Source organism: Streptomyces sp. NPDC050147, assembly GCF_040660195.1.
In the GTDB taxonomy this organism is placed as follows: Bacteria; Actinomycetota; Actinomycetes; order Streptomycetales; family Streptomycetaceae; genus Streptomyces.
This window is the reverse complement of the sequence record NZ_JBFALJ010000026.1, coordinates 1-57030: the sequence shown is the minus strand read 5'-3', so window position 1 is coordinate 57030 and position 57030 is coordinate 1. Positions and strand designations below refer to the sequence as shown.

51 protein-coding genes and 8 pseudogenes (1 of these 59 only partly in view) are annotated in these 57030 nt (G+C 68.6%); 30 read left to right on the top strand and 29 right to left on the bottom strand.

The genetic code is table 11. The annotated features are described in order from the left end of the window. The 5 genes from AB0I94_RS32400 to AB0I94_RS32380 all read right to left on the bottom strand — a co-directional run. A protein-coding gene (locus tag AB0I94_RS32400; RefSeq protein WP_363313281.1) for a trehalase family glycosidase crosses the window boundary here: on the bottom strand, positions 1-814 show its 5' end (the start). It extends 941 nt beyond the left edge of the window; the window shows 814 of its 1755 coding nt (coding positions 1-814); the start codon lies at positions 812-814; the stop codon falls past the left edge of the window. Between the two features lie 95 nt (positions 815-909). Continuing rightward, positions 910-1755, bottom strand: a complete 846-nt coding sequence (locus AB0I94_RS32395; RefSeq protein ID WP_363313280.1) for a carbohydrate ABC transporter permease — start codon at positions 1753-1755, stop codon at positions 910-912. Continuing rightward, positions 1752-2729, bottom strand: coding sequence for a sugar ABC transporter permease (locus AB0I94_RS32390; RefSeq protein ID WP_363313279.1), 978 nt, complete (start codon positions 2727-2729; stop codon positions 1752-1754). The genes AB0I94_RS32395 and AB0I94_RS32390 overlap by 4 nt, the downstream gene beginning before the upstream one ends. 45 nt (positions 2730-2774) lie before the next feature. After that, entirely contained in the window at positions 2775-4010 is a 1236-nt protein-coding gene (locus tag AB0I94_RS32385; RefSeq protein ID WP_363313278.1) for a sugar ABC transporter substrate-binding protein, read from the bottom strand. Between the two features lie 159 nt (positions 4011-4169). Further along, positions 4170-5234 (bottom strand): LacI family DNA-binding transcriptional regulator, encoded by a 1065-nt coding sequence (locus AB0I94_RS32380; RefSeq protein WP_363313277.1) that lies wholly within the window; start codon positions 5232-5234, stop codon positions 4170-4172. A 446-nt stretch (positions 5235-5680) separates the two neighbouring features. Between AB0I94_RS32380 and AB0I94_RS32375 the strand changes: the two genes are divergently transcribed. Then, positions 5681-8341, top strand: a complete 2661-nt coding sequence (locus tag AB0I94_RS32375) for a cellulosome protein (RefSeq protein ID WP_363313276.1) — start codon at positions 5681-5683, stop codon at positions 8339-8341. Positions 8342-8855: 514 nt separating this feature from the next. Here the strand turns inward: AB0I94_RS32375 and AB0I94_RS32370 are convergent. Next, positions 8856-9221, bottom strand: a complete 366-nt coding sequence (locus AB0I94_RS32370) for an LUD domain-containing protein (RefSeq protein WP_363313275.1) — start codon at positions 9219-9221, stop codon at positions 8856-8858. After that, complete coding sequence (locus tag AB0I94_RS32365) at positions 9182-9397, bottom strand: hypothetical protein (RefSeq protein ID WP_363313374.1); 216 nt, start codon at positions 9395-9397, stop codon at positions 9182-9184. Before AB0I94_RS32365 ends, AB0I94_RS32370 begins: the two co-directional genes overlap by 40 nt. On the opposite strand from AB0I94_RS32365, the pseudogene AB0I94_RS32360 reads away from it, so the two are divergent. From AB0I94_RS32360 to AB0I94_RS32335, 6 genes and pseudogenes are all read left to right on the top strand, one after another. Further along, positions 9373-10215: pseudogene (locus AB0I94_RS32360) on the top strand (sigma-70 family RNA polymerase sigma factor); the annotation flags it as partial. The gene AB0I94_RS32365 and the pseudogene AB0I94_RS32360 sit on opposite strands and share 25 nt — an antisense overlap. Next, positions 10204-10350 (top strand): annotated as a pseudogene (locus AB0I94_RS32355) (transposase); the annotation flags it as partial. The pseudogenes AB0I94_RS32360 and AB0I94_RS32355, both read left to right, overlap by 12 nt. A gap of 667 nt (positions 10351-11017) precedes the next feature. Continuing rightward, a complete protein-coding gene (locus AB0I94_RS32350) occupies positions 11018-11533 on the top strand; it encodes a hypothetical protein (protein WP_363313274.1) in 516 nt (171 codons plus the stop codon). A gap of 13 nt (positions 11534-11546) precedes the next feature. After that, positions 11547-14882, top strand: coding sequence for a tetratricopeptide repeat protein (locus AB0I94_RS32345; protein WP_363313273.1), 3336 nt, complete (start codon positions 11547-11549; stop codon positions 14880-14882). 280 nt (positions 14883-15162) lie between these two features. Beyond that, a complete protein-coding gene (locus AB0I94_RS32340; RefSeq protein WP_363313272.1) occupies positions 15163-15423 on the top strand; it encodes a DUF5958 family protein in 261 nt (86 codons plus the stop codon). A 187-nt stretch (positions 15424-15610) separates the two neighbouring features. Further along, positions 15611-16672, top strand: coding sequence for a DUF6461 domain-containing protein (locus AB0I94_RS32335; RefSeq protein WP_363313271.1), 1062 nt, complete (start codon positions 15611-15613; stop codon positions 16670-16672). Positions 16673-16863: 191 nt separating this feature from the next. Here the strand turns inward: AB0I94_RS32335 and AB0I94_RS32330 are convergent. The 3 genes and pseudogenes from AB0I94_RS32330 to AB0I94_RS32320 form a co-directional block, all read right to left on the bottom strand. Beyond that, a pseudogene (locus tag AB0I94_RS32330) lies at positions 16864-17127 on the bottom strand (site-specific integrase); the annotation flags it as partial. 13 nt (positions 17128-17140) lie between these two features. After that, positions 17141-17611 (bottom strand): DUF3995 domain-containing protein, encoded by a 471-nt coding sequence (locus AB0I94_RS32325; RefSeq protein WP_363313270.1) that lies wholly within the window; start codon positions 17609-17611, stop codon positions 17141-17143. A gap of 443 nt (positions 17612-18054) precedes the next feature. Next, positions 18055-18258, bottom strand: a complete 204-nt coding sequence (locus tag AB0I94_RS32320; RefSeq protein WP_363313269.1) for a hypothetical protein — start codon at positions 18256-18258, stop codon at positions 18055-18057. Positions 18259-18649: 391 nt separating this feature from the next. Between AB0I94_RS32320 and AB0I94_RS32315 the strand changes: the two genes are divergently transcribed. Beyond that, positions 18650-18832: a hypothetical protein gene (locus AB0I94_RS32315; RefSeq protein WP_363313268.1), complete on the top strand. Its 183-nt coding sequence runs from the start codon at positions 18650-18652 to the stop codon at positions 18830-18832. Between the two features lie 116 nt (positions 18833-18948). Here AB0I94_RS32315 and AB0I94_RS32310 read toward each other — a convergent pair whose 3' ends face one another. Beyond that, on the bottom strand, positions 18949-19434 hold the full coding sequence (locus tag AB0I94_RS32310) for an Asp23/Gls24 family envelope stress response protein (protein ID WP_363313267.1): 486 nt from the start codon (positions 19432-19434) through the stop codon (positions 18949-18951). Positions 19435-19791: 357 nt separating this feature from the next. On the opposite strand from AB0I94_RS32310, the gene AB0I94_RS32305 reads away from it, so the two are divergent. From AB0I94_RS32305 to AB0I94_RS32285, 5 genes are all read left to right on the top strand, one after another. Then, on the top strand, positions 19792-20229 hold the full coding sequence (locus AB0I94_RS32305; RefSeq protein ID WP_363313266.1) for an STAS domain-containing protein: 438 nt from the start codon (positions 19792-19794) through the stop codon (positions 20227-20229). After that, positions 20226-20717, top strand: a complete 492-nt coding sequence (locus AB0I94_RS32300; RefSeq protein ID WP_363313265.1) for a hypothetical protein — start codon at positions 20226-20228, stop codon at positions 20715-20717. Before AB0I94_RS32305 ends, AB0I94_RS32300 begins: the two co-directional genes overlap by 4 nt. Next, positions 20717-21460 (top strand): GAF and ANTAR domain-containing protein, encoded by a 744-nt coding sequence (locus AB0I94_RS32295; RefSeq protein WP_363313366.1) that lies wholly within the window; start codon positions 20717-20719, stop codon positions 21458-21460. The genes AB0I94_RS32300 and AB0I94_RS32295 overlap by 1 nt, the downstream gene beginning before the upstream one ends. An 89-nt stretch (positions 21461-21549) precedes the next feature. Further along, positions 21550-22266 (top strand): GAF and ANTAR domain-containing protein, encoded by a 717-nt coding sequence (locus AB0I94_RS32290; RefSeq protein ID WP_363313264.1) that lies wholly within the window; start codon positions 21550-21552, stop codon positions 22264-22266. A 637-nt stretch (positions 22267-22903) separates the two neighbouring features. Continuing rightward, positions 22904-23824, top strand: a complete 921-nt coding sequence (locus AB0I94_RS32285; protein WP_363313263.1) for a diacylglycerol kinase family protein — start codon at positions 22904-22906, stop codon at positions 23822-23824. 250 nt (positions 23825-24074) lie between these two features. On the opposite strand, the gene AB0I94_RS32280 is transcribed toward AB0I94_RS32285, so the two are convergent. Then, positions 24075-24707: a hypothetical protein gene (locus AB0I94_RS32280; RefSeq protein WP_363313262.1), complete on the bottom strand. Its 633-nt coding sequence runs from the start codon at positions 24705-24707 to the stop codon at positions 24075-24077. A 345-nt stretch (positions 24708-25052) separates the two neighbouring features. Here AB0I94_RS32280 and AB0I94_RS32275 point away from each other — a divergent pair, with 345 nt between their 5' ends. After that, positions 25053-25487, top strand: a complete 435-nt coding sequence (locus AB0I94_RS32275; protein ID WP_363313261.1) for a hypothetical protein — start codon at positions 25053-25055, stop codon at positions 25485-25487. A 67-nt stretch (positions 25488-25554) separates the two neighbouring features. Here the strand turns inward: AB0I94_RS32275 and AB0I94_RS32270 are convergent. Next, positions 25555-25716 (bottom strand): annotated as a pseudogene (locus AB0I94_RS32270) (IS5/IS1182 family transposase); the annotation flags it as partial. A 72-nt stretch (positions 25717-25788) separates the two neighbouring features. Here AB0I94_RS32270 and AB0I94_RS32265 point away from each other — a divergent pair. The 3 genes from AB0I94_RS32265 to AB0I94_RS32255 all read left to right on the top strand — a co-directional run bounded on the left by AB0I94_RS32265 (position 25789) and on the right by AB0I94_RS32255 (position 28677). Then, a complete protein-coding gene (locus tag AB0I94_RS32265) occupies positions 25789-27534 on the top strand; it encodes an ankyrin repeat domain-containing protein (protein ID WP_363313260.1) in 1746 nt (581 codons plus the stop codon). Positions 27535-27553: 19 nt separating this feature from the next. Continuing rightward, entirely contained in the window at positions 27554-28198 is a 645-nt protein-coding gene (locus tag AB0I94_RS32260) for a response regulator transcription factor (RefSeq protein ID WP_363313259.1), read from the top strand. A gap of 110 nt (positions 28199-28308) precedes the next feature. Then, positions 28309-28677 carry a hypothetical protein gene (locus AB0I94_RS32255; RefSeq protein WP_363313258.1) on the top strand — a complete coding sequence of 123 codons (369 nt, stop codon included), beginning with the start codon at positions 28309-28311 and terminating at the stop codon, positions 28675-28677. A gap of 459 nt (positions 28678-29136) precedes the next feature. Here the strand turns inward: AB0I94_RS32255 and AB0I94_RS32250 are convergent. Both AB0I94_RS32250 and AB0I94_RS32245 read right to left on the bottom strand, forming a co-directional pair. After that, positions 29137-29902: pseudogene (locus tag AB0I94_RS32250) on the bottom strand (hypothetical protein). Between the two features lie 420 nt (positions 29903-30322). Continuing rightward, positions 30323-31261: a DUF1963 domain-containing protein gene (locus tag AB0I94_RS32245; protein ID WP_363313257.1), complete on the bottom strand. Its 939-nt coding sequence runs from the start codon at positions 31259-31261 to the stop codon at positions 30323-30325. Positions 31262-31499: 238 nt separating this feature from the next. Between AB0I94_RS32245 and AB0I94_RS32240 the strand changes: the two genes are divergently transcribed. The 3 genes from AB0I94_RS32240 (at position 31500) to AB0I94_RS32230 (ending at position 33979) form a co-directional block, all read left to right on the top strand. Then, positions 31500-32321 (top strand): DUF1963 domain-containing protein, encoded by an 822-nt coding sequence (locus AB0I94_RS32240; protein WP_363313256.1) that lies wholly within the window; start codon positions 31500-31502, stop codon positions 32319-32321. 521 nt (positions 32322-32842) lie between these two features. After that, complete coding sequence (locus AB0I94_RS32235; protein ID WP_363313254.1) at positions 32843-33064, top strand: hypothetical protein; 222 nt, start codon at positions 32843-32845, stop codon at positions 33062-33064. Between the two features lie 312 nt (positions 33065-33376). Then, entirely contained in the window at positions 33377-33979 is a 603-nt protein-coding gene (locus AB0I94_RS32230; protein WP_363313252.1) for a hypothetical protein, read from the top strand. A gap of 117 nt (positions 33980-34096) precedes the next feature. Here AB0I94_RS32230 and AB0I94_RS32225 read toward each other — a convergent pair whose 3' ends face one another. From AB0I94_RS32225 to AB0I94_RS32200, 6 genes and pseudogenes are all read right to left on the bottom strand, one after another. Further along, a complete protein-coding gene (locus AB0I94_RS32225) occupies positions 34097-35152 on the bottom strand; it encodes a type II toxin-antitoxin system Phd/YefM family antitoxin (RefSeq protein ID WP_363313251.1) in 1056 nt (351 codons plus the stop codon). Positions 35153-35857: 705 nt separating this feature from the next. Then, positions 35858-36037: a hypothetical protein gene (locus AB0I94_RS32220; RefSeq protein ID WP_363313250.1), complete on the bottom strand. Its 180-nt coding sequence runs from the start codon at positions 36035-36037 to the stop codon at positions 35858-35860. Next, entirely contained in the window at positions 35956-36357 is a 402-nt protein-coding gene (locus AB0I94_RS32215; RefSeq protein WP_363313365.1) for a hypothetical protein, read from the bottom strand. The genes AB0I94_RS32220 and AB0I94_RS32215 overlap by 82 nt, the downstream gene beginning before the upstream one ends. 134 nt (positions 36358-36491) lie before the next feature. After that, positions 36492-36764 carry a hypothetical protein gene (locus AB0I94_RS32210; protein ID WP_363313249.1) on the bottom strand — a complete coding sequence of 91 codons (273 nt, stop codon included), beginning with the start codon at positions 36762-36764 and terminating at the stop codon, positions 36492-36494. Positions 36765-36805: 41 nt separating this feature from the next. Then, positions 36806-37039 carry a hypothetical protein gene (locus tag AB0I94_RS32205; RefSeq protein ID WP_363313373.1) on the bottom strand — a complete coding sequence of 78 codons (234 nt, stop codon included), beginning with the start codon at positions 37037-37039 and terminating at the stop codon, positions 36806-36808. Between the two features lie 40 nt (positions 37040-37079). After that, positions 37080-37181: pseudogene (locus tag AB0I94_RS32200) on the bottom strand (IS5/IS1182 family transposase); the annotation flags it as partial. A 315-nt stretch (positions 37182-37496) separates the two neighbouring features. Between AB0I94_RS32200 and AB0I94_RS32195 the strand changes: the two are divergent. The 5 genes and pseudogenes from AB0I94_RS32195 to AB0I94_RS32175 form a co-directional block, all read left to right on the top strand. Continuing rightward, positions 37497-37748, top strand: a pseudogene (locus AB0I94_RS32195) (transposase); the annotation flags it as partial. Between the two features lie 712 nt (positions 37749-38460). Next, a complete protein-coding gene (locus tag AB0I94_RS32190) occupies positions 38461-39183 on the top strand; it encodes an SDR family oxidoreductase (RefSeq protein WP_363313248.1) in 723 nt (240 codons plus the stop codon). Next, positions 39180-40286 (top strand): mannose-6-phosphate isomerase, encoded by a 1107-nt coding sequence (locus AB0I94_RS32185; protein ID WP_363313247.1) that lies wholly within the window; start codon positions 39180-39182, stop codon positions 40284-40286. Before AB0I94_RS32190 ends, AB0I94_RS32185 begins: the two co-directional genes overlap by 4 nt. A gap of 16 nt (positions 40287-40302) precedes the next feature. Next, positions 40303-41151 carry an alpha/beta hydrolase gene (locus AB0I94_RS32180; RefSeq protein ID WP_363313246.1) on the top strand — a complete coding sequence of 283 codons (849 nt, stop codon included), beginning with the start codon at positions 40303-40305 and terminating at the stop codon, positions 41149-41151. 434 nt (positions 41152-41585) lie between these two features. Beyond that, complete coding sequence (locus AB0I94_RS32175; RefSeq protein WP_363313245.1) at positions 41586-44099, top strand: Helicase associated domain protein; 2514 nt, start codon at positions 41586-41588, stop codon at positions 44097-44099. A 426-nt stretch (positions 44100-44525) separates the two neighbouring features. Here the strand turns inward: AB0I94_RS32175 and AB0I94_RS32170 are convergent, their stop codons facing one another. The 3 genes from AB0I94_RS32170 to AB0I94_RS32160 all read right to left on the bottom strand — a co-directional run bounded on the left by AB0I94_RS32170 (position 44526) and on the right by AB0I94_RS32160 (position 46296). Continuing rightward, on the bottom strand, positions 44526-44747 hold the full coding sequence (locus AB0I94_RS32170) for a nuclear transport factor 2 family protein (RefSeq protein WP_363313364.1): 222 nt from the start codon (positions 44745-44747) through the stop codon (positions 44526-44528). After that, positions 44687-44941 carry a nuclear transport factor 2 family protein gene (locus tag AB0I94_RS32165; protein ID WP_363313372.1) on the bottom strand — a complete coding sequence of 85 codons (255 nt, stop codon included), beginning with the start codon at positions 44939-44941 and terminating at the stop codon, positions 44687-44689. The genes AB0I94_RS32170 and AB0I94_RS32165 overlap by 61 nt, the downstream gene beginning before the upstream one ends. A gap of 944 nt (positions 44942-45885) precedes the next feature. Beyond that, on the bottom strand, positions 45886-46296 hold the full coding sequence (locus tag AB0I94_RS32160) for a DUF6463 family protein (RefSeq protein WP_363313244.1): 411 nt from the start codon (positions 46294-46296) through the stop codon (positions 45886-45888). A 180-nt stretch (positions 46297-46476) separates the two neighbouring features. Between AB0I94_RS32160 and AB0I94_RS32155 the strand changes: the two genes are divergently transcribed. Both AB0I94_RS32155 and AB0I94_RS32150 read left to right on the top strand, forming a co-directional pair. Continuing rightward, positions 46477-47064, top strand: a complete 588-nt coding sequence (locus AB0I94_RS32155; protein ID WP_363313243.1) for a TetR/AcrR family transcriptional regulator — start codon at positions 46477-46479, stop codon at positions 47062-47064. A 447-nt stretch (positions 47065-47511) separates the two neighbouring features. Then, a complete protein-coding gene (locus AB0I94_RS32150; protein ID WP_363313242.1) occupies positions 47512-48105 on the top strand; it encodes an SMI1/KNR4 family protein in 594 nt (197 codons plus the stop codon). Positions 48106-48276: 171 nt separating this feature from the next. On the opposite strand, the gene AB0I94_RS32145 is transcribed toward AB0I94_RS32150, so the two are convergent. Both AB0I94_RS32145 and AB0I94_RS32140 read right to left on the bottom strand, forming a co-directional pair. Further along, on the bottom strand, positions 48277-48561 hold the full coding sequence (locus tag AB0I94_RS32145) for a leucine zipper domain-containing protein (protein ID WP_363313241.1): 285 nt from the start codon (positions 48559-48561) through the stop codon (positions 48277-48279). A 60-nt stretch (positions 48562-48621) separates the two neighbouring features. Then, positions 48622-49520 (bottom strand): annotated as a pseudogene (locus AB0I94_RS32140) (methyltransferase domain-containing protein). A 138-nt stretch (positions 49521-49658) separates the two neighbouring features. On the opposite strand from AB0I94_RS32140, the gene AB0I94_RS32135 reads away from it, so the two are divergent. Continuing rightward, positions 49659-50243 (top strand): TetR/AcrR family transcriptional regulator, encoded by a 585-nt coding sequence (locus AB0I94_RS32135; RefSeq protein WP_363313240.1) that lies wholly within the window; start codon positions 49659-49661, stop codon positions 50241-50243. 786 nt (positions 50244-51029) lie between these two features. Here AB0I94_RS32135 and AB0I94_RS32130 read toward each other — a convergent pair. Continuing rightward, complete coding sequence (locus AB0I94_RS32130; RefSeq protein WP_363313239.1) at positions 51030-52454, bottom strand: FAD/NAD(P)-binding protein; 1425 nt, start codon at positions 52452-52454, stop codon at positions 51030-51032. Between the two features lie 191 nt (positions 52455-52645). Here AB0I94_RS32130 and AB0I94_RS32125 point away from each other — a divergent pair, with 191 nt between their 5' ends. Continuing rightward, entirely contained in the window at positions 52646-53752 is a 1107-nt protein-coding gene (locus tag AB0I94_RS32125) for a helix-turn-helix transcriptional regulator (RefSeq protein WP_363313237.1), read from the top strand. A gap of 777 nt (positions 53753-54529) precedes the next feature. Continuing rightward, positions 54530-54721 (top strand): DUF4236 domain-containing protein, encoded by a 192-nt coding sequence (locus tag AB0I94_RS32120; RefSeq protein ID WP_160502320.1) that lies wholly within the window; start codon positions 54530-54532, stop codon positions 54719-54721. A 799-nt stretch (positions 54722-55520) separates the two neighbouring features. On the opposite strand, the gene AB0I94_RS32115 is transcribed toward AB0I94_RS32120, so the two are convergent. Both AB0I94_RS32115 and AB0I94_RS32110 read right to left on the bottom strand, forming a co-directional pair. Then, positions 55521-55748, bottom strand: a complete 228-nt coding sequence (locus AB0I94_RS32115; RefSeq protein ID WP_363313236.1) for a helix-turn-helix transcriptional regulator — start codon at positions 55746-55748, stop codon at positions 55521-55523. Further along, a complete protein-coding gene (locus tag AB0I94_RS32110; protein WP_363313235.1) occupies positions 55748-56371 on the bottom strand; it encodes a DUF2975 domain-containing protein in 624 nt (207 codons plus the stop codon). The genes AB0I94_RS32115 and AB0I94_RS32110 overlap by 1 nt, the downstream gene beginning before the upstream one ends. Positions 56372-57030 lie beyond the last annotated feature (659 nt).

The following is a 57030-nucleotide window of genomic DNA, read 5'->3' as shown; positions in this document are numbered from 1 at the left end:
CCGCGGCGAGCGCGAGGGCGTTGAAGCAGTGGTCCCAGCTCCAGACCTTGTCCATCCAGTGCTTGGACATGAGGACCGCGGTCCTGGTCACGAAGCCCTGCGGTCGGACGGCCGCGGACCACAGCACGTAGGCGGCGAGTTCCGCGGCCGGGGTGTCGGGCGAGCGCCATGACGCGACGGCGTCGCAGAAGGCCGTGAAGGCGGCGCGGACAGCGTCCACGACCTGGTCGAAGGTCGCCGAAGCGACGTAGGGGCGGCGTGCGGTTTCGTACTCCTCGACCGCGATCTCCCAGCTTTCGCCGTCGGCGGCGCCGATCGTCACACCCCGGTCGGCACTGCCCAGGGTCTGGTGCCCTGCCGTCTCGGCCACGGTCCCCGCCAGGAGGGTGATCCGGTAGCGTCGGCCGGTCTCGTAGGAGGTGAAGACGTACGTGTCGGCATGCGGCTCCCGGTAGAAGTAGGTGCCGCTGAACGGAGTCAGGTCCCGGGCCGCCGCAAGGAGGCGTAGGTTCAGGCCACTGCCCCGCAGCCGTACGGTGTCGGGCGTCTCGTAGGCGAGGTCGATGCGCCCTTCGTGACCGACCCAGCTGAGTCGGTCGGGGACCGCCTCGACCCGGGTCGGGGCGCGCCCGCCCGTGCCGTCCAGGGGCGTCAGGCGCAGGACGGCGTGCATACCGGTCTGGTGGGAGACGAGGTGGAGGTCTTCGGCGTGGGTGTTCTCCGCCACCACGGGCGAGATGCCGAACCAGGAGCCGTAGGTACTGAACGGGATGTCGTGGACGGAGAAGGCCGGGCCGGGTCGGGCGGCGGTCATGGAGGGGGACTCGTTTCTCGAACAGGAGGCGTCGGCCGTCCGGCACTGGGACGGCGGTGCCCTCGCGAAGCGGATGAGGGATGTGCCCGCGGAGGTCAGTCCTTGACCGCGCCCGCGGTGACACCGGCGGCGACGTAGCGCTGGGCCAGGACGAGGATGACGGCGGCCGGTACCGACGCGACGACGGCGGTGGCCATGATGGCGTTCCACTCCTGGTTGTTGTTGCCGATGTAGTGGTAGATGCCGAGAGTGATGGGCTCGTGGGCGCCGCCGCTGACCAGGGTGCTGGCGAAGATGAAGTCCGACCAGGACCACAGGAATGTGAACAGGGACACCGTGACCACGGCGTTGCGGCTCATCGGCAGGACGATGGACCAGAACGTGCGCAGGGCGCCGGCTCCGTCCATGGTGGCGGCCTGGATCAGTTCGCGGGGAATACCAGTCATGAAGGCGGTGAAGATGAGTACGGCGAACGGCACCGCCAGGGTGGAGTCCGCGATGACCAGGCCGGGGAGGGACTGGAGCATGCCGAGGTTGAGGTAGATGGCGTAGAAGCCCATCGCCATGATGATGCCGGGGATCATCTGGGCGGCCAGCAGCACGAAGGACAGGATGCCGCCGCCGCGGGGGCGCAGCTTGGCCAGGGCGTAGCCGGCGGGCGCGGCGAGGGCGACGGTGAGCACCACGGTCGCGAGGCCTATGACGAGGCTGGTGGCGAGGTAGGGCAGTTGCTCTTCGAGGACCCTGCGGTAGCCGTCCAGCGTGCCCCGCACGGGGAACAGGTCCGGCGGGCTCTTGCGCATGTCCTGGTCGCGGGTGAAGGAGACGTTGAGCATCCAGTAGACGGGGAAGAGCATGACCCCGGTGAGTGCGGTGCCCAGGGCCGTCTTCCACCAGTGGCTTGGGCTGCGACGCGGTCGGGAGGTGAGCGTGGCGGTCATGGGGCGTGCTGCTTTCGCTGGACCTTCAGGTAGACCAGGCCGAACACCAGGGCGGTGACGACGAGGAGGTTGCCGACGGCCGCACCGGGTCCGAACGCGGGCAGGGCGTTGCCGAAGCCGAGCTGGTAGGACCAGGTGGCCAGGGTGGTGGACGAGTCGGCCGGGCCGCCCCTGGTCATGATCCAGATGATGTCGAAGACCTTGAGCGTGTAGACGAGACCGAGGAGCAGAGTGATCGCGGACACCGGGCGCAGCAGGGGGAAGGTGATGCGCCAGAAGCGCTGCCAGGCGTTCGCACCGTCGAGGGCGGCCGCCTCGTACAGCGAGTTCGGGATCGACTGCAGGCCGCTGTGGAGGACGACCAGGTTGAACGGGACGCCGATCCAGATGTTGGCGATGATCACCGAGACCAGTGACCACGACGGTGAGGTCAGCCAGCTCACCGGATCGATGCCGACGGCGTGCAGGGCCGCGTTCACGATGCCGGAGTCGCTGTTGAGCATCCACGACCAGGTCGAGGCCGACACGATGAGCGGCAGCAGCCACGGCACCAGGAACAGGGCACGCAGGGTCGCCGACAACCGGAAGTGCTGGTTGAAGAAGACCGCGAGGGCCAGTCCGATGGCGTACTGGAAAACAAGACACACGGCGGTGAACAGCGCGGTGTGCAGGAGGGCCGGCGCGAAGGTCGGGTCCTTGAAGACGGTCAGGTGGTTCGCCAGGCCCGTGAACGGCGCGTCTCCCTGGACGAAGGAGCGGACCGTGTAGTGGCGCAGGCTCAGGTCGATGTTGCGGTAGAGGGGATAGGCGTAGAACAGGACGAGGTAGAGCGTCACCGGGGCGAGGAAGCCCCAGGCCGCCCACTGTGGGGCGGACGGACGGCGTCGTGCCCGCGGGCGGAGTGGGGCGGCACCGGCCGCCCCGTTCCGGACACGCGCGGGCCGGCGATCCGGCAGCTGTGTCGTGTGAGTCATCTGCGCACCGGGTTTCTGGACTGCTTGTCGCACCGGGATTCCGGATTACTTGACGGCGGACTGGGCCTTGGCCAGCGCGTCTTTCGGCGACTGCGCCCCGCTGAGAGCGGACTGGATCGCCTTCCACAACTGCTCGGAGATCTTTGGGTACTTGGTGCCCAGGTCGTCGCTGGTGCGCCCCTTGGCGGCCTTGACGGATTCGATCCAGGGCTTCAGGGCGGGTTTCGCTGCCGCCTGCTTGGCCTGCACCTCGTCGGTCGGCGCCACGTACGACAGGGTGGTGTCGGTGGTGTTGAGGTTCTCGGTGCTGGTCAGGCAGGACACCAGCTTCTTGGAGACGGCGTAGCGAGCTGTGTCGCCCTGGACGGGCACGGTGACGAACTCCCCGCCGGTCGGTGCGGCCGCATTGCCTCCCCGGGCGGCGGGAAGGGGGAGGACGCCGTAGTCGAAGCCGGCCTTCTCAGCGTTGGCGAGCTGCCAGGTGCCGTTCTCGGCGAAGGCGTAGTCTCCGCTCGCGAACTCCTGCCAGCTGGTGGTCTGGGTGTTGTTGATGACGGAGTTGGGCGCGTACTCCTTCTTCAGCCAGCCCTGCCACAGGGACAGCGCGGCGGTCGCCTCGGCGGAGTCGAGGGCGGTCAGCTTCGCGCCCGAGCCCCAGAACCACGGCAGGAACTGGAAGCTGCCCTCCTCCGTGCCGATGGCGGAGAAGGTGATGCCCTTCTTTCCGGCCTTCTTGACCTTCTCCAGGGCTGACGTCAGCGACTCCCAGTCCTTGACGGAGGAGATGTCCACGCCGGCTTTCTTCAGTACGTCCTTGTTGTAGTACAGCGCCAGGGTGTTGGCGCCGATCGGTGTGCCATACGTCTTGCCGCCCGACTGGCCGGCCGCCAGCAGGTTGCGGTCCACCGCGGAGGTGTCGAGTTCGTTCTCTTCGGTCGTGGTGAGCACGCCTGCCTCGGCGAGGGTCGACACCACGGGGTTGTCGACGATGAGGACGTCCGCGGAGTTGTCCTGTTGCGCCGCCAGCAGTGCCTTGTTGGAGAGGTCGCTCGTGTCGAAGGCCGTCCGCTTGACCTTCACACCGGCCTTGGTGCCGCATTCGTCCAGCAGCTTCGCCCAGACGGACTTCTTGTCGAACTGCGGGTAGGGGTCCCAGACGGTGTACGTGCCCTCGTCGGCGGCCGCATCCCCCGAACCGGCGGAGCAGGCGGTGCCGGTCACGGTGACCAGGGTCGACAGAGCCACCGCCGCGGTGAGGCGGCGGCCGGAGAATCTGCGCATGACGGTTCCTCAGTTCTTGGCACGGGTGAGTTCTTGGCACGGGTGTGGCTCAGGGACGACTTGGGAGGTGCGAGGGCATGCGGGCATGCGGAGCAGCCACGGGGCGGCGGGGCGAAGCGCCGGGGGCGGGTGGTGTGGAGCGAGCGGGGCGGGGCGGTGTCAGGGCCGGGGAGCGGGGGCTGGGGCGGGGGCCTGATCCTCGGCGGCCCCGGGAGGCACGCCCGCGGGCCCGGTGCTGGCCCGCAGGGAGATCGGCGGCACGAGGAGGTGGTGGCGGGGCGTCGTGCCCGGCCGGTCGAGGCGTTCCATCAGGAGCTCGACGGCACGTCGGCCCATCTCCTCCGCCGGCACGTCCGCGGCGGTGAGCTGGGGGGTCACCGTCTCGGCCCACCGGCCGGCCACCACTCCGGTGACCGAGAAGTCGCGCGGCACGTGACGGTCCGCTTGAGCGAGTCCCCGGTAGATACCGCCGAGAGCCGCCTCGTTCAACGTGACCAGCGCGGTGGTCGCCGGCTCGTCGTGCAGGATCTGCTCCAGGCACGCCTGGCCCGACGCGGCGTCGTCGCCGCAGCAGTACGTCCGTACCGTCAGCCCGCGTTCGGCGGCGGCCTTGGTGAACCCTTCCAGCCCGCGGTGGGCGGACTCGTACCCGGCCCGCAGCAGGTTCTCGGGCCGGTTGACGAGGGCGATCCTGCGGTGCCCGAGGTCCGCGAGATGGCGCACGCACGCCGCTGCCAGGGCGGTGTGGTCCAGTCCGACCCACCAGCCGTCCTCCGTGTGGGCGGTGCGGCCGATGGCGACACAGGGGAAGTCCAGGGCGGTCAAGTGATCGACCCGGTCGTCCTCAAGCCTGATCTCCATCAGGATGGCGCCGTCCACCCGCCGCTCCCCCAGCAGCCGTTGGAACGAGCGGTCGCTGTCCACACCGCTCGGTGACAGCAGGACGTCGTAGTCGTGCGTCGCGGCGGCCTCCACCACGCTGCCGATGAAGTCCAGTTGCATGCCGGTGTAGTGGTTTCCCGCCGGTGGAAAGACGAGACCGATCGTGCTGGTCCGCCCGTTGGCGAGAGCCCGGGCGCTGGCGTTGGGCCGGTACCCCAGCTCGTCGATGACCCGCTGGATCTTCTGGCGCGTCTCGTCGGACACGGAGCGCTTGCCGCTGAGCGCGTAGGACACGGTGCTACGTGAGACACCGGCCCGCTTGGCGATTTCACCGATGTTCACGGCGACTCCTTCGGTGAACCGGTTCGCTGCACGCGGTGCGGCAGCGTCACCCGTCCGTGAGAGCTGGAGAGGGGAAGCGAGGGCGAGGGCGCCCGGATCAATCGTCGAACCGGTTCGCTTGGAAGGAAGGTAGGGAGCGCTCTACCGACTGTCAACACTTCGCGCAGGATGCCCTCAACGAGTCCGGGCATCGCCTTCGAACGACGGCCAACTAGCCGCCGCACACGTATTGCCCGGTCACTTTCGCCGCTGCTAGCTTCTTTCGAACCGGTTCGCTCAGGGCCCCGCATCTAGGCTGTTGACCACGGCGGCGGGCACCCCGAGCACTCCTGACTCACCCCCAGTTACGTGCCGTCCTCGCGGCACACGAGAGTCGAACCGGTTCGCTTCTCTCTCCCCCTTCACGCACGGACCCTTGGAGGCCCTCAGTGCGAAGAACGAAAGCGATGACAGCGGGTGCCGCGGCGACGGTGGTCCTGACCGCCCTGCTGATCGGCCCCACATCCGGAACCGCACGGGCGGCGCAGCCGGAACGGCTCGACATCGACCTCGCCGCCGACACGGGCGCTTTCCACGGCGGCGCCGCCGGTTCCCTGTACGGGATTTACGGCGACGGCGTGCCGAGCCGCAACCTCATCGAGGGCATGCACCTGCGGACGGTGTCCACGAAGGCGCAGGACGGTCCGCAGCACCCCGGAGCGGACGCGCTGGAGATACTGCCGCCGTTCGTGGACTCGCGCGGCAAGGACGTCTACATCTACATGACCGACATCTACCGCGGCTTCCCCTACCAGTGGCCGGGCGCCGACGGCCCCGCCCGCCTCGCGGACTTCAAGGAGAAGATCACCAAACAGGTCCGCCAGGTCAAATCCATGGGCGACTACCGCAAAAACGTCGTGTACGTGCCGTTCAACGAGCCCGAGGGGAACATGTTCGGCTCGGGGCGCTGGAGCTACGGCAACGTCTCCTGGCTGGACCGTCCGGAGCAGTTCTTCGCGGCGTGGAAGGAGGTCTATCAGCTCATCAAGAGCCTCGACCCCGACGCGCGCATCGCGGGCCCCAACACCTCGCAGCTCTTCGACCAGGTCAAGGGATTCCTCGCCTACGCCAAGACCCACGACGTGGTGCCGGACGTGATGACCTGGCACGAGCTGTCCTCACCCGCCGCCGTCCGCACGAGTGTGGCCAAGTACCGCAGCTGGGAGAAGGAGACGGGGGTCGGCCCGCTGCCGATCAACGTCAACGAGTACGGCCACAACTACCACCTCTCGGTGCCCGGCCAGGTCGTCCAGTGGGTCTCCGCCATCGAGGAGTCGAAGATCGACGCCGACCTGGCGTACTGGAACATCGACGGCAACCTCAACGACTCCGCCGTCGAGGCCAACAAGGGCAACGGCCAGTGGTGGCTGTTCAACGCCTACGGCCAGATGTCCGGCCGTACGGTGAAAGTGACCGCCCCGCATCCGAACGCGCAGTACACGCTCCAGGGCGTAGCCACCCTCGACAAGGACAAACGACAGTCACGGGCGATCTTCGGCGGCAAGAGCGGGGACGCGGACGTCGTCTTCCGCAACGTCGACCCCAAGCTGTTCGGCACAACCGTGCACGCCACCGTGCAGGAGATCCCCTGGACCGGGCAGGTCGGCGACTCGGCACAGCCCCTGCGGCTGGCGGACCGGAAGGCCCAGGTCGGCGCGGACGGCTCGGTGACCCTGCCGATGCGAGACATGAACGAGATGTCGGCGTACCAGGTCATCCTCTCCCCCGGCGCCGCCGCCGGCGCACCGGCCGCGCCCTCGGTGAACTGGCGCAAGACGTACGAGGCGGAGAACGCCACGTACACCGGCACCGGTTACTCCAAGAACGGTCCCGAAGGAACGCCCTCGGACGTCGGCAAGTTCGCCACCTCCGGGGCGTACAACGTGGGCGGTCTGCGCAGCGGCTCCGACGGAGTCCTCGCCTTCGACGTCGACGTCCCGCAGGACGGCACGTACGACTTGAACGTCTTCGCCAACTCCTACAACCAGTACGGCCTGGTGAAGGAGCAGGGCCCGACCAACGTCTTCCTGCGTGTCGACGGCAAGGACCCGCAGGAGCTGCGGCTGCCACTGGGTTACAAGTGGGTGGTGTGGGGCCACACCGACACCACGGTGCGGCTGACCGCCGGCCGGCACCGGATCACGCTCGCCGCCCAGGACCCCGAGCTCGGCACCACCAAGGGCGACGCGATCATCGACAAGGTGGACCTCAGCCTGCGCGACGCGGTCGTACGGCCTGCCGTCTACGAGGCGGAGTACGCCACGGTCCACGGAACCCGGCCCGTCTACACCCACGCGGGCGCCTCCGGACCGGGCACGGTGCCGCTGGGCAACGGCGCCTCCACGACATTCTGGGTCCACTCCCCCGCCGACGGCGAGGCCACTGTCTCGGTCGACCACCTGGGCGGTGGGTCGGCGAGTCTGTCCGTCAACGGCGAGAAGGCGGACATGCCCGCCGTGGGAGGCGCGCGGAAGGGCACGAACACGGTCAAGCTGTTCTTGTCCGGCGGCATCAACAAGATCACCCTGACCGGTACGTCGGGTACGCCGGTCCTCGACCGTCTGCGGGTCGCGAAGTCGCAGGGCACGCTGAAGCCCAGCGTCCACCAGGCCGAGAACGGTTCCGTGACCGGGGCGGCCAAGGTGACCGGTACGCACACCTTCGCCGCCGGCGGCAAGGCCGTCACCGACATCGGCAACGGGAAGGCCAACGCCCTCACCCTCGACGTGACGGCCGCCAGGGCCGGCCGCCACGCGTTGACCATCCGCTACTCCAACGCCGAGCAGGCACCCGCCACTCACTACAACCCCGACCCGGTCGCCCGGCACGCGGATCTGTCCGTCAACGGTGGGGCGAGCCGCCGCGTGCTGTTCCCGACCACCTTCCACTTCAACAACTTCTGGGAACTGTCCCTCCCGGTCACGCTCAGGCAGGGTACGAACCGGCTGTCGTTCACCGCCGACGAACTGCCCGACTTCGACGGGGACACCTACAACCAGTACGACCAGCGGTCCCCGTACGCACCGGTGATCGACCAGGTCGCCGTCACACCACTGTCCGCCCCGTAGTTCATCCGAGAGCCATCGAGGCGGGGCTGCCGACTCCAAGGCGCCTCGCCTCGACGACGGCCGTGTCGACACGCCGCAGGGCTGGGGACGAGGAGGCTACGGGCCCATTCGCGCCTACTTCCAGCCCTTGCGCAAGGCCCCCGGACCCATCGGCCCCAAGCCTCCGTCCCCACGCGCGGTCACCAGCTGGATCCTCCGGCATCCCGACAGTCCGGACGTGGTGGTCAACGTTGTCGCAGCAAGCCTCGACGTCGCCCTCGATGACCCAGTCGCAGGTCGACGGCTTGCGGATGGCACAACCCGCCCCCACGGCCGACACTGCGGCCGTCCCTCATCGCGGTGTCGGAGTAGACGTACATATCACCCAGGCTCGTCCTCCTCCCGAGTCGAGAGCGACATCCGCACACTGATCGTTCCGAACCTCGAGTCCGAGGACCTCGACCCCGGCCCCTTGCGAGGGTATCGGCGTCTGCGCTGCTTACAGCAAAGACACCGACCAACCCGACGGCCGGTTCTAGAATCCGATGGCCTCGCGGAGCAGCAGGACGGTGCCGCGCCCGGGCTGGTGTTCCGCGTTGAGGATGAGAAGCCGGTTGACGGCGCTGGGCCACCCGTAGGCCTCCATGGCGCGGGCGTTCTCCAGCGGGAGGCAGTGGTCCTCGATGCGCCGCAGCGCCGTGCCGAGGTCGGGTACCACCTTCTGCGCCCCGACGATCCAGATGGCGCGGGCGGCACCGCCCGCATTGCCGGGCAACTGGCTCCCGCTGCCCGAGGCGATCACAAGGGAGCCGGTTTCGGTGACCGCGTTGACGCTGTTCACGATGACGTCGGGGCTGGCGGTCAGCCGCCGGATCTCGTCCATCTGCGTTGCGCGGTCCATACGCTGGCGCCCTCGGGGATCAGATCCTTGATGCGGGTACGCGCGGCGGCGACCTCATCGAGGATCTCCACGGAGAAGCCGTTCGCGGTCAGCGCGGTGGCCGCCCGCTCCAGGCGCTGCGCGGGCGCCGGGCAAGGGAGCCGCCGGCACCATGAACACCAGATCCGAGCCAGCACACGGCCGGCACGATCCGGGCCTGGACGCGATCATGCGCGAGCGACGCCGGTTGCTCAATCTCGCGTACCGGTTACTGGTCCTCTGTGGCCGAGGCCGAGGATGCCGTCCAGGAGACGTACACCCGCTGGTACGCGATGTCCCGTCAGCAGCAGGACGCCATCGAGTCCCCGGGCGCCTGGCTGACGACGGTCGCCAGCCGTGTCTGCCTCAACCTGCTCGGCTCGGCACGGGCCAGGCGAGAGACCTACTTGGGCGAATGGATCCCCGAGCCGCTGCCCGAGCACACGGAGTGGGTCAGCGGGCCGGGCAGCGCGAGCGTCGACCCGGCCGACCGGGTCACCCTGGGCGAGTCGGTGAACCTGGCCTTCCTGGTCGTGCTCGAAGCGATGACCCCGGCCGAACGCGTCGCGTTCATCCTGCACGACGTCTTCTGCCACTCCTTCGCCGAAGTGGCCGAGATCGTCGGCCAGACCCCGGCGGCGTGCCGCCAGTTGACCTCCTCGGCCCGCCGCCGCGTCCGGGCCGCGCAGCCTTCCGCGACTTCGGCAGTCCAGCGCACCAGCGTCGTCAGGGACTTCAAGCAGGCATGGGAGGCCAAGGACATCGACGCCCTGATCGGCCTGCTCGACCCCGACGCCACGGCGATCGCCGACGGCGGCGGCCTGGCCACCACCTTTTCGCGCCCCATCGAAGGCGGTGAGCAGATCGCGCGCGCCTGGGTGGAGATCGCCGCCGCAGGCCGGACACCGTGACGTTCCTGGAACGTACAGTCAACGGCCAGCCAGGTCTGGTGGCTCAGCAGGACGGCGTTATCGTGCTGCATACCGGTATCCAGTGAGAGTACCTGCCCCAGGAGCTGGGCTTCGGCTCGGGAATGACCTGCTGGCGGCGCCTGGCCGCCTGGAACGAGGCCGGCGTCTGGGACCAACTCCACGTCGTCCTGCTTCAGCGGGCCGGGTCGGCAGGGATCGCCGGCGCCCTGACGTGCTGCTGGCCGACCGCGGCTACGAACACGACATGTACCGCCGTCTGCTCTGGCAGTGCGGGATCCGCCCCGTGATCGCGAAGCGAGGCGAGCCCGCGGCACCGGCCTGGTCACTGGAGCCGTCCTCTGGGAGATCGGCTCCTGACGCGAATAATCATTTCGTTACGAATGGCAAGACCACCAGACGCCCCGAAAGCATCACCGGACGCGACCAGCTCGGCCGCTGAACACGGCTTCAGAAGGGAACGACCAGACCGGCTTCTCGCAACCCAAGCAATGCCCTGCCCATGCACTCGGCGGCCGAGGCCCCATCGGCCCTCACCCCCGCATCCAGAGGCCCACCAGAGGCTGCGAATGTCCACGCCGGCTGACCGTCACGCATCCGCTCCGCGTCGACCCGGATCATGGCACCTGCACCCTGCTCACCGAGCCATTCCAGAATGAGCAGCTCTGCACGCTTTCAGGCAGCTCAGACCGTAGAGGACAAGCCGGTGCTGGGGTGTTGGTCCACCCTTGGCTCGCCCCGCGCCCGACGAGAAATGCCCCGCGCCGACTTGATTGGACGCCCGACGTGCGCTGGAGTGGTACGTCGCGATGATTCGGGTCCAAGTGGCGTGAGGAACAAGCCTTGTTGGTGGAGACGTTGACCGCGCTGGCCGCGGCGAGCGGCGGTGCGGTGGTGCAGGCTGCGGGAACCGATGCGTGGCAGGCGGTGCGGGACCGGGTCGCCGAACTCTTCGGGCGGGACGACGCCGAGCGGGCCCGGGCCGAACTGGAGCGTCTGGATCGCACCGCCCAGGCGCTGGAACCGGGTGCCGCCGCCGACCCCGAGCGGGAGGCGCTGCGGCAGGAAGGGGCGTGGCAGGGGCGGTTCGAGTCCCTGCTGGAGTCCTTGGACGCCGCTGCTCAGGAGCGTGCCGTGCGGGACCTGCGTACGCTGCTGGCCTTCGTCGACGGCCCGGGGGAGGATGTGGCCCTGGCGACGGGCAGGGCGACGGCGCGGGACGGGGGCAGTGCGGTGACGGGGATCAGAAGGTCGGCCGGTGGGGAACCCGGTGCCGGGCAGCCGACCGCGCGGGCGTTGAACACCGGCGACGCGGAAGCGTCTGGCGCCGGGTCCAGTGCCGTCAGCGGCATCGTGACGGATTAGGGCCGGGGCGCGGATGGTCAAGTGGCGGTGGGGCAGAAGGTACGACCTGGGCAAGCGGACCCTGGCCGGGGGCACGATCCCGGAGGATCCCGGGGCGCAGCACGTCTCGGGCAGCGGCAACGCGACCGCGTCGAACGGCGGCATCGCCGTGTCGGGCATCTACAACGACCACTCCAGCGTGGTGCTCCCTCCGGAGGCGGTGCGCCCCGTCGCGGATGTGCGGGCTCGGCGCGGGCTCGACAACTTGCCTTACAGGACGGCCCAGTTCGTGGGTCGTGCGGAGGCACTCGACGTGCTCGACGCTTCGATGAAGAAGCGCCGCGGCGGGTGTGTCCAAGTCGTGCACGGGCTCGGGGGAATCGGGAAGAGCACACTGGCCGTGCACTGGGCTGCTACCCGGGCCCGCAAGCATGGCCTCACGCCCGTCCGCTGGATCGCCGCGGACAGCGCCTCGGTCGTGGAGCAGGGCCTCGCCGCCCTGGCCGCGTCGCTGCAGCCCGCCGCGTCGAAGGCGATGACGGTGGAGGCCCTCGCCGAGAACGGCATGCAGTGGCTCGCCGCGCACAGCGGCTGGCTACTCATCCTCGACAACGTCAACCACGTCGCGGACATAGCCCCGCTCCTGGCCCGCGCTCCCCAGGGCCACTTCCTCATCACCAGCAGGCTGGCCACCGTGTGGCACGACGCCACCGCCGTCATCCGGCTCGACGCGCTGCAGCCAGCCGAGTCGCTGGCCCTGCTCACCCGTATCGCCGGATCCGGTGGCTCCCGGGACCTGGTCGGGGCGGACGAGTTGTGCACGGAGCTGGGTCACTTACCGCTGGCGGTCGAGCAGGCCGCCGCCTTCCTCGCCCAGAACCCCTTGCTGACGCCCCGCGCGTACCTGGAGCTCCTCCGGCAGGACCCGACGCCGCTTTACGAACGCGGCGGTGACGGATACACGATCGCCGAGCGCACCATCGCCCGCATCTGGCGGGTGACCCTGGACCGGGTCGGCGAACTGCAGCCGCTGGCCCCGGCCGTCCTGCGCACCCTCGCCTGGTACGCCCCGGACGAGATCCCGGTCGACCTCGTGGACGGCGAGGGCGGTCCCGCCCCGGTGGCGAGCGCCATCGGCATCCTCAACGCATACAGCATGATCACCGTGGATCCGGCGGCCCGGACCTTCTGCGTGCACCGGCTGCTCCAATCCGTGGCGCGCACCGCCGACGCGGCGGACCCGCACCGCACCGCAGCTCTCGTCGACGAGGCCCGGGCCCGTGCGACGGCCGCCCTCGAGACGGCGGTGCGGTCGACCGACTGGCAGGATCCCGCCACGTGGCCCTTCGGACGGTCCGTGCTGCCGCACATGGACTCGCTGGCCGAACACTCGCCGCCGTCCGCCGACACGACGACGACGGCCCGGCTCCTGCATCACGCGGGAGTGTTCTGTCTCAGCCAGGGGCTGGCCGCCCGAAGCACCGCGCACCTCCAGCGCGCACTGGACCACCACGAGCGGGAGCTCGGCCCCTACGACGTCCACACACTCGCCTGTCGGCACGGCCTCGCGGGCGCCCAGGAAGCCGCGGGCCAGGTGCGGCGGGCCGTCTCCCTGTACGAAAGCGTCCTGCGCGACGCGGAGGACGTCCTCGGGGCGAGGCACCCGCTCACGCTGGCCAGCCGCAACAATCTGGCCGACGCCTATCGGGCTGCGGGGCACCCGGACAAGGCCCTTGCCCTGCTCGCCGACCAGCACGACGACACGTACGTCGCCCGCGCGGCGACGCGTCTGGGCCTACCGCTGGACCTGATCATGTCGCTGCCTCCGGGCCCGCCGACGGAGGACGAGGACCTCGTCACCCTGTCGGCGCGCAACACCCTCGCCCGCACCCGGCAGGAGGCGGGCGACCACGCCGAAGCCATGCGCCTGTACGAGGAGAACCTCGCCGCGTGCGTCCGTACGCTCGGCGCGGAGCACCACCTCACCCTCACGACGCGCAACAACCTGGTCGCCGCCCGGCGCGAGGAGAGAGGGACCTCGGACTGCCCGCGGGGGCCAGAACAGACCGTCACCCAGTTCGAGGCGATCCTCGAAGTGATGGAGCGGGTCCTCGGCGACGAGCACCCCGACACGCTTCTGGTGCGGGGCAACCTCGCGGGCGCCGTGCGGGACACGGGTGACCTGCGGCGGGCCATCTCCCTGTTCGAGGAGGTGCTGCCCGCCATGGAACGGGTACTCGGCGAGTTCCACGGCCTCACACGCACCGCGCGCATCTCGCTCGCGCTCGTGTACCGCTCGGCCGGTGACTTCGAGCGGATGGCCGAGCTCGGCTCGGCACCCCAGGAGTCCTCGAGCGGGCCGCGACCTTCCGCCCCCGGCCCCGGGGGCGGCGGAACCACCGACAGAACGAGGACGTCCGCCGAGGCCGACGTCCTCGACACCCGGAACGCCGACCTCGGCTACGGGCTTTTGGCGGCCGGGGACGCCGTACGGGCCGTCCCCCTGTTCGAAGAGGCAGTACGCGAGGGTGTGGGCGCTCGGCAGGCCGCCGACGACCGCAACGCGCTCACCGCCCGCCACAATCTGGCGGTGGCCCACCTCATGGCGGATGCTCCCGAGCGCGCGCTCCCCCTCTTCCAGGAGGTCCTGCGCATCCGGGAGGAGTCGCTTGGCCCCGATCACCCCGACACCCTCAACAGCCGTCGGCACTTGGCCGATGCCTACCGTGAGACGGGGGAGTTCGGCGAGGCCGCCTCGCTCTACGAGCAGACGTTCATCGCACGGGAGCGGGACCTCGGCCCCCAGGATCCGGACACCCTCGCCGCCCTCGGCCTCCTCGCGTACGCCCGGCAGCGCGCGGGAGGACCTGCCCTCGCCCTGCCCCTGTACGAGCGTGCGGTCACGGGCATGGAGAGGGCGCTGGGCCCCTTGGACATCGGCACACTCACCGCGCGCAACGGCCTGGCCGGCGCCTACCAGGAAGCGGGGGACCTGACGCGCGCCGTAGAGCTCTACGAGGACAACCTCGCCGCCTGCACCGTGGCGCTGGGGCACGACCACGCGTACTCCCTCACCACGTCCCACAACCTGGCGGTCGCCCTCGCCACGGCAGGCGACTTCCGCCAGGCCCTCCCTCTGTTCTGGGACACTCTTCGCCGTCAGAAGAAGGAACTGGGCACGGATCATCTCGACACCCTCACCACACAGATGAACCTGGCGGGCGTCTATCGGGCGGCGGGCGCGCCGCGCAAGGCGCGACGCCTGTACACGCGGACTCTCGCGACCTGCGTACGCACGATCGGGGAAGCCCACCCCCTGACCCGCGGTGTGCGCCGGCTGATGGCGGCCGCCGGGATGGCCGGATCCTGAGCGAGCGTCGAAGCGGTCGCCCAAATACTGCAAGACATTTACACCGGGCCCCGGTCCCGAGTCCTGCTGTGCGGCACACACCAAGTCGCAGGCTGAACTCGCCGCAGTGAGGACCGGCGGGAGCGGGTGGTGACGAGCGAGATGTCTGACGACTCGGCAGCAGGTGATGCAGGTGGGTCGTTGCCGGATCTGTCCTCGGGAAGTTCCAGTGGCCCGTAGGTGCGTTGGCTGCTCATGATCCCGTCCTCACCCGGAACCGGCAGCATGGAATGATCCGGAGATGACCGAAGGCAGCAGTGCGGACGGTCGCTCGGGAGTGACCCGGTCCGGGGTGAAGCCCACGGCCAACCCCTCAGTGATGATCTGCATGGACCCGCCCCGCTACAGTTTCGCCGGCCTGCCCTCCGACGAGCACGTGAAGGCGTTTCGTGTACTCGTCTCCGTGTTCACCATTGCCGACACCCGCCGCAGGCAGACGCACTGCAAGGACACCTGCGGACACACGTGGCATCACCCGCCCACACTCGCCGTGGAGCTGTAGCCGCGGCTACTTTCCAACTTGAGCCGATACAGCCACCAAGGGCCATCAGACACCGTCTCGGAACCTCCGGATCAAAGGTTGGAGACGGCGTCTGAGGAGTGTCCCCGCTACTTTCCTGTCGAGGTCGCGACCGCGCGCTCGATGGGAGCGGGCCCCGACTGTCAGTGGCGCGGACGACAATTGCGGCATGACCTCACCTCAGCACCTTCAGGGCCTCCTCGCCGATGCAGGACTTGAGCAGGCGGCCACGTTCACGGCTGTGCACGGCGGTGACGAGGACGCTGTCATCCGGCTCTTCGGCGGCAACCCCGAGCAGTGCCGCCCTCTGCGACTGGAGGAACTGCGCGAACACTACGAGAGGGATCTCATCCTGGTCTCCCGGTCAGGACCTGCCGTCATCGTCGTGGAGAACAACCAATATCAAGGGTCCCGCGAGGAGGTGCTGCGCCCGCTCTCCCGGCACGGCCGCACCGCCAGCGCCTACTGGAACGTCAACGCGGTCTCCCAACTGAGCCTGGCCGAGGACGGACTGATCTCCTCCGCCTTCGAAATGCTCGCGCCCGACTTCACATTCGGCGCGCGCCCCGACGCCTGGCAGCCCCTGCTGGAAGGCCTGAATCTGGAAGATGACGACAACCTGTGGGGCACCGGTCTGGCGGCTGTCGAGCGCGCGACCGGTGCGCGTTTCGACGACACCTGGGCGCGCGGCCCGCATCGCGCTGTGGAGATCACACCGGTGCCTCAGTACCTGCTGGGGCAGGGACTCATCGACTCGCCCCTGCTCAAGCGGGAGCCCTTCATCAGCTACCTGGCCGGCCTGGGACCCACCATGCTGAAACCGATGCGGGGCCATGCCCTGGACCTGGCCCTTGCACATGCCGGCCTACGCGAACACCCCCTGGCCGTAGCAGCACTTACAGCCGCCACCCTCCCGGCCGACGCGAGAGTGCGGCTGCACGAGGACCTCACTGCCGCACACGACCAAGCGCTCCCCCGGGCTCGCGCACTGCTGATCGGCGAGCCGGAAGACTTCGAACCCGAGTGGGATCGCCCCTCCCACCTCGTCTTCCGCCAGGCCATCGTCTTCGGTGTCCTCGCCCAGTGCGTCGCTGCCCATCTGCCCACCCCAACGGACGGGCTCCCGGACATCCTCAGCTCCCTGGTCACGGCGATGACCGGGGACGGCGCACGCGTCGAGGAGTTCTGGATGGTCACGCACCTGCACAGCGCGGCACGAAGAGCAGCCTGACCCGCGCAGCCGGACACCGCAACGTCAGACCCCCGGCAAACTCGCCGACAAGATCCCGGCCGTCAACCACAGGAGAACCTCCATTCCGAGGTTGCAAGACGGGTTGACAGGAACAGTCCACGAGAACCAGAGGTAGCCCCTACCAGCACGGTCACCCGCTGACAACCAACCTCTGCCACCACACGACCCAGTCAAACGTCTGCTCCTTCTATCCGCTCGGCAACGTCCTTCAAGGGCGCCACATGCTCGGCCATGTTGCGCGCGACCCATTCCTCAGCATCCATTGCCTCGGCGGACTCCCGGTCGGCCTTCATCGATCGGATGTGGTCTTCGATGGCGGGCAGGTAGGAGGGGTCGGGACGGTAGATGCCGCAGCCGGCGCACTGGAAGCGGATCGGGCAGGCATGTCGTCCCGCTTTGACGTTGCCAGGCTCGGTGCAGCCGCCGAACAAGACCTCGGCGCGGACGTCAGTGCCGCGCGGACGTCGTTGCGAGGGAGCGGCGGTAGCGGAGCGCGGCGACGGTGAAGAGGACACCGCCGATGACGAAGTAGAGGTCGGTGGCGGTGGTCGACCACTCCGTGTACCCGGTCGGGTCGGCGTCGCCGGAGACCTGCTCCTCGGAGAGGCCGGTGAGGCCGTCCTCCAGCAGACCGGTGTGGCGGACCACGCTGTCGAGGACCCCCGCCATGCCGCGCACGATGGGCAGCACGGCCCCCGTCCAGGTGCAGCAGTGCAGGATCCAGCGGGGCACGGTGCGGCCCCAGGGCCGGTGGAGCGCGAACGGGACGAGCGCGCCGACCAGGAACATGACGCTGATCACCGCCGCGAAAACCCAGTCGCCGACGGTCTTGGTCTGCGGGACGGTGGCGCTCGCGTCACCGAAGCCGAACGTGCCGCCGAAGTACCAGTAGACGTGGAAGGCGGTGAAGACGATCACCCAGGCGAACGTCGCGTGGCAGATCGTGCGCAGTGCGTCCGGCGAGGCCGCCTGAAGTTCCTGAGCATCGCGTCGCAGGTGGAGAAGGCCGCGTTCACGCGCCCGTCCAATGGCGGGACCGCAGCGGATCCCGTGCTCGACCAGTTCGTCGATGACCTGTCCTGTGGCTTGCGCAGGCGGAGATCGACCTGGCGGCTAGAAGCGAGCCCCTGCGGGGCGCTACGTATCGTTACGCGGCGCGCCTCGCTGAGGCGGCCCGAGGCGAGATAGCCCACGTGTCGGCACTGCGCGGGCCGCAGGCGCAGTTCATGGACGCCTCGTATGACGACCTGTGGCCCGGACAGCGACGCGCGACCGGGGATTCCCGGCACCTCCGTGAGGCCGGACGAGCCGGGCGCGCGCGGCACTGCCGTGTGAGGCTCGCAGGCCCACCCCTCCCGGTCCTAACGGTGCTTGAACTGCTTGTAGCGGACGACCGCTATCCCGGCTCCGGGCGCCAGAAGTATGAGTGGCGCGGTCAGTGATGACCCGAGCGAGCCGCCTGAGAGGTACGAGATGACAAACCACACCACGTAGAAGACGCCCAGAACGATGAGCAGTTGGACCATCGTCCGACGAAGCCCTGGATGCTCAGGGGTCTCATGCATTGAGCGGCTGCTGCGCATCTGATCCAAGACGGGCCAAAGGCACATCCTTTTCATGCAGGCCCAGCGCGGGCCGAGCGTGTCACGGCCCTTCGTCCACCGGCCTGGCGGGATGGGTGCTACGCGGTCTTCAAGGTTCCGCAGTCAGCGCAGGATGGCCATGCGGATCGTCGTCGGCACCGGTGCGCTACTTCCACGCACGGGCTCGTTCACCGTGCGGTGGCTGTGCCACCGGCCGCCCCGCGTGCAGGCCGGTGTGAGAGCAGATCCTTGATCCGCTTTCACGCCGTGTCGGTCACCGCGCACGCATGATCAGGGTTGAGTGGGGAACTCGTCTGTCGGCGTAGCCACCGGAATCGCCTGTGGTTCGCCGCTCATCGGCAGGAGAAGACAGATGCTGGCATTCGTGGCGGCCGTGCTCTTCGTCATCGCCTTCGTCATCCACGCAACCGAGACGTCGACCGAGGCAGTCTTCAGCCCGACGAGTCTCATGCTCGTCGGGCTCGCCCTCCTCGCCCTGAACTCGGGCGGCCTGGGGTCCGGATGGTCCCCGCGCAGCCGCGGTCGCCGGCGCTGAGTGTTCTCGCTCTCCGACGGAACTGTCGAACGCGTGGCACGCCCGTCATCGTCCGGCGCACGCGCGGCGGCGCCCGGTGCTTCCGGGCCGCCGCACGTGTCGCCTTGAGCGTGGTGCTATTGCACCCGGCCCTCGCCGGTCTTTGATGTGTTCTCTTCGGGCAGGTGCACGTCGTTGACGGAGATGTTCACTTCGACGACTTCGAGACCAGTCATTCGTTCCACCGCCCCGATCACGTTCTCGCGTACGTCCGCGGCGACCTCGGTGATGCTCACGCCGTACTCCACGACCACTTCCAGGTCGATGGCGGTCTGCTTCTCGCCGACCTCGACCTTGACGCCGCGTCCCGCGCTGGAGCGTCCGCCGGGCACGCGATCACGCATCGCACCCACGGTTCGGCTGAATCCGCCTCCCAGTGCGTGGATTCCGGGCACTTCGCGTGCGGCGATCCCGGCGATTTTCTCCACGACTCCGTCCGCGATGATCGTCTTGCCGCGGATCGCCGCCAGCTCCCTCGCTCCGGTCTCCAGCGTCGTACCGACGGCGGCGCGGGGGTCCTCGGGTCGGACCTTGTGCTGGGTCTGACTGATCGGCTCCGTCACGCGAAGCCACCTCCTCGGAGTTTCACGGACTTGCGTACGCAGACAAACATCGGTCGCCACATTTCGTACCAGCCTCCAAGCACCGTGTGGCACAACGGATATGCACACCAGGTACCGCTGAACCTGTCCGATGACCAGCCCCTGAGAATGGGCAGCTTCCGGACACCAGCTCGGGCGGGATGGGGACTATCCTGAAGAACGGACGTCCCGGACCCCGGCGGACCTGTTGCTGCTCGACACAGATGGCTGCGGGGAGCGGACCACATCGTCCCGGTCCCACGGTGCATCCCTTGGAGGGACTGAGCGGTTCCCTTGTCTGTGTGGCTCTGCCCAGCGGATCTCTGGAACTGAGGCGTCATGCCCTTACCGCAGTTGAACATCTACCGGCACGGCAGAAGGAACCGGGCGCTGATCACCCTGGCCGGTGAGATCGATCTGGAGACGGTGCCGCTGATCCGTGCGACGTTTGAGCGGTGCCTCCGGGACGGCGTGCCCGTCATTGACGTCGATCTCACCCCTGTCACCTTCTGCGACTGCAACGGCCTCAACACCTTCATCGAGGCGTTCCTGCACTCCACCGTGGCTGGGGCCACGCTACGGCTGCATTACCCGCCTCCCATGCTGGCGCGGATGATCACCCTGATCGGTTGCGGCTTCGTGCTCATGGGGCCGCCTGCTGTTCCAGGACCAGCGCCCCTCCAGGCCCCCCTCTCCACTGCCCCGGTTCCACTCCCCACGGCGTGTTCCGAGGCAGTGCATCAGCTCGCTCCTTCTGTCTCGGGCGGTGGGTTGTGACGGCCTGGCCCCGGGTGCAGCAGCCACGGAAGCCCGCAGGCCACGAGTCGCCCGACATCGGCGGGGCGCGGCTGCGCCGGGTGAACCGCTGGCTGGTGGAGGACCTGCTTGAGGATCTGGCGGATCTGTACGTGGAGGGGTTCGACGGTGAGTTGCCGCGCAGCATTGAGCAAGTCACCGAGTCCGACCAGGCCTTCGCGATCACCAACATCTTGGTCCGCCCGCACCGTCAGGACCAGGCACTGGCCCGCCGCCTGCAGGAGCGGCTGTTGGGCGACCACCAGGCGTCACTGGGCGCTGCCTTGGTGGGTCAGGCCGATCATCCGGACCTGACCGCCTTCCGGGCCTGGGGGTGGCAGGACATCGGAGAGAGCTGGAGGCCGGCCGGCGCCACGGTGTTCCGTGTGCTGGCCCTCCCTCTCGGAGAGCGGATCATGGTGAGGCTGGAGGGACTGGCCCATCACGCCTGGACGAGGTGGCCCGGATGATGCCCACCAGCCGGTCCTCCCGGATCCGCCTGCTGGTCGCCGACCAGGCGGCCCTGCGTGGTGCCCGAGTCGGCGTCGTGGATGTGTGTATGGCCGCGGTGGCCGCGCTGCCGGTCGGTGGGGCCGGGGTGTCGGCGATGTTCCGGACCGGGGCGAGCCATCCCCTGTGCAGCACCGATGACATCAGTGAGCAGTTGGAAGAGCTGCAGCTCACGCTGGGCGAGGGGCCGTGTGTGGATGCCTTCACGCACGGTTCGGCCGTCCTGACGCCCGACCTGCGGACCGGTGAACTGCAGGACTGCTGGCCCGTGTTCGCCGATGCGGCCCTGGAAGCCGGGGCGCGCGCGGTCTTCGCGCTCCCTCTGCAGATAGGAGCGATCAGCCCCGGGGTTCTGGATCTGTACGCCCAGGTCCCGGTCCGGTTGGACGCGGAGGAGCTGGCCGACGCACTGGCTTTCGCCGAACTCGCGACGCTGGTCCTGCTCGACGCCCGGATCGATGAAACGGGCGCATCAGGGAAAGGGCATACCGAGGACCTGGGCGGGTACCGGGCGGAGATATCCCAGGCCACCGGCATGCTCACCGTCCAGCTCGGCGTCGGTATCGAGGAAGCCTTCGTGCGGCTGCGCGCCCATGCCTATGCCCACGGGCGTCAGCTCACCGTCGTGTCCGCCGACGTGGTGGCCGGTCGGCTCCGCTTCTCCCCCGGCGCGGAGCCGACCCGGAGCGACGAGGACACATGACGCCCTCGATCAGTCCGGTGAACGCACGATGCGCCGCGCTTCCCTCCCCATTCGGGCAGGGCCAGTCCTTCTTCATAGAGGTGTAAATGATGGATGAGCGACTCCTGGCCAAGACCTTCGTCGAGTTGGCGGACAATCTGGTCGCCGACTTCGACCTGATCGACTTCCTGCGTCTGCTGACCGACCGCTGCGTGGGAATGCTCGGCGCGAGCGCCGCCGGCGTGCTGCTCGCCGACCGGGACGGCGAACTGCGGGTGATGGCCGCCTCCGACGAACAGGTGCGCCTGCTGGAGCTCTTCCAGCTCCAGAACGACGAGGGCCCCTGTCTGGACTGCTACCGCACCGGAGCACCCGTGGCGGTCCCGGACCTGCGTACGGAGGCCGCCCGCTGGCCCCGCTTCGCCGCCCGGGCCCAGCTTCACGGCTTCAGCGCGGTCCAAGCCCTGCCCATGCGGTTGCGGGACGAGGTCGTCGGCGCACTGAACCTCTTCCGTGCCGCCCCTGGCCCCTTCGATCCGGTGGGCACGCCCCTCGCCCAAGCTCTGGCCGACGTCGCCACCATCAGCCTCCTGCAACAGCGCACCACTCAACGCACCACGGCCCTCAATGAGCAGTTGCAGACCGCGCTGAACAGCCGGGTACTGATCGAACAGGCCAAGGGAAAACTCGCCGAACGCCAGGGCATCGACATGGAACAGGCGTTCACCGCCCTGCGCAGCTACGCCCGCGCCCACAACCGCCGTCTCTCCGACGTGGCCCGCGCCTTCATCGACGACACCGAGCCCCTCGCTGATCTGGTGTCCTGATCCGTTCCGCAAAAGTTGACGGCTGTCCCTGGGGCATCGCCAGCGTCCTCAGAAGGCCGGTGTGGTTGACGCATCTTTGGCCAGACTGCCCAGCATGGTTGCTCCGGGTGCGGGCACGGTCTCGGTGCCGGGAGCGTGGGATTTGAGTCCGCCCTCCCGAAGGCAGCCGCGGCGGGCTGATCCTGGCTGCTGGTTCCGAGCATGGAGGGATCTGTCTCCCGGCCCGGTGCGGCCTTCGCCGACGAAAGCAGCAGCCTGTCCCCCTACTGGTAGGGGTACCCGCCCGGCATGCGAACCCTCGAACCGCGTCCCGGCGAACGCACGAGCCTCGCCTCCTCGGCCACGAAGGGCCTGACCGGCAACCGCAGCGCACGCCGGGCCGTCCTGCGCGGTACCGGCTCGCTGGCCCTTGTCTCCGCCGCCATCCAGGCCACTGCCAAGGCGCTCGACAAGCTCCGACCGCCCAGGCATCCGCCGAGCGGGGTGGCGACCTCTTATCGCACGGCCAGAGCCGCCGCCCTCGCAACTGCTGCCACCCTGGAGACGCCCCGGTCGGGGGCCGCCCTCATTCCCCTCGCCGCGGGCATCGCCGCCTCCCGCCTCCGTACCGGAGCACACACGCCCCGGCCGCGTTCTCGTGGACGCCGCGTTCGGCGTGGGGATCGCCGTGGCGACGTGCCGCTGGTGGCCGGTGCACCGCGACGAGCCCGCCGACAGCGCCCGGCCGAAGCTTCCGGTTCCCGCTCTTCCGTCCGGCGAGGGTCTTGTCGTGGTCGTCAACAGCGACGCCGGTGGCGAAGTCCCGGCCGAAGTCGAACTACGCACTCTGCTGCCGAAAGCGGACCTGCGGGTCTGCGAAGCGGGCGAGGATCTGCACACTGTTCTTCGGCAGGCCGCCACGGAGGTACAGGCGCGTGGCGGCGCACTGGGCGTGGTCGGGGGCGACGGCACGGTCAACGCGGCAGCCGTGCTGGCCGTCGACAACCGGCTGCCGCTCGCGGTGTTCCCCGGCGGCACCCTCAACCACTTCGCCGCCGACCTTGGACTGCCGACCTTGAAAGAGGCCGCCGACGCGGTGGAGGCGGGCCGCGGCGGCGCCGTCGACCTCGGCCGGATCACCGGCGACGGCGACTGCACCTACTTCCTCAACACGTTCAGCATCGGCGTCTACCCCGAACTCGTCCGGGCCCGGGAAGCCCGCGAGAGGGCTCTCGGCAAATGGCCCGCCCTCGCCATCGGCCTGCTCCGTGTCCTTGCTGACGGCGCCCCCATCGACGTCACCCTCGACGGACAGCCCGGCGGCTGTGGCTGCTCTTCGCCGGCAACAGTCGCTACGACCCGCCCGGCTTCGCACCCTCCTACCGCCGCACCCTCGACGACGGCCTCCTCGACCTGCGCATCGTCGACGGAAAACACCCCTTCGCCCGCACCCGCCTCGTCGCGGCCTTCCTCACCGGAACCCTCGCCCGCTCCCGCGTCTACCAGGAAACCACCGCCACCCGCCTGCGCATCGACGGTGTGGGCACGGCAGGCGACTACACCCGAGACGGCGAAGTGAGCCCCGCCGCCGACACCCTCGTCCTCGACAAGAGGGGCCACGCCCTCACCGTCTACCTGCCCACTCCCCAGTGATCCTGGCCATCAGCGGACAGCAACGCAGTACCGATCCAGGACTATGCTGCGAAGCAGGCGCCCCAGACCCCGGCCGCGCACCGCCAATTGGACACGATGCCGTCCTGCGTGTCTTCCGGTCTTCTGAACCGAGGCGCCCCATGCACACCCCCCAGCACCCAGACAAACCCGACAGCTCAGAGCCGTCCGCCATGGACGCCGTGCGTCTGCGCCGGCTGAACCGCTGGCAGGCCGAGGACCTGCGAGAGGACCTCGCGGACCTGTACGTGGAATCCTCCACAGTTGACTCCGGTGAGGAGTTCCACGGCCGACAGGAGTTCCTGCACCGCCTGGCACACGTCGTACAGCAGCCGGGATTCGACATGCTGGTCGCCGAGGCGAAAGCACTGACCGGCTGCGCGTAGGGACTTCCCATAGCGCGCGACGGCTCCTGGTGGCAAGGGTTTGACGGTCCTCTGCCCCAGAACCTCGAGCAACTCACCGCGTCCGGACACGTCTTCGCGATCACCGAAACCCTCGTCCATCCGCACGAGCAGGCCCGCGGACTCGCCCGCCGTCTGCAGGAACGCCTGCTCGCCGACCACCAGGCATCCCTCGGCGTCACCCTGGCCGACCAGGCCGATCACCCGGCGCTCGCCGCCTTCGAAGACTGGGGCTGGCAGGAGATCGGACAGATCCGCCGGCAGCCACCTGCCCAGACAACCCAGCGCGTACTGGTCCTTCGACTCGGAGCGCGCACGACAGAGCACCCTGACGGTCTGGCTCACAACGCCCAGACCCAGCGGCCCGAGTAGCACCGCATCCGGCAACCGCACGCGGAGCGTGCGGAGATACTGCAGGGCCCTTGTCCGGGATCCGCACGGCGGGCTACCGGAGCGGGGCGTCCGACGGTCGACCCGGGGCGAAGGCACGCAACTACAAGCCCCATTTTCTCCTGCCTGGGGGCCCACGAGTTACGGACTGTCTGCCCCGGGTTCATGCCCATCGTCGAGAAGAACGGCCGCTACCACGCCGGCACGTGACCAGGGGCGAGGTGTCCGAGACTGCGGGCGAGAACCAGCTGCACAAGGCCGCTCGAGAACCACACCGCCGAAACAGCTAGGACTTGTCCGGCCGATCATGGATGGGGGGGGGTTGTCAGGCATGATGCCCGGGTGAGCATCATCGTGAAGTTCTTCGTCGCGCCGGACGACACGTCAGCGAGCCTGGCCCTCCAGGCCGGGCCGGGACGGGCATTCGAGTCGCTCTCCTTTGGCAACTTCGATCCCGAAGAGGCCGTGGTCGAGTGGGAATGCCTTCTGGTCGGCGGCAGCTTCGAGGAACTCGTCGAGGCCGGTGAACCTCGGATCATCGACGGCCAGGACAACGACGGATGCGTCGTCTTCGCACTCTCGCCTCGCCTGTCCACTGCACTCGCGGAAGCCACGCACTCCAGGCTGAGTGACGTCGCCGCCTCATGGACTCAGTTGCGTGCGGAGGATGACGAGGTCATCAGCACGGAGATCGCCGACGCGATCGTGGGTGATCTGGCTGCCCTCGTCAGCAGCGCCCGGCGCGAGGACCAGAGCGTCTACTGCTGGGTCTCGTAGGAGCTCAAGTCCGAAGCCAGATCGCGACGGCCACGGCAGTGGCAGTGCCGAGGAAGACGTAGCCGCTCTAGTCGTAGCGAGTGGCGACTGCCCGGGACTGTTTCAGGCGGTTGATCGCCCGCTCCGCGGTGTTGCGCTTCGTGTAGCGCTCCTCATCGAAGCCGGGCGGCCGCCCGCCGCGTGCGCCCCTTCGCAAACGGGCCGCCTGGTTGTCAGTCTTCTCCGGGATGGTGTGGCCGTGCGGGGGTCCTCCACGCGGCGAACAGAGATGACTGTCAGACCCTGGTGACAGCATGAACGCATGGGATTCTTCGATGACTTGGTGCTACCCGAGGAACAGGTCGAGCAGCGTGAGGTGGTGGTCCGGCTGGGCCCTCCAGGAGAGGGCATGGCCCGTGACCGACCGCCGGTCGACTGGTTTGCCCCCGCACTGGTGCCGCAGCTCGCGGTAGCCGGTGAGGGACGGGCCGTCAGGGTGATGGTGACCGGCTGGTCCGTGTGGCCGAGCTCAGTCACGCTGCACCTCTCTGTGCACCGGCCGGTCTACTGGCAGAGCGAGCGAGGGGGGCGGCAGTCCGGTCTCCGAGTGGGACTCTCGCTGGGGGACGGCCGACGGGTGACCTCGCTCGACGCGCGGCAGGAGCGGGTGGTCGGCCCGGCGCAGGCCGGGGGCGCCATGGCGGTCGTGGGAGCGGCGACCGGACTGATCGCGCTGGATCCCGGGATGAGCGATGTCCGCCGCTCACTGTTCAAGACCGACGTCGACCTGTACCTGACGGAACTGCCACCGCCCGGTGCGACGCGGCTGGTTGTGGAGTGGCCGGACGAGGACCTCCCGGAGACCAGCACATTGGTCGACGCCGGTGCCCTGCGCGCCGCAGCCGCGCGGGCCGTCGAGGTATGGCCCGACCTGCCGCCACTGGAGCCCGGCGCAGGACCTGACTCCCTCTCCGTTCTCCGGGTGAGCGGGCCGCCGAGCTTCCTCGCCCGGCCGATGTCCGGATACGAGCGCAGGGCTCTGCGCGAGCAGGAAGAGGCACGCGTGCGCTACGTGCCGCGGGCCGACTGGAAGGGCATGAAGTACGGAGACTGGGGAGACCCGGCGCTGATTCAGGCCCGGCTGGACGGCGGCGCACCGGCAGACACCGACGCCTGCTCAGGCGCAACGCCTCTGCATCTGGCGGCCGAGCGGGGCGGCGCGGAATGCGTGGCCGCGCTGCTTCCGCACGTCACGCGGGTCGACGCACCCGATCCGGAGGGACACACCGCGCTGTGGCACGCCGTCTGCCGCAGCGACGAGGACAGCGTCCGTGCACTCATCCGGGCCGGAGCGGATGCGTGGACCCCGCAGACCGGCCCCTGGTCACCCGGCCGACTGCTGATGACGACGCCACTCGCTCCGGTCGTCGCGGACCTGCCGGGGGCGGTGGCACCGCCCTCGGAGGAACTGGCTGCCTTCTGCGCCGCGGACGCATTGATCGAGGCTTTCAGCGGAGAGGAGTTGTGGACCGAAGGGCTCGGCATCGCCTTCGTGCGCGACCTGGACGAGGACGAGGTCATCCGGCGGCTGGGCGCGGACCCGGCGCGCTGCCCCAATACCACCGCGGAGCACGCTCCGTTCGAGGAGGGGGACTACCACGCGTCCCTGCGCTACGTCGCGGTGATCGGCCTGCCCGGCAGCCCCGGCGGCTGCGTCATCACGCAAGACGGATACATGCCGAACGACGACGCCGTGCTGCGCGCGATGTCGCCTCGAACCACGGCATACGGGGTGTACTTCAACCCGAAGGGCGGCACCCACGGCACGCTGGCCAAGGACGGCCGGAGCGTGAACCACGAAGAGATCGGCCTCTCCCCGGACGAGGCGGACCCGCCCGCGTACTGGCACTTCCGCTTCTGGCAGACCGGCCCCCAGACCCCGTACGCCGCGCGCGAACTCGCCTACGCCTGCGGGGCGGCCGGTCTCCGCATCACCGACGGCCACGCGGCCACCGACGCCGGCCTCCCGCGACGCTGGGTGGAACTGCCTCCGCAGCTTCGTAGGTGACTCCGGGTCCCTGCTGTCGGTGACTGGCGACGAACAGCTGGTGCGCATGGCGCTGCGGCTCGTCATCGACGGCGAACCGGACCTGACCGTCGTCGCGGAGGCGGCCGACGGCGACGCTGCGATCACTGCGGTGGACGGGCACCGGCCAGACGTCGTACTCATGGACGTGCGCATGCCCGGCCGTGACGGTCTCAGCGCAACCCGGGAGCTCCTCACCCGAGCGGCGCCGCCGCGGGTGCTCATGCTGACCACCTTCGACTCCGACGATCTGGTGCTCGGCGCCCTGCGTGCCGGAGCCCTGGGATTCGTCCTCAAAGACACCCGACCGCCGCAGATTCTCGATGCGGTGCGGACCGTCGCGGCCGGCAACCCCGTGCTCTCAGCAGCGGCCACGGCACGGGTGATCGCCGCAGCAACCGGGCCGCAGTCCGCTCACGCTCGCAGCTCATCCCGCGAAGCCGCACGGAAGCAGCTGTCCGCACTGACCGAACGGGAACTCGAAACCGCCCGGGCCATCGCGGACGGACTGGGCAACCCGGAGATCGCCCAGCGGCTGCGCATCAGCATGGCGACCGTCAAGGCGCACACAGGCAGCCTGTTCGCCAAGCTGGCGGTCGACAATCGGGTGCAGATCGCACTCCTGGTCCGCGACGCAGAGGAATGACCAGCCTGCAGCCGGCCGTCTGCGAACCACGGAAGCGTGCCTTTTCCTGCGCTTGGGCAGCGTGAGGGCCGGCCCCGTCCGCCCGCGCGGGTACACGGGCGGACGGGGCCGTGGGCGCCATCTGGTGCGACGTGCCGCTCTCAGCTGTCGGAGGGCGGCGCCATGAGCTGCTCGGCGATGCCGGCCTCCAGTGCAGCGATGCGCCGGTCGGCGAAGCGATCGTTGTCCCGGGTGGCCGTGAGGCGCCTGCCGAGGCGTTCGTTGTCGAACGTCAACGCGCTGATCTCACGGCGCAGGGCCACGTTGGCGGTGGTGATGCGTACGACGTCGGCATCTGTCCAGTCCTGCTGCAGCTCGACGGCTCGGCCCAGGAGCTCGGCGACGCGCTCGCGCTGGTCGGCAATCTCGGCGTGGGCGGCTTTGAGGGCTTCTTCGGTGTTCAGCGCGCGCTCACGCCAGGAAGCCTCGAAGCGCTGTAGAGGACCAGTGCAAGATCGAAGCTGGCGCAGATGCTGTTCCCGCGCGCCGTGTAGGTGGCCAAGGCCGCGGCTCCGAGGGCGGCAACCGCCGACATGAGAGCGATGATCGTGGAGAGGAACATGCCGTACAGGCTGCCCTCCGACACGCTGGCGTTCTCCTGAAAAGCCCTTTACAGAGGGGAAGTTCGGAGCGTACGTGAAGGGGGCTCCCGCGTCCGGGTCGCGCCCTCACAGGAGGGGCGCCCGGCACGCAGGTGTGCGGATGGCCCGGTTTCGCGGGAGACCGGGCCACACACGGCCCCCGGTATTCGCGCACGTCACAAAATGGTCGGCACACGCCGTCACACCGGGGCTGAGGGCTCATCTTTGGAGCCGTCTGCGCACTGACCGTCGCTGGGCCCGGCCTCCGATCGTACGAGGGGACCCGCTCAGGCCCGTCTCAGAAGGCAGGACGGGTTCTCACCGCACCACGACGTTGTCCGTGGCAGAAGTCGACGCTCCGGTGGTGGTGTTGCCGTAGTACGCCCAGCGCCACGCGCCCGTCTTGGACGCCTTCACAGTCGTCTTGAGATCACCCGAGCCATTGGCGCGCACCTTCTTCACCGTGGTGTAGGAGGTGGCTCACGCTGGCCTTGAACTGCAGGCTCACCAGGCGGCTTCCGTAGGAGACGTACTTCTTCGTCTCCCAGTTGGCCCGCGTCACCTCGCCGGTCACGGTGATGGTCTTGCCCTTGGCCACCGGCTCGGGCGCGGCATTGACACTCAGGCGGGAGTTGCGCTTGACGTAGGCGGTCAGACCCTTGCCGTCCGTGTCACCGCCGCCGCCCTTGAAGAACACCTCGGCCCCGACCTTCCAGGCTCCGGCCTCGCTGTTGCGCATGTCCCACACACTGGGGTCGAAGTACATCGTCTCGTTGAAGTCGCAGACGCCCGAGCTCACCTCGTGGCAGTCGCTCGTTTCGACCGCGTGCCACAGTCGGTCACCCGTGTTGCCGCGGTACAGGAACACCGCCGGCCACTTCCACTTGTGGGAGGTCGCCATCCGGAAGGAGGTGGGCACCGCGACCTCCTTGGACACCCCGATCACGATCGGCTTGCCGCCGTTCACCTGGACGCGGGTGAAGGAGACCCCGCCCTCGGCCGCCCCGGCCGGCACCGCGGCCACGCCCGTGAACACCGCCGCCGCGCCACCGGCCACGACAGCTCTCCAGACTCCCTTGCCCACCTGATCTCCGATCTCTGTACCGAAAGGCGCCGGAGAGCCCTCCTCCGGCGCCTTTCAGACAGCCGGGGTCCATACCGGGTTGTGCACCCGTGGATCACGATCGGGCATCGGAGGATCTTCGCCTCGTGCGGATGATGGCGAGGTGCATCCAACCGCCGAAGCCGCCGATGCCGCCGCCCCCGCGTTACCTTCTTCGTAGCCTCACAACGGGTTCCCGGCCTTCGGAGTTGGCATGACTGCCTCCCCTTGCTCCGGCTCCATGATGCCCGGCGGCATCCGGCCGCCTTCCGTTGCCTCGGCCCACTCCCCGAAGACCGCCTCGGCGGCCTCCGGCCGAGCCGGCCGCCCCTCGACATCGGCCGGCTCCTTGCGCAACAGCCTTCAGCAGCCCTCCCCGTTGCAGAGGTGCGTCGAACCTATTCACGGAGCCTTGAAACCGGTCACGGCCAGCGCCTCGCCCACCCGAGTGGCGGCCAGGTCGTCGTGGCGGATCACAAAACTCGTGTAGTACTCCTCGTAGGCCCGGGCTTCACTGGCGAGCGATATCCATTCGCTCGTCAGCCGGTGCTTTTCCTTCTCCAGGTGGGAATACCATTTCGCGATCGGGATGGCGGGGATCTCACCTGCCTTCTCGCGTCCCGCGAGGGTCTGCTCCGCGATGCTGTTGATCACCTCGTCATCGGCATACCCGCCGATGACGACGAAGGCGCCAGACGGCCAGAGGCCGTAGGCCAGAGTTCGAAGTTCGTCCAGGTGCGGCAGGTCACGCTCCATGTACCGGACCAACTGCTGCTGGAAGGGCGACATGTCCTCCCAATCGAGATCCTCCCAGTACTCGTGCCAGTCCTCGTCCTCGCCCTCCTGGAGCCAAAGGGGCAGTTCGGCTCTGAGCTCGGCGCAGAGGCCGAGCTGCTCGCGGACACAGACGGAGCTGGGGGCTTCCGCGACCGCGGTTTCAGTGCCGTCCGGTACATACACGACTCGCGCGTACCTCCCGGAACTGTCCCCATGGTCCTTTTCCTGGTCCACGAAGAAGAGCAGTGTCCCGTCCGCCGGTAGGTCGAAGCCGTCGACTCTCGGCAGCGCCCCGCAATCGACGGAAAAGAGCAACGGCAACAGAATGTCCCCGGCGGACGGCCACTTCATGCCCATCGGCAGCCTGGGCAACCCACCGAACTGCCCGACCGGAGAACCACCGCCCACCCCGGACAACCCGATCGACAAGCGAAGGTGCTGACTGAATCTGCTGATCTCGTCGTCCGGGATGCCCAACTCAAGCGCTGCCCGACGAAACTCCCCCTGATGATCCATGCCCATGAAGGTAAACCCTTCCCAACCCGGCTGCGCTCGATCATCCACGTCAGCATGTCCACATTGCGCCTCCCCCCACTGCGGGGCCTACGAGACGCCTCGAGCGGACCTTGGATCGGCAGCGCGGACGGCTACGAATGTACGACCCGTGGCATTCGACCTCCGGGGCGGAGCCCTCGCCAGGGTCTCCCCGAACCTGACCGAAGCCTTCGTTGTCCCGGAGGCCACGGGGTTGTCGGTGGCGGGAACTACAGTCGCCGGTGTGACGGATATTGAGCTTCGAGAAATGCTGATTCCTTTTCGTGAACGAGCAGTTGAGGAGGGGTACCCGTGGGAGGACATCGACCCGCTGCCGGCCGAAGAGGTGGACCGATGGATCGGCTACGTCCGGCCTTGCGCGGTCCTCAGCGGTGACGGAGACGGGCCGGTCGCGGGCAGGTTCGGCGGGCCGCTGCTGCTGCCCGCCGAGATCCAGGACCCTGAGCACCCGTACCTCGCGTCCGTCGACTTCGCCGCGCTGCCGAAGGCCGCGACGGACCTCCCTCTGCCGCCCGACGGACGCCTGCTGCTCTTCGCCTCACTCGATGAAACGGACGGCGACGGCAACTACGGCCAGGCCATCTATGTCCCGGTCGGCACACCGGTGGAGGAACGCGACAAGAACACCTGGAACGGCTACCCCGGCGATGACCACTACCAGAAGATCGTCGATTCCTACCCGCAGGGCGAGCTGAGAGCCAGAGCCGAACCGGATCTGCCGTACCACTCACTTCCCGGGTTTCCGCACGCTGACGAGCTGGTCATTGTCTGGTGCGACGCCTCTGACAGAAGGGGGCATCTGCAGATCGGCGGATACGCGGACCAGGAGGACTCCGACCCGGACCCGCTGAAATTCGTCGCGCAGCGTGCCGTGCGTCAGGCAAACCGGGGGCGGTGGGGCGGCGGTGAGCCGGTGTCGGGCGCTGTCGAGGACTGGGTTCTGCTGGCCCACTGGAACCCGGACATCAGCGGTCGGGAAGGCGCGGACGTGCAGTGGGGAATCCAGCGCGCGGACCTGGCGGCCCGTCGCTTCGACCGCACATTCACCACCGTCTATTGGAATCCCTAACCGGGCCAGGACAGAACACCTACAGTAATTCGGGTTGTCGGCCCTTGTCGGGGCTTGCTGTTGTTGCCGTGTCCGACAGAGTGGGACAGAGGGAACGCGGCCCTTCTGAGCACCTCACCGGCCGCGTGCTTGGCGGCGATGGTGATGCTCTGCTCGCGTCCAGGGCCGCTGTCGAGTTGTACGTGTCCGCTGCGGATCGAGCAAATTGTCATCGTTCAATCATTCGCGCCCACTCCTTGGCAACGGCCTGCAACCCGGTACGCCGGGCGGTCGGCCTCCGGCGGGGCCGGACTCGAGGCCTTGGCCGACCTCGTCTTCGCCGGCCTGGACGACGACCCCGACGACCCCGACGACCCGTGATCATCACGGGCCGCAAGGCCACCGCAAGTCACCGCCTCACCGACGCAAGAAGGCCTGTACCCAGGCCCCCGCCGCGCGCCTACCTCGAACCGGCAGGTGCCGCCGGGCTCTACCGCATCCAGTGGCACCACCCCCAGATGGGAAAGGGATGCCTGACGGTCATGGGCGAGGACCACCTCAAAGGCATACTCGAAACCCGCCGGAACCGTGCGCAAGGCACCTCCTTCCGCCTGGAACCCACTGATGGAACCTTCCGGATGCGTCCGGCCACGAGCAGCGGGTGCATCGGCATCGTCGACAACGACACCACTGCGAGCGCCGAGGTGATCGAGGAACACTGCACCGGCGCAGCAGACCAGCGTTTTCTGGTCCGGGCGGGCTGATGGCCCCGCGCACCCGAGCCTGCGCAGGCGGCGACCCTGCCCTGTCCTGGCCGCACGGGCGGCTTCTTCAACGACACTGAGACGTGGCGCAGGTGTGTGAGCGCGACCGGAGCGGCAACGCACCCGCATCCGTTCGTAGCCCGGGACAGGCCCGGACATCGTGCTGCGAGCCTCCACGCACATCACACGCCCGGGCTCAGCCCTGACGAGCTCTGGTGTTGCCAGAACTCGCCGACGTTTCTGCGGCCGAGCCCCCTCAAGTGTTCACCGAACTCACCATCACGCGCGGCTGCCCCCGGTTACGGTTGCCGGGTGAGCGCATCGAATACGCCGACAGGCCCCGGTCCATCTGCCCGCACCGATGCGTTGCTGCCTCTCCTTTGCGCCGACGAGGAGGTCGTCGCGTTCTTCGCCGGGGTCGCGGACCTCGACGCGACGGATCCAGCCGACCATGAGTTGGTGGACGGAGTTCGCCTCGCCTCCGGCGCGCGGCTGGAACAGTTCGCGCGGGCGGGCTCAGGGGACGCGTTCTGCTTCGTCGGCGAAGGCGGAGAGGAACGCCCGGTGGTGTACGTCAGCCTCGACGGCGAAGCCGGACCGCTGGCTCTCGGACTGCCGGAACTGGTCAGGCTGTGTCTCGTGGCACCGTGGTGGCGGAATGCCCCCGGACGGACAGCCGAAGAACTCCAGTCGGTCGCTGACGAGTACCGACAAGATGTGCCGGACTTCGACCAGCGGCGCGACCGTGCAGCCTGGGCGCTCGGCCTCGATCCGGCCGGGCTGCCGTCCGAGGCAGCAGCCCTCGCCCAGCTCGCACACCTCTCCCAGGGGCCGGTCGCCGCTACCTGCCTCGTCGTGGGATACCAGGGCGATCCGCTCAACCCCCTGTTCGACGCCGCCCCCAGCGGGTCCTGACTGAAACGCCATCTGGGCACGGCGCTCTCGAGTCCGCTGGTCGACCCAGCACCGGCTGCAGTCCGCCGACGAACGGGGAGATCGCAGTCGTCCTCAGGACCCTGTGCGCCGCCTGATTCAGCGGCGGGCCGGACGGGCGCAGCGCACGTTCCCGGAGGTGATCGCGTCCCGGGGCAAGGCGAGGCCGAAGGCCCGTTCCAGGCCTTCGAAGAACAGCGCGATGTTGTCCGTCCAGTTGCCTGCCTTCTCCGCGATACGGAGGTGCAGGTTGAGGAAGGACAGCGGCGCTTCCGGGGCGAACGGCGCCTCCCCCGGGGTGTACCAGATGAGCTCGTACATGTCCCGCCGGTCTTCGGCGCCGTCCTCGATCGGGAAGGGGTTCTGGTACACCCCGTCCTCGAAGTAGCTGAAGTCGTAGATGGCCTTGGCCATGGTCGCGCTGAGCGTGATCTGCTGCTCGGGAGGCGGGTCGAGGGAGCGCGAGAAGGCATGGTCGAAGTCGTGGTAGCCCAGCCACGTCCAGCCGTTCTCCTCCCCGAAGGCCAGCACGCGGGTGAGGTCGTCGGTGCCCTCCCGTGCGTCCCGCTCCTCGACCTGGTGGAGCAGCAGCCCGTTGGCGATGTCCTGCGCGTCGGCCCCGTAGGCGAGGGCGACGTCCTCAGCGGTCGGTCCCTTGATGAACACGAGTTCCGTGAAGGGCTCTTGGTTCTGCCAACTGCCGGCGATCCACGCCACGCCGTCGCCCGCCGGGCCCTGGCGGGCGAGGAACTCTTCGAACGCGGCTGCCTGCTTCGGGGGCATGTAGCTCTGGCGGGCCGTGCGCGCCCTGTCCTCCAGCCAGTCGAGCTCCGCCACGGACCTCAGTTCGGCCACGACCACCCGGTCCCGCACGAAGGTCATCCGCCCCCCGTCAGCGTGCACGTACCGAATGTACGGGCCCTGCGGGTCCGGGCCGAACGGGTGCCCCTGCCCTGATCTGGATCTGGGCCGGTGTCGCGCGCCGCCGTGGCCCCGTTGGGCGAAGTGTTCCAGCTCGGCGAGTTCCGCCGCGGGCAGGAGCACACTCGTCGGCTCGCCGCCGTCGATGACACACACCCGCTCGCCGGTCTCCTCGACGCGACCGACGAGACCCGCGAAGTCCGCTATGGCGTCGCTCAGTTCAACGTTGTCCATACGAGGGGACATTACTCGCGGCGACGCGGCGGTCGGGCCGGCCGAGGAGGCGGGATGCCAGATGGCCACCAGGCCGGCGGCGAGGAGGAGTTCGGCGATGTCAGCGCCGTAGTACCCGATCTCCGCACCGCCTCGGAGCTGGGTCGACGCAGGGCGTGGACGCCGGTCCAGAAACCGCCCTACATCAGCTGGGAGATCACCGCGTGCGCGGCGACGGCGACGGCGAGGCAGACCAGCCGGGCCCCCGCACCCCGGGCCGGTCGGTTGCCGGGTAGGGGCCCGCGATGACGTGGGCGAACAGGCACTCGGGCAGCAGGAAGCCAGGATGGTCTCCCGAGTGATCCTCAGTCGCTCCAAAGCCCCCTCGGCAGCCGCCAGTTGAGCGGTGAGCTCCGCGATCTGGGTGCGGAGCCGGTCCGCGAGGTCACGGCCGGCTGCCTCACGGATCTCGATCTGCTCCAGGAACTCCTGCATGCTTGTTCCCGCTTGTTCATGCCGGTCCGGGGAAGCGGACGGAGGGCGGTCGCGCCAGGTGGGAGCCGTCATGGCAGTGAGCCGACGGGGCATGACGTCGGTCATCGATTAGCGGACCCAGGACGCCGAAGTGGCGGGCAGGGTCTCGTAGTCGCGGGCCAGCCGACGGTGCAGCATGAGGGTGCCGAAGGTCTGCTCGGCCACCCAGCGCTTCGGGGGCGGGGCGAACCCCTAGGTCTGCGGATCACGCGATACCACCTCGACCTCGATGCCCAGCGACCGGCCATGCTCGATGACGGCGTTCTTGAACCCGGCAGCGACCCAGCTCTTCACCACTCCGAGGTTGTCGGCGGCCACCTTGTCCAGCAGCGTGATCCCGATGGCGTTGTCGTGCATGCTCGCGGCGACCACGATGACGGCGATGAGCAGACCGAGCCATCGGTGGCGATACCCCGCTTGCGGCCCCGGTTCCTCTTGCCCGGATCCAGTCCGGTCGTCTTCTTCGGGGCGTTGAGCGAGACGTGCACGGTCTGGGAGTCCATCACGACCGCGGACGGGTCCTCGCCTCTGCCCTTCGACTCGCGGACCTGCCAGCGCAGCAGGTCATGAATGGTCTGGTCGGTGGCGTCGTCGCGCCACAGCCCGAAGTAGAAGTAGTAGTACACGGCGGTGTACGGCGGGAAGTCGTGCGGAAGATGGCGCCACTGGCAGCCGACCCGGGCCTGGTACAGGATCGCGTTGACGATCTCCCGCTCTGCGCGCGCGACGGCCGCTGGGAGATCACCGCCCTGGAACCTGGCACGACGGGCAGCGCATGGCGGTGATCACGCTCCACCACATGCAGATGATGCCGAGTGGTCTGATATCAGGACAGGACGGCGCCGATGATCGCAACCACGACGATGAGCAGGAACATCGTCCTGACGAACCAGAGGCGATCGCCGATGCCTTTCCAGTCAGCGGCGAATGTCAGGCCGGCCACTGCCACAACGGGCCATATCAACCAGTGCAGGCTGATCGGGTGGTCGATGAAGTAGGCCAGAGGCATGTAGAAGACGGCGTAGCCGAAGGCGAGCATCACCGCCCCGCGCCAGGGGACGATCCGTCGGCCCGCGGCGTCAGTGTTCTGGGTGTGCACAGCAATCCCTCAGGGGAAGAAATCAGGGGAAGAGATGACGTCTACTTCAGGCCGTCATAGCAGGCCTTCTTGATGGACTTGATCCCGAACAGCGTAGATCCGCCGGATCCGAGTGCGGCCATGGCGCCCTTCTTGGTGTCCACGCCGGCGAGGGTGGCAAGGACCTTCTTGACGCCGCCGGCGTTCTTGATCACCTTGAAGGCGGCCTTGCCTGGGGCGAATGCCGCGGCGAGCGCGGCACCGCACTTCATGGAACTCCAGGTGTCGCTGACCATGCCGCCAGCGATCTCCTTGGTCTTGTCCCACCACTTGGGGTCGCTCCTGCACACTCGCGGTGCTGACCAGGACCGCCAACAGCAGGCCGAGATAGCCGGTGATGATGCTGCGTTTGCGGCCGACGGCCTTCTTGTCGGCGTCGATCAAGCAGACCGACAGCCCTGCCGCGCGGCCCTCCTGCTGCCGCACCAACTCTCCCGGCAGACCGGTGAGCTGGGCGAAAACCCCGTCGTTCCGCCACTTGATGAAGTATCCGTAGACCACCTCCCAGGTCCAGCGCCCTGCTGCGGCGGCTCGACCCGCCAGGCCGACTTGGCGTGTCTTCCGAGTCGCAGGCCGTTTCCCGACGTCTTCGTTCTGCCGCTGATGAGCCAGGGCCGGATCGAGGCGAAGGTGACCGTCCGGTGGAAGACGTAAGCGTGTTTGTCCGGTCGTCGGCACCCACCTGCTCACCAGGTCGCCGCTACCCATCCCGGCCTGCGCGGAGCATGGGGCGACGGCGGACGGCGGCTATCCCAAGCACCTTGTCGAGCACGCCGCCGCCCTCGCCAGCGTTGGGCAGTCGAGCGAACCTACGGCTGGCTGATGCTCCACCGCCGTCTGGTCCGCGACTACGAGACCCTGCCCGCCCGCTCTGAAGCCATGATTCGCCTGGCCATGACCGACCTCATGGCCCGCCGCCTCACCGGTGAGGCCACCGTCTCCTGGCATGACCCGGCGAAACCAAACAAACCGCGCGCTCATCAGCATCGTGGCCGGGGTCCGGGCCATGTCCTGGGGAGTGCCCATCGGCGTCGCCGCCCCGCTCATGCTGCTCATCCTGTGTACGTCTCCGTCCTGTCCCGTCCCCTCGATGCGGCCGCCCGTCGCGCCGTCCGCAACATCGAGAGCGATCCCGCGCGCGCCCACCTGATCCGCCTCGTGGTCCGGCACAGCCAGATCACTCGCGCCGCGGCCGCCACCGAGATCCCGGAACTCGAGCACGCCGCACGCCTTGGCCACCGTGTCCTGTGAAACGCCGCCGGACTGCTGGAAGGCCGCGCGACCTGGCCGCACTGCGACGCGCAGCTGCGCGCGTACGAGAACCTGCGCACCGCCCTCGCCCAGCAGGCCTCGGACGGCCGTGTCACGCCGGCGCCCACAGCGCTGTTCCCTCCACTGGCGGGCTGTCGGACGGCGGGCGACCATGAATGCAGGGCATGCGGGCGCACGAGCGCCCGCGAGGAGTTGCACGCCCTGCCTCTCCTCTCCTGCCGCGGCCCTTAGGCACATACATCCCAGCTCGAGAGCTCTGGAAAGCATCATGTCCGAATCTCGTCAGCAGCAGACTCCGCCCGGTGTTACCTCCGAAATGACGCCGCGCCCTGATCATGGTGAGCAGAGCTACCGCGGGTCAGGCCGACTGGCCGGGAAAGCGGCGGTGATCACTGGCGGCGACAGCGGCATCGGCCGTGCGGTAGCGATCGCCTACGCACGGGAAGGCGCGGATGTCCTGATCTCCTATCTCGACGAGCACGAGGACGCCCAGGAGACCCAGCGATGGGTGGAGAGCGCCGGCCGCACATGCGTCCTGATGCCCGGCGATGTCGCAGATCCGGCGCACTGCCGGTCGATCATCTCCGCAGCGGTGAAGGAATTCGGTCACCTCGACATCCTGGTCAACAACGCCGCCTTCCAGATGACCCGCAACTCCCTCGAAGACATCCCCGACGAGGAGTGGGACCGGACCCTCGCGATCAACATCAGCGCCTTCTTCCACCTGGCCAAGGCCGCCGTCCCGCACATGCGACCGGGCTCGGTGATCATCGGCACCACCTCGGTGAACTCCGACGCCCCGCCGCCGCAACTGCTGCCGTACAACGTCACCAAAGCGGGTATCGCGAACATGGCCGGATCGCTGTCCCAACTGCTCGGCCCCAAGGGCATCCGCGTCAACAGCGTGGCACCCGGCCCCATCTGGACTCCGCTCATCCCGGCGACCATGCCACCGCAGCAGGTGGAGAGCTTCGGCTCGCAGGTCCCGCTCGGGCGTCCCGGCCAGCCGGCCGAACTGGCGACGGTCTACGTCATGCTCGCCTCCGACGAGGCCAGTTACGTTTCCGGAGCCCGGATCGCGGTCACCGGCGGACAGCCGATCCTGTGAACGGACGAGCCACCGTTCTGTACCCGCTGCGGTTGACCGCCCTCGCCAAGCCGCTGGTATTCGGCGGCCAGGCAATCGCCCGCCATCTGGGAAAGGCCGGCCTTCCGGAGTGGAGCATCGCCGAGACGTGGGAGTGCAGCGACGTCTCGGGCAGCGTCGCAGTGGTACGAGAGGGCCCCTTGGCCGGCCGGTCGCTGCGCCAGATCGTCGCCGACCACCCCGAAGAACTGATGGGCACAGGCTGGTCGGGGCAGTACTTCCCGGTGCTGACCAAGTTCATCGACGCCAGCGGCGCGTTGCCGGTCCACCTCCACGCGGACGACAGGGCCGCCCAGTGCCTGGAGGGGGAACGCAACGGCAAGACCGAGGCGTGGCACATCCTCGACGCCGCCCCGGGGGCGACCGCCCTGTGCGGCGTCAGGCAAGACGTGAACACGGACCAGCTGCGCGCCGCGCTGGAAACCCAGGACTTCGACCGTGTGCTTCGCCGCCTGCCGGTCCGGGCAGGGCAGACGGTGTACGTGCCTGGTGGGACCCTGCACAGTTTCGGTCCCCGCACCCTCGTCTACGAGATCGAGCAGAGCTCCGACGTCCAGCAGCACGCAATGCGCTGGAACATGGAGGATGGCTCCCCCGTGGACGACGAGCAGTTCGACGCCAATCTCGACATGCTGATGCGGCAGGTGGATTTGGCGTCGAGGCCGGAATTTGCTCCCGGCCTGCGGATCGCCGTCGGCGACGGGGTGGAACGCGTCTTCCTGACCGCGAGCCACTACTTCGCCCTCGAACGCTGGACCGCCGGGACCGGCGAGCCGTTGCGCCACACCTTCGCCACCGCGCAGATCCTCACCAACGTCGGAGCGCCGGTGCGCGTGCGGACCGGCGACTGGAGTGGGGAACTGGACCGGGCCGAGACCCTGCTGCTGCCCGCCGTCAGCGGCGAAGTCGAGATCACCGGGCCGGCCGACGTCCTGTTCAGCTACCTCCCCGACCTCGGCCGCGACGTCCGTGCCCCGCTGCTCGCCGCTGACTACACCCTTGCCCAGATCAGCTCCCTGGCAGCGGGCGCGCACACCCTTTCCGCGCTCCCTGGGGCGCCTTGAAGGAGCCGGTCGCCCGATGGCCGCGCCAAGAGAGGACCTCATGGGTTATGTCACGGCAAACGACGGGTCCCGGCTGCACTACGGCGAGCAGGGGTCGGGCAAGCCTCTGGTCCTCATCCACGGATGGACCTTCAGCGGCCGCTTCTTCGACCGCAACGTCCCCGCTCTCGCAGAACACGCCCAGGTCGTCACCCCGGACCTGCGAGGCCACGGCGACTCCGACAAGCCTGACCGGGGCTACCGGGTCGCCCGCCTGGCCGCAGACTTGCACGACCTGCTGGAGGCTCTCGACCTGCGGGAGGCCACGGTATTGGGGTGGTCGCTGGGCTGCCCCGTGATCTGGAGCTACTTGGAGCTGTTCGGCTCCGAACGGGTGGCGGCCGCGGTGTTCGTGGAACAGACCCCGCGCCAGTACTACGCCGTGGACTGGAAGTACGCCCATGCGACGTGCTTCGACGACGCCTCCCTGGCAGCGTTGCAGGCCCAGGTGAGCGCGGACCCCGCCGGCCAGGACCGTCAGCAACTGGAGACCATCATGGCGACATCTCCACACAAGGACGAGAGAAAAATGTTCCTCGCGGAGATGGCCAAGTGCCCACCCTCCGTGCGCAATACCCTGATGGCCGACCACACGCGCGCCGACTGGCGCTCCTGGCTGACCACCCTCGACCTCCCCACGCTCGTACTGGTCGCCCGGCAGGACAAGGTGTTCGACTGGCGCGGGCCCGCGTGGATCGGCGAGCACGTGGCGGGAGCCCAGTCCGTCTTCTTCGAACACAGCGGTCACGCGCTGTTCCTGGACGAGCCCGAAAAGTTCAACCAGGTCGTCACGCAGTTCCACACCCATAACCGGAGCAAGGCATGAACCGGCAGCCGGACATGCCGTTCGCCTACGGAGCCAACCAGTACACCACCAGCCCGTGGACCTACTCGGGCCGAAGACGGCCCGACGTCAACAGCACGCGATGAAATGGGGACACCCGCTCCATCCGGAAGGCACGCGAGCTGGCGCCTCAGCAGACCCGCTGCCACCCGGGAGCGCGCGCGAGGAAAAGGGACTGCCTACGCTAGGCACTCCACGACGGTCGACAGTCAACTCATGACAGTCGACGCGATCACGAGTATCCGCACACCGACCCGCGCAGAAACACGCTTGGAAGACCAAACCCACTGCTGTGCAACCACTACCACCCCACCACCCACTCACCCCATCGCCTCAAGGCAAGTGATGGTGAGCCCTACTGGCGGTCCCGATGATGGATGCTGACTGCTGCTGTCTGCGAAAGAAGGTAGAACACCATGGCAGTGGAGCGGCTCCGCCCCCACCAACGAGAGGCCGTGGACGCGGTCCTGCGTGCGCTCGAGGTGCCCGCGGGCTCACTGGTGCCCGAGCAAGGGCTCCGCACGCAAGTGATCATGGCGACTGGGTCCGGGAAGACGAGGGTGGCAGTGCGCAGCGCGGAGGAGCTCCACGCGGGCCGTGTGCTGGTGCTCGTGCCCTCGCTGGACCTGCTGACTCAGACCGAGGCCGCATGGTGTGAGGGTGGCCGCCGGGGGCCGATGATCGGGGTGTCCTCGCTGCGGGGTGAGGAGGCGTCCTTCCCCAACACGACGGACGTGGACGAGCTGGTGGAGTGGACGCGGGGCCTGGACAAGGTCACCGTGTACGCCACGTACGCCTCGCTCGGGCTCGGCACGCTGGAGCGGGCGCACGCCGCTGGTCTGGCGGCGTGGGACCTGATCGTCGTGGACGAGGCCCACCGGGTTTCCGGGCGGATCGGAAAACCGTGGGCGGTCGTGCACGACAACACCCGCATCCCGTCGCTACGCCGTCTGTACATGACGGCCACGCCCCGGCTGTGGCAGCTCGGAGACGAGGACGAGGCCGGCGCACCGGGCGAGCTGGTCGCGAGCATGGACGACGACCCCAACGGCCCCTTCGGCAGCAGGGCCTACACCCTGACCCTCTCGGAGGCCATCGACCGGGGAATCTGTGCCCCGTACCAGGTCGTATGCGTGGACGTCACCGACACCGCGCTCCAGGCCGCACAGCTCCTGGGCGCCGAAGGCCGCTCGGCCAAGGTCCGCGGAGCCCGGCTCGCCGCTCTGCAGACCGCCCTGGTGAAAGCATCGACTGAGGAAGGCTTCCACCGCACGCTCATCTTCCACCACATGGTGAAGGAGGCCGAAGCCTTCGCGGCCGGCCTCCCCGGCGTCGCCGCACAGCTGCACGCCAGCGACCCTGAGCTGTACCCCAAGACGATCTGGGCCAACTGGCTGTGCGGGGACCACAAACCACTCCACCGCCGTCGGCTCCTTGGGGAGTTCGCCGCCGGGATGGCCACGGACGGCACCGTCGTGGAGAAGTGCTTCCTGTGCTCGGTGAAGGTCCTGGGCGAAGGCGTCGACACCAAGAACTGCGACTCCGTGTACTGGGCGGATGTGCGCGGCTCGATGCCGGACCTGGTCCAGGCGGTGGGCCGGGCGCTGCGGATGCAACCGGGCCAGGGAAAGATGGCCAGCCTGGTCGTGCCTGTGCTGCTCGGGCCCGGCGAGACAGCCGACAACATGCTCACCTCCCGGGCCTACGGCGGGTTGGCCAAGCTCTTGGAAGCGCTGCGGGCACACGACACCCGGGTAGTGGAGCAGTTGGCCGAGCAGCAGGCCCCCAGCCGCTATACACCCGTGGGCAAGGACGAGAGCGGGATCAGCGCGGGTGGGAGCGGGGAGGGCTTTTCAGGCGTCAGCGCGCCGGCCAAGGCCCTGCTGAAGTTCTCCACGCCCCGCGACCCGGCCGCCCTCGCCGCGTTCATCAACCTGCGCGTCCTCAACCCCGAGCACGAGCACTGGCGGCGCGGCGTGGAAGCCGCCGTCATTTACGCCCGCGAACACGGCGATCTCCGTGTCCCGTTCACGTTCCGCGTCCCGGCCGTCGACGACCAGGAGGCGGAAGGCGAAGGGTGGCCGCCCTCGCTCGCCGGGTTCCCGCTGGGGCAGTGGACCGCCGACGCGCGCCGGTTCTACGCCCGCGGCGAGATGGACGAGGACCGCGTCGAGCAGCTGGAGAAGCTCGGCATGATCTGGTCGCACTTCGACGTCGCGTGGGAGGAGGGCCTGGCCGCCGCGCGAGGATGGGCCGCCGAACACGGACACCTCCTGGCCCCGCTGGACGCCACGTTCCAAGGCGCGAAGGTGGGCATCTTCCTGAAGAACGCGCGGGCCGCCGCCCGCAAGGCGCAGGAGATCGAGCAGCGGCGTGCCGAAGGACTGCCGGTTCAGTCGTCGGCCGGGGCTCTGTCAGATACGCGGCGCGAGCAGCTGGAGGAAATCGACGCGTCCTGGTGCCCCTCGTGGCCGGTGGCATGGCAGCGCTGCTTCCACCTGGTCCGGATGCACCTGGACACGGGCAAAACGCTGCCCACCACGGCAGGCGACGTTCTGCACCAGGGCGAGGATCTCGGGCGCTGGGTGCAGTCCGTGCGGCTCGGATGGGACCAACTCACCACCGTGCAGCAGTGGATGTGCGAACACGTCCTCGGCATCCAGCCCGCCCGCGAGGACGAGAAACCGAAGCCGCGCCGTACGCAGGCCGACAAATGGGCGATGAATTACGAGGCCGCCAAGCAGTTCTACGAGCGTGAGGGGCATCTTCAGGTCCCCAGGAAACACGTCGAGCGGATCATCGTCGGCGAGGACCAGGAGGAGCGGGAGCACAAGCTGGGGGCCTGGATCGGGAATCAGCGCAGCAGGGCGGCGACGCTGACGCCGGAGCGGACGGAGCAGCTGTCCGCCATCGGCATGCGATGGTCGTGATGGCCGCCGTCGTCACCGTTGTCGCCGCCCTCGCGGCCGGCCATCTGCTCGGACGCCTGCGCCACCGGCATGACGGCCAGAGACCGGTACACAGATACACGGCAACTTAGTTGAGTCGCCGCGGATGACGATGGCGAGCACGGGCTTCAGGAGCGAGAGTCTTCCGGTGGGCGAGAAAGGCAAGGATCGCTAGAACAACTCCGCTTGCTGCAGCATCGCTCCGAGTGCCATCGGGACCATATCGCCAGTGACCGCTCCTGCAATGCACGCGCAGATCCCTGCCCATCACCTGCCGCAGCCGGCCACTCTGGACCGGGCCACCGGCCGGCCCATCCGCACCCATACAGGGCCAGGCTCGCGTCACCAACGTGCCCGAACAGCACACTTAGAGCGCCGCCGCACGGTGCACTTCGGGGTCGGGGATGGCTACTGTGGGGCTTCGCCGAAGATCATGCGGTGCCCGCGGGCTGTGTCCACGTATTCGCGGGCCCTATGGATCAGCTCGTCTCGGAGCTCGAAGACGAAGCAGTAGTCGTTGGCGTAACGGTTGCCGTTGGCGAGCGTCGCCGTCATGGTCGCTTCCACGGTCACCCGCTCGCCGTCGGTGTGGGACCCGTGGAAGGAAACCGTGACGTCACGCACGAACAGGCGGGGAAGTCCTCGGCGAAGAAGCGCACGATCGCGTTCCTGCCCACCATGTGGTGGGTCGCGTCGAGCGCGAGGGCAGTGGCATTCCCGGGAGGCGAAAGCCATTCGGCGTCCTCGGTGAGGACCGCGCAGATCCGATCGGGATCATTGCTGGCGAGTGCCTGGAAGACGTTTTGAATGATGTGGTGGCTCATGAAGCCACTCTCACCGTCACTGCGCACCGGCGTATTGGACAAATGTTCCGGTCTCTTTGCTCTTGAACTCACTAACAAAGCCCAAGGCCAGACGGGACGGGGTGTCGATGTGTGTCTCCGAGTCGTCGTCGTTGAAGTCACGCGGGATGTGGAGATAGCGGCGCGGGTCGTCAGCTCCGACATGCCCAGTGGCACGGCGAGCGCCTCGTGCAGGGGCTGGACCCACTCACGCCTGAGCTCCCGGCGCTTGCGGGTCAGCAGCCCGTAGACGAGGCCTCCCACGGCCGCGGCGGAGGTTGCGGCGATGCCGTCTGTCTCCGAGGTGGCGAGCGCCGGGTCCGAGTTCTCCCAGATGTCCCGGGCGGTGGCATAGGTGGCGTGCTGGTTCTCCGACAGCGCTCAGTAACCGCTCCCACCGAGCGCGGCCAGGCCGGTGATGCGGAAGGTCGGGCGCTTCATCCGGCCCGGTAGGAGGAGCGAGAGACGCGGCCTTCGGCCTTCGGCAGGCGCGGGGGCCCGAATGCCAGAACGTTGGGTCGGTCTTCCGCTCCCCTGTAGCGGGCGGCCTGGGAGGAACCGGCCGATGCCGAACGCCACGGATTCGACGGTCCCTTCTGCCTGCTTGCCGAACTTCGTCTGCGCCATCGGCCGTGCCCTTTCGGTCTGCGTCCGGGCACCTCACACCCGGAAGCGGACACGAACCGTAAAGCCGTTTGCCTGGGGATCGAGATGGGTGAGCGGTGGGCCCCGAGCTGCGGTCTGTGGTGTGAACGGCGTGACGTTGCAGGCCAATTGGCAACTGGTGACGACGGTTGTGACGACGGTTGCCCTGGCCCCGGAGCTATGACGCTCCGTAGTTGGCAAAAGTGACGCAGCTCAGTGGATGGGCGAAGCAGCGTCGCGTTCAGCAAGTGGGCTCCCACGCTCACTCGCGCGGCCGATGTTCACGCCCGTGGAAGCCCGGCCACAGGCGCGGGATTGTCGCGGCGCGCGCGGCGGCTTCCGATCAGCAGCAGGGCGCACGCGAGCACGAACAGCGGCCAGGGCGTGAACGGGAGGACCATGGCGTCGACGACGGTCCAAGTCCCCAGCGTCCAGGCGATGAAGGCCGGCGGGGTGATGCCGCGGCGGTCCAACCACAGCACCGTCAGACCGACCAGAGTGAGCGGCATGCCGAAGCTTGCCAAGCTCAGAAAGTAGGCGCTGCCCGCCGAGCTCATATCGGCGAGGTTCTCGCTCCACAGTCCGCCGCTGAACCATTCCCCGGCGTGGCGCGCGGCTTTCTCCACCGTCAGGGCGCCGAGCGTGTGCGCGGTTCCGCATAGCGTGATGATCCAGCCAGCCCACTTGATCATCTGAGCCCTCCGTTCTTGTCGGAAGCCGCACAGTGCGAACTTCATCGCTGTTGTCGGTGCGTAACGGGGCCAACGATTCCGAAACCGACGTTCCGATACTGTGGTTTCGATACTTGCGTTCCGTATCATGCAGGCATGACAGAGAGAAGGCAACGGGGCGGACGCCCCCGAGACAGTCGCGTGGATCACAAAATCCTGCAGACCACCCGGGAGCTGATCGACGAAGTCGGCTACCCGTCCCTGACCGTCGATCACGTCGCGGCGCGTGCCGGGGTGGGCAAGGCGGCCATCTACCGCCGCTACGCCTCCAAGGCCGAGATGGTGTTCGTCGCCACCATGCACGAGCAGGAGTTGCCTCCGCTGGCCAGCACCGGCTCCTTGCACGGGGACCTGCTGGCGCTGGTCCGCACGTTTCACGTCCGCATGGCCGCCCCGGCGGCCCGACAGCTGGCGCCGGCCCTGATCAGCGAACTTGCCAGCAATCCCGAACTGGATACCCGATTCCAGGACACCTTCCTGGCCGCCGAACAGGCCAGCTTCGCGGAAATCATCGAACAGGCCGTGGCCCGCGGCGAGCTGGCCGGGGCCGTCGACCCGGCGATGGCCCACCTGCTGCTCCTCGGCTCCCTGGCGTCCGCCCTGTACATCCTCAACCTGCCCGTCGACGACGCAATGATCACCGACCTCGCCGCCGCTGCCGCAGCAGGAATCACCGCCCTGGCCGACCGGCACCACAGCGACACCCGTGGAGCCACCGAGCCACGCTGACAAGGCTGATTCTCATGCTTGGGTGGCCGTCCGGGACTGACTCTAAAATTGACGATCACCGTTGCCACCTGGGTCTCTGACTACTAGGAGATCCACATGTCGAAGTCACCCCCATTGACCGCGAAGCCAAGCGGCGCCTGGCGGTCATACGCCATGTCGAGGAAGTCACCGGAAACGTAGCGATGTCCTGCCGGTAACGTTTCTTGGGCAGCGGTGGCAGAGATCAGCCACCCAGCCATCCACCGTGCCTTCACCCAGACACAGGCAGCACCACCGCCAGACAACACACCACCACCAGACCCAGGAACGGCGAGGAACTGTCCGGCGAGAGTGACCCGGTGGCCGGCGACGTCGCGGATCCCGAGCTCCAGTAGCCGTCACACTCGGTGGTGCCTCGGTCATCATGTGAGGCACCACCGTCAACTCGCGCGTTTCAACGGAGACCGCATGGCACCTGAACCTGTCAGCCACTCCTGGCAGCGCATCGATTCCTGGCTCCGCGACTGTGCACCAGGCCGTTATCACGCCCTGCCGCCACCTGCCACGCGCGGGCAGGTCGTTGCAGCAGAGCAGCGCCTTGGGCTCAGGCTCCCTGAGCAGTTGACTGATTCCCTCCTCTGTCATGACGGCAGCGCCCCCTGGCTCCTTCCCCCCGTGTACACGCTGCTGGGCACAGAGGCGATCGTGGAGCATCAGCGGCTGCAGGCCCACCTCGAGAACGAGACAAGGGCGGAGTACCTCGCACACGACATCCCGCTCGAAATCGACGGCCAGTACGCGCGATGGCATCCAGGGTGGATACCGTGCGCCAGCGACGACGGAGGTGGCTATCTTGTCGTGGATACCCAACCCGGTGTGCAGCAAGGCAGGGTAGGCACACGGGACGAACTCGGCCAGAGCGAGTTCCCTCCGGGGCGCATCTGGACGTCGCTCGCAGAGGTACTGCAAGCCGTCGCGAACGCGCTGGAAAACAACGAGCCTCTGAACGGCTACAAGCGGATCATTGAAGACGACGATCTGCGCTGGGACGCTGACGAGTAGTGTGCCCAAGGTTCCCGGCAGCAGCACCCGAAGGGCACAGGCCCACACGGAGGTGCCCGGAGCGAGGAGCGTGCACGATCTCCGTGGCTTCTTCGGCCGCAGCGGCCTCGGGAACGGGCGAGCAGGACGTGCCCCAGGTTCCATCGAGCGGTGCCGATGCGCACGGGATCGTCAGCGTCCTCGGCAGCCGGACCAGGATCCGGTGCACGGTCGCCGCGCGTGACACAGCCGGGCCTCGACGGTGGCCGCCGTGCGGTGCGGGATCGTGCGGGGCCTGCTGGAGCGGTCGGCGAGTCCGGCCTCGCCCTCGGACCGCCAGCGGCGGATCCACTTGTGGGCTGTGGCTCGTGAGATGCCCATCTCGGCGGCGACGTGCGCGACGGGGCGGCCGTAGCGGACACGCTCGACGGGCAGCCGCCTGCCGTGAACGGTCAGCCGGGCATCACGGTGGGACACGAAGACCTCCGTGCGGTGCAGTCCTAGACAGCTCCACCACACCGGAGGTCTTCGCCACGATCAAGGCCGGCCGGTGTCAACAACGCTGGTGGTCAAGGGCCTGTCCGATGGGCCGGCCGGGCGATCTGCCGTGACCAGCCACGACGTGCTGCGCAGCCGGACCGTGCCGTCCGCCGCCTCGTGGTCGCGCAGATGTTCCGTCAGGGTGCGGTGGGCGCGGGCCCGTGCAGCCGCGTCGGCCTGCTCCATCAGGTGGCGACCGGGGCCCGTTCCCAGCAAGAACTCCGCCGCGTCCTCGGCTCCGCGTCCCCATGCCCCGTACACCTGCGCCTGGGTGATGGTGATGCCGGTGAATCCAGCCGCGGTGAGGACATCACGGATGTGGTCCGGGGCGGCTAGGGAGAACATTCCGGGCAGTCCCGCCTTCCCGAAGTCGCCGACCGGCAGAAAGTCGCGCAGTGACGCCACCGCCGCCACCCAGTCGTTGAGCGTGGCGTCGGCCGGGCAGACGAACGCCAGGCGGCCACCGGGTCGCAGTGCCCGGCCGACGTTGGCGAAGGCCGCTACGGGGTCGGCGAAGAACATCACCCCGTAGCGGCTGATCACCGCGTCGAACGCGCCAGGCTCGAAGGAGTACACCTGCGCGTCGCCTTGCGTGAAGGAGACGTTGGTGATGCCGCCCTTCTCCGCGCGGGCCCGCGCCTCAGCCAGCATTGGGCCGGACAGGTCGAGGCCCAGCGCGCTCCCTTGAGGCGCCCGGAGCGCGGCGAGGTGCGTGGTCTGCCCGGAGCCGCAGCGAGGTCGAGGCTCCGATGAGCCGCGGTTATTGCAGCGGCTTTGAGCAGAGGCTCGTTGAAACCCTCGTTCACGGCGTTCCAGCGGTCCTGGTTGCGTGCCCAGTGGGCGCCTTCGGGGCCGTTCCATGCCCTTGCCTGCTCGGTGTTGACGACGTCTGACACGGGGGCCTCCTGAATGGGACGACGGAGAATGGGCATGCGCCCAAACTGTATGGGCGCGTGCCCAAACAGGCAATGCCCGCTACCATCCAAGAAGTTGCGCCCCTTGTGGGCGATGGCGGCAGAACGGAAGAGAGGCCCATGTCACCGCGCGGAGTGGCGACGCCGGACGTGCGCGAGCGGCTGTTCGCGGCCGCGGAGCGTGTCGTGGCAAGGGACGGCCCCGGCGCGCTCACCAGCCGGTCCGTCACCACCGAGGCGGGCTGTGCCAAGGGGCTGTTGCACGCGCACTTCGCAGGGTTCGACGAGTTCGTGGCCGAGCTCTGCCTCGACCGGTTCGCACGGACGGCGACGAAGGCGCAGGCACTGTCGATGCTCGCCGGGCAGGGCACGGTGGCGCGGAATCTCGACGCTGTCGTCCTCGCGCTGTTCGACTCCGGCGGCCCCGCCCTGTCGGGCCTGGCCATGACTCGCCCTGCCGCCGCGTTGCGCATCCGCGCGGCCCTGCAAGACGGGGCACCGGGCTTCACCGCGATCCAGGAGGCCATCACCAGCTATCTGAAGGCCGAGCAGGGGCTCGGCAGGGTGGCGGAGACCGTCGACCCGCGCACCATGGCTCTCGCGATCGTAGGTACCGCCCACCACCTTCTAATGACCAGCTGGCCCGGCATGCCTGACCCGCGGTCCGACATAACGCGCCTGGTGGCCTCGTTGGTGGACGGCTAGGGACTGTGCGGCGAGTCAGGAATCGAGACAGCAAGCCGGAGGCCTGCCACGTGTGATGTTCGAGTGCGGGCCTTCGGGGTGTCGTTCGTTGGACGTACGGATCCAGTGTTGGCGGCTACAACACATGGACTCGGATCTACTCGAACCCCGGCAACCGCTTCGTCAGTCACAAGTACCTGACCACCAGACGCGTGCAGAGTTTCCTGCCCAGGTGTCGACCTGCGTCACCCCATCTACGTCAGGGGTGTGTGCCGTCAATGCGGCGCACACCCCTGATGCAGTCAGAAGGTAGTCCTGCGCCGCGCTGCCGAGCCCCCGCCCGAACGGTCCCCTCGACCTGCGTACCGCTTTGATGCTGCTCACCGGCGGCGAAATCACCTACGTGGCCCTTCCGCTCCCCCGGCGTCGGCGCCGCGCTCCTGGTCGGCATCGCCGTGATGACGCTGCTGCACATCCCGCTGAGACGCCGGTGAACGGACTCGCCGACGGACGCGGTCACGCCCGCCGGTTCAGGCCGGACGTCGGCCGCGTTCCTGCATCGGTGCGCGAGGCAACCGCCCGTCGCCACACGGGTGTTGGACGGGACCAGGACCGTCACGCAAGACTGGAACAACAGGGCCTTTCGATACTCAAGTCGCGTCGCAACCCCGGGCTGCCAAAGAGCCCTGTTGTCATGCATTTACGTGGCCGAGACCGCCCGACCAGGCTTCCTGTTCGACCCGCACGCACCGTGATCGGTTGGGGCGTGGCTCTTCCATCGCCGTTCGGGAAGGGTGGGTGGGGGATTCAGTCGCCGGCCGCGACGATCGTCTGCGCGGCCCGTGCCGCTTGGGCCGCTATGCCCGCGATGCTTGACGTAATGAACGGACCGCCCCCGGCGAGGTCTCCCACCACGTGCAGGCGCGGGTCAGCCGGAACCAGCCCCCCGGCCGGGTGCAGCTCGGCCGAACCGTCGGCCAGCAAGGCCGAGACCAACTGCCCGGCCCCCCGAGGGATCGCCCGCGGTGGCGGGTTCACGGCGTTGATGACGGCGTCGAAAGTACGTTCGCCGTCATCGCGGCGTACCCGGAACCCCCCTTCCGCCACCTCGATCTTGCGGACGCCCACGGCGACGGCGAGTTGCCCGGAGTCCAACAGCCGCATCATGGTGGCAGCGTTCACCGGGACCATCGGGGAGGCCACGCTCGTCGCCATGCGGAAGTGGCGCTGCAGCCGCACACGGTCGGGCTCGGACAGCAGCCGCCACGCGTACGGGCCAAGGCTGTGCGCTGTCTCCTGCAGGACCCGGCGGCCGATCCTGGAGTCGTCGACAGCGTCCAGTTGCGCCCGCAAGCGCCGGACCGGATCTTCGGTTGTGGTCGCCAGCAGGTCGGCCACGAAGCCTTCGAAGTCCTCTCCGGTCTCGGCCAGTTCGGCACGCAGCAGCCCGATGAGGTCCTCGAGAGTGACGGCACCTTGCTGCCGGTGCAGCACCGCCACCCGCTCGGCGGTCACATGCTGCGGCCGGTGCTCGACCGGGCGCTGCCAGACGTGGGGCAGCACACCGCTGCGGGACAGCAGCGTGATCGGCCCCGTGTGCCCGCGCGCGGCGAGCGACACGACGACGTCGACCGCGGTGAGACCGCTTCCGATGACCGCGACGTTGCTATCGGCCGCGACCCCTTCGAGTGTGCGTGCCAGCGGGTACGGATCGTCCACGAAACCGGAGGCGCCGCCGAGACCGTAGTGGTCCTGCGGCGTCCCCCCGCCCACGCACAAGGCCACGTGGTCGGCCTCGTGCCCGCGTCCGTCCTCGATGCGCAGCGACCAGTTGGCTCCGGACCGGGCTACCCCGATGACACGGGCGGTGACGACCCGCACCCGCCAGCCGACTTCGCGCAGGATGGCCAACGCCGCCTCCGCAGTGTGTGCCAGGTACTCGCCGTAAAGCGCGCGCGGAACCAGCGGCTGGCCCAGCCGTGCGTCGAGGTGAGCCTGGCCACGCGTGCCCAGCCAGGCCGCGTAGTGCCCGAAGTCCAGGTGGCGGATCGACATGATGGCCGGCGGGGCGTTGACCAGCACCGTGTCCAGGTCAGGGCCGTACGGGCGGCCTCGCCAAAGATGCGGGGACGGCTCGAACACCGTGATGGCCCCAGGGCTGTTGGCGGTGGCCGCCAGCGTGTCCAGCAGGCCGACCGCGGCAGCACCCGCTCCGACGATTGCGATGTCCATGTTCTTCCCTTCACATTCCAGGCCGCCGCCGCAAGGAGCCGCGGCCATATCGAGCCTCGCCCGCCACCAATGCCGAGCCCCATCCCCCACGGGCGGTGACCGGCGGAGAATGACCCCCCTCAAATGGGGGGTTGGCGCAGGACAGGAGGGCGGGCAGGCTGGCCTGCATCCAGACCTCGGGAGGGATCTCCATGCCTGATGCGCGCCGCCACGCCGAGGTGCTGTCAGGTCATGCCAAGGTGCTGTCGGGTGCGGATCGGGTCACCGACACACGCGAACTCTTCAGCCGGACGTCCGCCAAGCTGCGACAGCTCATGCCCTTCGACTCGGCCGTATGGGCGGCCACCGACCCGGAGACCGGTCTCATCACCGCGCCGATGCTGGTGGAGAACCTCGGCTCCGGCGAAGGCTGCGCCGAATACTGGGAAAGCGAACTCCTGGAGGAGAACGTCCTCCCGTTCCGGGACCTAGCCCGCGCCACCGTCCCAGCGGCCGGTCTGCGCGCGGCCACCGGCGACCTGCCCGCGCGCAGCGCGCGCTTCCGCCGGCTGCTCGGGAGTCAGGGCGTGGACGACGAGCTACGGGCCGTGCTGCGGGTCGGCGACCGGCCATGGGCCGTGGTGAGCCTGTTCCGTATGCGCGGTGGCGCCCCGTTCGGCCCGGCCGAGACCACGCTGCTCGCCGGTCTGTCCGGTCCGCTGGCCTCGCGGATACGCCGGTTCGCCCGCCCGTCCGCGTCCGGCGGCGGAACTGACGCACCCGCGCCCGGACTGGTGCTCTTCGGTCCCTCCGGCGAGCCGACGTCGATCAACGAAGAGGCGCGGCAGTACCTCACGCAGCTCCCTGAAGGTCCCTCCATCCCCTCGCAGTTGGGCCTGAGGCTGCCGATCTGGGTGGTCGCCACTGCGCTGCAGGCCCGGGCGATCGCCCAGGGCCGCGACCGGACGGGCGGCGCGAGGACACGTATCCGGACTGTTGACGGCCACTGGTTGACCTGCCACGCCTCCTGTCTCAGCGGCCCGGCTGGGCAACCCGGTCCGGTGGCACTCGTCATCGAGCCGACGGCCGCTGCCGACCGGGCGGTCCTCATCGCCGAGGCGTACGGCCTGACGTCGCGCGAGCTGGAGATCACCCAGCTCATCACGCGCGGGCTTCCCACCACGGAGATCGCCGCAACGCTGTTCATCTCGCCGCATACCGTGCGCGATCACCTCAAGACCGTCTTCGGCAAGGCGGAGGTCTCCAGTCGAGGGGAACTCGTCGCTCGATTGTTCGCCGAGCATTACCGGCCCGGGTAAGTACCTCAGGCGCCGAAGCGGCGGCGGGATATCTCGATGTGACCGAGGTACTGGGTGGGCGTATTGTCTGCCTTCACCCTCAGGAGCTTCCCCAGCGGACAGCAGGACAAGCTGCGCTCCGCCAAGGGCAGGGCCGACCCCCACCACGGGAGCGGGGCCGAGCGGATCGCGTTTCCCGCAGCCGGGGCGGGCGGGCATCCTGGCGGCCACGTACTCACCCGCGCCCCCGCTGGCGGCCGGCGCCGTGTCGGCGGTCCTGGTCGTGGTCAAGGCGCCCCGGGGTGAGCACAGTTCGGCCGGATTCGGGCGGAGACGATCTCCAGGGTGTCGTCGGCGAGTTCGGTGAGCACAAACCGGCGAGCAAGCCTGCGCCACCTGGAACAGGTCCATGGACCACATGACCGACGTGCACCCCGTGCGCACCCGCAAGGCCGTCACGGACATACGAAGCGATTGGCGCCGCTTCCGTGCCCGCGGCATCCGCTCCGCCGTCGAACTCGACTAACGCGCCGCTTCGTTCCCAGCTGAGGGCTAACGTTTCGTCCGCTTCGCCCGGCCGCAGAGGACGGCGGCGGCCGCGAGCAGGGGTCGGTGTGCTTGAGTTTCGTCATGCGGGTGAGCTTCGCCGGTCTCCCCCAGCAGCCACATCCTCCCAACTGGTCGCAGTGAGTGGGGATTCACCCTGAGTGATCACGTGGGGGCATGGACACGGGGGCCGCCGCGTACGTGAGGGGCGGCCCTGTCCGGGTACCCGGAGACGGATATTAGGAGGACTCCATGCCGCTCACGTTCCGCAAGAGCTTTCGGATACTTCCCGGCGTACGGCTGAACATCAACAAGCGCTCGTGGTCCCTCACCACAGGCGGCCGCCACGGCCCCCGCCGCACCCACAGCAGCACCGGTCGGCGCACCACCTCGATGGACCTGCCGGGCCCGTTCGGCTGGCGCCGCACAACGAAGCGACGGTAAGGGGACAGAAGGAGAACAGCCTTGAGACGGCTCCGGGCCCGCCCGAAGAATTTGATCCCGCGACGCGCTGCGCCCTGTTACGGCCGCCCACGCTAAGCGCCCGGTTGGGAAACCCCAGCCGAGCGCTTACCGGTAGTTCGTTAATCCGGCGGTAGAGATCAATGCCGCGTCCGGTGGTGACCGCGTCGATCAGGGCCCGGAGTTCGGAGGGCGGGCCCTTGTCCGTCCAGGCTCGCCACCAACGGTTGAGGGTGATGGCGGGGGCGAGCCAGGAACGGATCCCCCGCATGGCCCTGGGCCAGCAGCGCTGTTGGTACTGGAGGGACGCGGACGGGCCCCTCTCTGGCACCGGGCTGGGATACGGGTCCGGCGCGGTGTCATCCACCGGGCCCGGTAGGCCGAACCACTGCTCCCACCAGAAGGAGAAGGCGCAGTTGACCAGGGGTTGGTGGCGGCGGACGGCACGGTCGGAGCGGACCTGGAAGTCGGCCCAGCCGAGTTCGTCCTTGACCTGCTCCGGACATAGCTTGAGGGGGACCAAGGGTGGAGGCGCTCCACGGGCCGCCGGGAGGTCCGACTTGCCGGTCTCATCCTGCGAAGCTCGTCTCATCCCAAGGCGTGTGTCGATGCCCTCTCCGTCCGGCGGAGTCGTGCCCGCATTCGACACGCGTGAAACCTGGGCGAGTTGCGAGATATACGAGGCGGCGCTCAGCTGAGAACGACCTCTGAGGAGCCGGTTGAGCTGGCGAAACCCTGTTTGTAACTGTGCATTGCCTTGTGGAGCCTCCTGACGGCGTGCTCAGCGGGGGCGGTGGCTGAGTAGGTCACCGGGCTGGCAACCAAGGACTTCACAGAGGCGGGTGAGAGTGGTGAATCGGATGGCCCGTGCCCTGCCGTTCTTGAGGATGGAGAGGTTCGCATGGGTGACGCCGACTCGGTCAGCGAGTTCGGTCAGGGTCATTCCACGCTCTTCGAGCAGCCGGTCGAGGTGGACCTCGATGGCGTGCTCGTACTTCTCCTCAGGCATCAGACTGTTCCATCGAGGTCTTCGCGCATGCTGATGCCGATGCGCATGATCCGGGCGAAGGAGAGGATGCCGAGGCCGGTGAGGATCGCCATGTAGGGGATGTCCCAGAGCAGCAGTCCGGACCAGGCGTTGGAGCTCCAGTTGCCGGCACTCAGTGAGGCGACCAGTGCCCGCTCGGCGATGGATGTGAGGATGGCGGCGAGCACGCTGCCGGCCAGCAGCCACCAGCCCAATCCGCGCAGCCGCCCGGCGGTTCGTGTGGTGTAGAGGCCGTCGCGTTCCGCACCTTTGATCAGCCGCAGGACGAGCAGCAGCGCTCCGACGGTGAAGGCGAAGGGCGCCAGCTTGGATTGGATGTTGAGCAGGCTCTGCATCGTGCTGGGTGCGTCCTTCGTGCAGTATCGCGGGTGAGCGTCCAGGACGAGCGCGGCCCCGGGCGCGGCCTTGATGTCCGCATCCGGACCGCCGTTTCCAGTGCTGGTTTCTGTGGTCGTGTCCGTGACGCACACGGACTGCTCGCCGACGCCGAGGACGGACACGTTGTCGGCGAAGACCAGGCCGAACAGTCCCCCGATCATGAGTACCGCCATCAGCGTCACGATCGACTTGACCGCTACCGACATCGGCCCCAACGGACTACGCATTGTCGCCATCACGGATTCCCCACATCAGCTCTATATCGTTTATCGATGTTATCGAGAAACGATATAGCTGGACTGGTGGAGTTGACAAACTCCTGGTCATCGGGCTCCGGCCAACCGGTCGGCCCCGGCCCTACGGGCTAGCCGCCCACCGCGCTCAACCGGCCAGCCGACAGGCCCAGTCGCACTGTTCGGAGCGCGGATGGTGGTGTCCTCCTCCCGTGACAGATGGACCAAGGGGCACAATCGGCCCTGTTCGTAGAGGAGTTGGAATCGAAGGTTCGCTTCGGGGACCGACGTCTGCCGAGCCGCCTGCTACTTGCGTTCCATGCGGGCGGCCACGAGCTCCGCGCCGCTCCATTACTCCCGGAACGGACTTTGAGTGACGGCTTCGGCACGAGCGAGTTCAGCAGCGTGCGGCCCGCCCATCCGCTTCGTTTACCCGGGGGTGTAGCCGGGGCTGTCAGGACGACGGCCTCGCCGCCTCCTGAGGCTTCGCGCCACACAGGCCCGGAGACGCGGTAACCGACGGTCTCTGGTCCTCCCCCGCTGACCCGGCTCTCCGGTGCCCAGCGCGGCAACCTCCTGGTGGCCGTCTCACCGTCGACGGCCTCCGCCCTGCGCGCGATAGGCGTCGAGCG

Coding starts and splice junctions, on each gene's coding strand:
- AB0I94_RS32395 (WP_363313280.1), bottom strand. CDS start 1,755: ATGACCGCCACGCTCACCTCCCGACCGCGTCGCAGCCCAAGCCACTGG.
- AB0I94_RS32390 (WP_363313279.1), bottom strand. CDS start 2,729: ATGACTCACACGACACAGCTGCCGGATCGCCGGCCCGCGCGTGTCCGG.
- AB0I94_RS32385 (WP_363313278.1), bottom strand. CDS start 4,010: ATGCGCAGATTCTCCGGCCGCCGCCTCACCGCGGCGGTGGCTCTGTCG.
- AB0I94_RS32375 (WP_363313276.1), top strand. CDS start 5,681: ATGACAGCGGGTGCCGCGGCGACGGTGGTCCTGACCGCCCTGCTGATC.
- AB0I94_RS32370 (WP_363313275.1), bottom strand. CDS start 9,221: ATGGACCGCGCAACGCAGATGGACGAGATCCGGCGGCTGACCGCCAGC.
- AB0I94_RS32345 (WP_363313273.1), top strand. CDS start 11,547: ATGGTCAAGTGGCGGTGGGGCAGAAGGTACGACCTGGGCAAGCGGACC.
- AB0I94_RS32340 (WP_363313272.1), top strand. CDS start 15,163: ATGACCGAAGGCAGCAGTGCGGACGGTCGCTCGGGAGTGACCCGGTCC.
- AB0I94_RS32335 (WP_363313271.1), top strand. CDS start 15,611: ATGACCTCACCTCAGCACCTTCAGGGCCTCCTCGCCGATGCAGGACTT.
- AB0I94_RS32320 (WP_363313269.1), bottom strand. CDS start 18,258: ATGCATGAGACCCCTGAGCATCCAGGGCTTCGTCGGACGATGGTCCAA.
- AB0I94_RS32315 (WP_363313268.1), top strand. CDS start 18,650: ATGCTGGCATTCGTGGCGGCCGTGCTCTTCGTCATCGCCTTCGTCATC.
- AB0I94_RS32305 (WP_363313266.1), top strand. CDS start 19,792: ATGCCCTTACCGCAGTTGAACATCTACCGGCACGGCAGAAGGAACCGG.
- AB0I94_RS32295 (WP_363313366.1), top strand. CDS start 20,717: ATGCCCACCAGCCGGTCCTCCCGGATCCGCCTGCTGGTCGCCGACCAG.
- AB0I94_RS32290 (WP_363313264.1), top strand. CDS start 21,550: ATGGATGAGCGACTCCTGGCCAAGACCTTCGTCGAGTTGGCGGACAAT.
- AB0I94_RS32265 (WP_363313260.1), top strand. CDS start 25,789: ATGGGATTCTTCGATGACTTGGTGCTACCCGAGGAACAGGTCGAGCAG.
- AB0I94_RS32240 (WP_363313256.1), top strand. CDS start 31,500: ATGCTGATTCCTTTTCGTGAACGAGCAGTTGAGGAGGGGTACCCGTGG.
- AB0I94_RS32235 (WP_363313254.1), top strand. CDS start 32,843: ATGGGCGAGGACCACCTCAAAGGCATACTCGAAACCCGCCGGAACCGT.
- AB0I94_RS32225 (WP_363313251.1), bottom strand. CDS start 35,152: ATGGACAACGTTGAACTGAGCGACGCCATAGCGGACTTCGCGGGTCTC.
- AB0I94_RS32205 (WP_363313373.1), bottom strand. CDS start 37,039: ATGGTCAGCGACACCTGGAGTTCCATGAAGTGCGGTGCCGCGCTCGCC.
- AB0I94_RS32180 (WP_363313246.1), top strand. CDS start 40,303: ATGGCCGCGCCAAGAGAGGACCTCATGGGTTATGTCACGGCAAACGAC.
- AB0I94_RS32175 (WP_363313245.1), top strand. CDS start 41,586: ATGGCAGTGGAGCGGCTCCGCCCCCACCAACGAGAGGCCGTGGACGCG.
- AB0I94_RS32165 (WP_363313372.1), bottom strand. CDS start 44,941: ATGAGCCACCACATCATTCAAAACGTCTTCCAGGCACTCGCCAGCAAT.
- AB0I94_RS32160 (WP_363313244.1), bottom strand. CDS start 46,296: ATGATCAAGTGGGCTGGCTGGATCATCACGCTATGCGGAACCGCGCAC.
- AB0I94_RS32150 (WP_363313242.1), top strand. CDS start 47,512: ATGGCACCTGAACCTGTCAGCCACTCCTGGCAGCGCATCGATTCCTGG.
- AB0I94_RS32135 (WP_363313240.1), top strand. CDS start 49,659: ATGTCACCGCGCGGAGTGGCGACGCCGGACGTGCGCGAGCGGCTGTTC.
- AB0I94_RS32130 (WP_363313239.1), bottom strand. CDS start 52,454: ATGGACATCGCAATCGTCGGAGCGGGTGCTGCCGCGGTCGGCCTGCTG.
- AB0I94_RS32125 (WP_363313237.1), top strand. CDS start 52,646: ATGCCTGATGCGCGCCGCCACGCCGAGGTGCTGTCAGGTCATGCCAAG.
- AB0I94_RS32120 (WP_160502320.1), top strand. CDS start 54,530: ATGCCGCTCACGTTCCGCAAGAGCTTTCGGATACTTCCCGGCGTACGG.
- AB0I94_RS32115 (WP_363313236.1), bottom strand. CDS start 55,748: ATGCCTGAGGAGAAGTACGAGCACGCCATCGAGGTCCACCTCGACCGG.
- AB0I94_RS32110 (WP_363313235.1), bottom strand. CDS start 56,371: ATGTCGGTAGCGGTCAAGTCGATCGTGACGCTGATGGCGGTACTCATG.